At 61.4% G+C, this 57,671-nt stretch carries 47 protein-coding genes, 1 pseudogene and 1 riboswitch (2 of these 49 only partly in view); of the genes and pseudogenes, 23 read left to right on the top strand and 25 right to left on the bottom strand.

Translation table 11 applies throughout. From position 1 onward, the window contains the following. Positions 1 to 247: the beginning of a recombinase RecA gene (gene recA, locus N2599_RS07635; RefSeq protein ID WP_027512382.1), read on the bottom strand. The gene continues 842 nt to the left of window position 1, outside the view; the window shows 247 of its 1,089 coding nt (coding positions 1-247); its start codon is at positions 245 to 247; its stop codon lies off the left edge, out of view. Between the two features lie 232 nt (positions 248 to 479). On the opposite strand from recA, the gene N2599_RS07630 reads away from it, so the two are divergent. Beyond that, positions 480 to 1,421, top strand: coding sequence for a carbohydrate kinase family protein (locus N2599_RS07630; RefSeq protein WP_027512381.1), 942 nt, complete (start codon positions 480 to 482; stop codon positions 1,419 to 1,421). A gap of 30 nt (positions 1,422 to 1,451) precedes the next feature. Next, positions 1,452 to 2,378 (top strand): pseudouridine-5'-phosphate glycosidase, encoded by a 927-nt coding sequence (locus N2599_RS07625; protein WP_027512380.1) that lies wholly within the window; start codon positions 1,452 to 1,454, stop codon positions 2,376 to 2,378. A gap of 28 nt (positions 2,379 to 2,406) precedes the next feature. Here N2599_RS07625 and cckA read toward each other — a convergent pair whose 3' ends face one another. Beyond that, a complete protein-coding gene (gene cckA / locus N2599_RS07620) occupies positions 2,407 to 5,016 on the bottom strand; it encodes a cell cycle histidine kinase CckA (protein WP_027512379.1) in 2,610 nt (869 codons plus the stop codon). Positions 5,017 to 5,284: 268 nt separating this feature from the next. Here cckA and N2599_RS07615 point away from each other — a divergent pair, with 268 nt between their 5' ends. Beyond that, the gene (locus tag N2599_RS07615; RefSeq protein WP_027512378.1) at positions 5,285 to 6,301 is read left to right on the top strand and encodes a flagellar biosynthetic protein FliO; all 1,017 of its coding nucleotides are present in this window, start codon (positions 5,285 to 5,287) and stop codon (positions 6,299 to 6,301) included. 355 nt (positions 6,302 to 6,656) lie between these two features. Here N2599_RS07615 and ltrA read toward each other — a convergent pair whose 3' ends face one another. Further along, entirely contained in the window at positions 6,657 to 7,916 is a 1,260-nt protein-coding gene (ltrA, locus tag N2599_RS07610) for a group II intron reverse transcriptase/maturase (protein WP_260308145.1), read from the bottom strand. 663 nt (positions 7,917 to 8,579) lie between these two features. Beyond that, positions 8,580 to 8,999 (bottom strand): RNA polymerase-binding protein DksA, encoded by a 420-nt coding sequence (gene dksA / locus N2599_RS07605; RefSeq protein ID WP_027511805.1) that lies wholly within the window; start codon positions 8,997 to 8,999, stop codon positions 8,580 to 8,582. A gap of 275 nt (positions 9,000 to 9,274) precedes the next feature. Here dksA and N2599_RS07600 point away from each other — a divergent pair, with 275 nt between their 5' ends. From N2599_RS07600 to N2599_RS07585, 4 genes are all read left to right on the top strand, one after another. Next, positions 9,275 to 9,769, top strand: coding sequence for a SixA phosphatase family protein (locus N2599_RS07600; protein ID WP_027511806.1), 495 nt, complete (start codon positions 9,275 to 9,277; stop codon positions 9,767 to 9,769). 75 nt (positions 9,770 to 9,844) lie between these two features. Continuing rightward, complete coding sequence (locus N2599_RS07595; RefSeq protein ID WP_027511807.1) at positions 9,845 to 11,320, top strand: YcjX family GTP-binding protein; 1,476 nt, start codon at positions 9,845 to 9,847, stop codon at positions 11,318 to 11,320. After that, positions 11,317 to 12,399, top strand: coding sequence for a YcjF family protein (locus N2599_RS07590; RefSeq protein ID WP_027511808.1), 1,083 nt, complete (start codon positions 11,317 to 11,319; stop codon positions 12,397 to 12,399). The genes N2599_RS07595 and N2599_RS07590 overlap by 4 nt, the downstream gene beginning before the upstream one ends. 215 nt (positions 12,400 to 12,614) lie before the next feature. Beyond that, positions 12,615 to 13,166: a hypothetical protein gene (locus tag N2599_RS07585; RefSeq protein WP_027511809.1), complete on the top strand. Its 552-nt coding sequence runs from the start codon at positions 12,615 to 12,617 to the stop codon at positions 13,164 to 13,166. Positions 13,167 to 13,222: 56 nt separating this feature from the next. Here N2599_RS07585 and folK read toward each other — a convergent pair whose 3' ends face one another. The 3 genes from folK to folP are packed head-to-tail and all read right to left on the bottom strand — an operon-like array spanning position 13,223 to position 14,965. After that, entirely contained in the window at positions 13,223 to 13,714 is a 492-nt protein-coding gene (gene folK, locus N2599_RS07580; protein ID WP_037142876.1) for a 2-amino-4-hydroxy-6-hydroxymethyldihydropteridine diphosphokinase, read from the bottom strand. Between the two features lie 16 nt (positions 13,715 to 13,730). Beyond that, entirely contained in the window at positions 13,731 to 14,102 is a 372-nt protein-coding gene (folB, locus tag N2599_RS07575) for a dihydroneopterin aldolase (RefSeq protein WP_027511811.1), read from the bottom strand. Between the two features lie 5 nt (positions 14,103 to 14,107). Further along, the gene (gene folP, locus N2599_RS07570) at positions 14,108 to 14,965 is read right to left on the bottom strand and encodes a dihydropteroate synthase (protein WP_027511812.1); all 858 of its coding nucleotides are present in this window, start codon (positions 14,963 to 14,965) and stop codon (positions 14,108 to 14,110) included. A 104-nt stretch (positions 14,966 to 15,069) separates the two neighbouring features. Here folP and N2599_RS07565 point away from each other — a divergent pair, with 104 nt between their 5' ends. After that, on the top strand, positions 15,070 to 15,696 hold the full coding sequence (locus tag N2599_RS07565; RefSeq protein WP_027511813.1) for a DUF922 domain-containing Zn-dependent protease: 627 nt from the start codon (positions 15,070 to 15,072) through the stop codon (positions 15,694 to 15,696). A 283-nt stretch (positions 15,697 to 15,979) separates the two neighbouring features. On the opposite strand, the gene N2599_RS07560 is transcribed toward N2599_RS07565, so the two are convergent. Both N2599_RS07560 and N2599_RS07555 read right to left on the bottom strand, forming a co-directional pair. After that, positions 15,980 to 16,300: a 2Fe-2S iron-sulfur cluster-binding protein gene (locus tag N2599_RS07560; RefSeq protein WP_027511814.1), complete on the bottom strand. Its 321-nt coding sequence runs from the start codon at positions 16,298 to 16,300 to the stop codon at positions 15,980 to 15,982. Positions 16,301 to 16,500: 200 nt separating this feature from the next. Then, positions 16,501 to 16,869, bottom strand: coding sequence for an Hpt domain-containing protein (locus tag N2599_RS07555; RefSeq protein ID WP_027511815.1), 369 nt, complete (start codon positions 16,867 to 16,869; stop codon positions 16,501 to 16,503). A gap of 465 nt (positions 16,870 to 17,334) precedes the next feature. On the opposite strand from N2599_RS07555, the gene N2599_RS07550 reads away from it, so the two are divergent. The 3 genes from N2599_RS07550 (at position 17,335) to N2599_RS07540 (ending at position 26,056) form a co-directional block, all read left to right on the top strand. Next, positions 17,335 to 23,640, top strand: coding sequence for an apolipoprotein A-IV repeat region-like domain-containing protein (locus N2599_RS07550; RefSeq protein WP_027511816.1), 6,306 nt, complete (start codon positions 17,335 to 17,337; stop codon positions 23,638 to 23,640). A 362-nt stretch (positions 23,641 to 24,002) separates the two neighbouring features. Continuing rightward, on the top strand, positions 24,003 to 25,397 hold the full coding sequence (locus tag N2599_RS07545) for a selenium-binding family protein (protein WP_027511817.1): 1,395 nt from the start codon (positions 24,003 to 24,005) through the stop codon (positions 25,395 to 25,397). Between the two features lie 29 nt (positions 25,398 to 25,426). After that, positions 25,427 to 26,056 (top strand): hypothetical protein, encoded by a 630-nt coding sequence (locus tag N2599_RS07540; protein WP_027511818.1) that lies wholly within the window; start codon positions 25,427 to 25,429, stop codon positions 26,054 to 26,056. Positions 26,057 to 26,117: 61 nt separating this feature from the next. On the opposite strand, the gene N2599_RS07535 is transcribed toward N2599_RS07540, so the two are convergent. The 4 genes from N2599_RS07535 to N2599_RS07520 are packed head-to-tail and all read right to left on the bottom strand — an operon-like array spanning position 26,118 to position 30,168. Further along, the gene (locus N2599_RS07535; RefSeq protein ID WP_027511819.1) at positions 26,118 to 26,732 is read right to left on the bottom strand and encodes an ABC-type transport auxiliary lipoprotein family protein; all 615 of its coding nucleotides are present in this window, start codon (positions 26,730 to 26,732) and stop codon (positions 26,118 to 26,120) included. 31 nt (positions 26,733 to 26,763) lie between these two features. Further along, positions 26,764 to 28,134: an MlaD family protein gene (locus N2599_RS07530; protein WP_027511820.1), complete on the bottom strand. Its 1,371-nt coding sequence runs from the start codon at positions 28,132 to 28,134 to the stop codon at positions 26,764 to 26,766. A 9-nt stretch (positions 28,135 to 28,143) separates the two neighbouring features. Further along, a complete protein-coding gene (locus tag N2599_RS07525; RefSeq protein ID WP_027511821.1) occupies positions 28,144 to 28,992 on the bottom strand; it encodes an ABC transporter ATP-binding protein in 849 nt (282 codons plus the stop codon). Positions 28,993 to 29,001: 9 nt separating this feature from the next. Further along, a complete protein-coding gene (locus tag N2599_RS07520) occupies positions 29,002 to 30,168 on the bottom strand; it encodes an ABC transporter permease (protein ID WP_027511822.1) in 1,167 nt (388 codons plus the stop codon). Between the two features lie 100 nt (positions 30,169 to 30,268). Here N2599_RS07520 and dgcA point away from each other — a divergent pair, with 100 nt between their 5' ends. Continuing rightward, positions 30,269 to 31,252, top strand: coding sequence for an N-acetyl-D-Glu racemase DgcA (gene dgcA / locus N2599_RS07515; protein WP_027511823.1), 984 nt, complete (start codon positions 30,269 to 30,271; stop codon positions 31,250 to 31,252). On the opposite strand, the gene N2599_RS07510 is transcribed toward dgcA, so the two are convergent. Further along, positions 31,204 to 32,424, bottom strand: a complete 1,221-nt coding sequence (locus N2599_RS07510; RefSeq protein WP_027511824.1) for an MFS transporter — start codon at positions 32,422 to 32,424, stop codon at positions 31,204 to 31,206. The genes dgcA and N2599_RS07510 overlap by 49 nt on opposite strands. A 236-nt stretch (positions 32,425 to 32,660) precedes the next feature. Between N2599_RS07510 and N2599_RS07505 the strand changes: the two genes are divergently transcribed. Further along, a complete protein-coding gene (locus N2599_RS07505) occupies positions 32,661 to 33,167 on the top strand; it encodes a GNAT family N-acetyltransferase (RefSeq protein ID WP_027511825.1) in 507 nt (168 codons plus the stop codon). 64 nt (positions 33,168 to 33,231) lie between these two features. Here N2599_RS07505 and N2599_RS07500 read toward each other — a convergent pair whose 3' ends face one another. Then, entirely contained in the window at positions 33,232 to 34,038 is an 807-nt protein-coding gene (locus N2599_RS07500; protein ID WP_027511826.1) for a UDP-2,3-diacylglucosamine diphosphatase, read from the bottom strand. A gap of 211 nt (positions 34,039 to 34,249) precedes the next feature. Between N2599_RS07500 and N2599_RS07495 the strand changes: the two genes are divergently transcribed. After that, positions 34,250 to 36,562 (top strand): NADP-dependent malic enzyme, encoded by a 2,313-nt coding sequence (locus N2599_RS07495; RefSeq protein ID WP_027511827.1) that lies wholly within the window; start codon positions 34,250 to 34,252, stop codon positions 36,560 to 36,562. 124 nt (positions 36,563 to 36,686) lie between these two features. Continuing rightward, positions 36,687 to 37,772: a DUF2865 domain-containing protein gene (locus N2599_RS07490; RefSeq protein WP_027511828.1), complete on the top strand. Its 1,086-nt coding sequence runs from the start codon at positions 36,687 to 36,689 to the stop codon at positions 37,770 to 37,772. Between the two features lie 7 nt (positions 37,773 to 37,779). Here the strand turns inward: N2599_RS07490 and bluB are convergent, their stop codons facing one another. The 3 genes from bluB to N2599_RS07475 all read right to left on the bottom strand — a co-directional run bounded on the left by bluB (position 37,780) and on the right by N2599_RS07475 (position 41,277). Then, complete coding sequence (bluB, locus tag N2599_RS07485) at positions 37,780 to 38,466, bottom strand: 5,6-dimethylbenzimidazole synthase (RefSeq protein ID WP_027511829.1); 687 nt, start codon at positions 38,464 to 38,466, stop codon at positions 37,780 to 37,782. 77 nt (positions 38,467 to 38,543) lie between these two features. Further along, a riboswitch (cobalamin riboswitch) is annotated at positions 38,544 to 38,727 on the bottom strand. Positions 38,728 to 38,745: 18 nt separating this feature from the next. Next, a complete protein-coding gene (locus N2599_RS07480; RefSeq protein ID WP_027511830.1) occupies positions 38,746 to 39,576 on the bottom strand; it encodes a TolB family protein in 831 nt (276 codons plus the stop codon). A 21-nt stretch (positions 39,577 to 39,597) separates the two neighbouring features. Continuing rightward, positions 39,598 to 41,277 carry an NAD+ synthase gene (locus tag N2599_RS07475; RefSeq protein ID WP_027511831.1) on the bottom strand — a complete coding sequence of 560 codons (1,680 nt, stop codon included), beginning with the start codon at positions 41,275 to 41,277 and terminating at the stop codon, positions 39,598 to 39,600. Between the two features lie 180 nt (positions 41,278 to 41,457). Here N2599_RS07475 and N2599_RS07470 point away from each other — a divergent pair, with 180 nt between their 5' ends. Both N2599_RS07470 and N2599_RS07465 read left to right on the top strand, forming a co-directional pair. Further along, on the top strand, positions 41,458 to 43,383 hold the full coding sequence (locus tag N2599_RS07470; RefSeq protein ID WP_037142900.1) for an LTA synthase family protein: 1,926 nt from the start codon (positions 41,458 to 41,460) through the stop codon (positions 43,381 to 43,383). A 73-nt stretch (positions 43,384 to 43,456) separates the two neighbouring features. Continuing rightward, entirely contained in the window at positions 43,457 to 43,990 is a 534-nt protein-coding gene (locus N2599_RS07465) for a DUF1003 domain-containing protein (RefSeq protein ID WP_027511833.1), read from the top strand. Here N2599_RS07465 and N2599_RS07460 read toward each other — a convergent pair. Continuing rightward, entirely contained in the window at positions 43,987 to 44,382 is a 396-nt protein-coding gene (locus N2599_RS07460) for a GFA family protein (RefSeq protein ID WP_027511834.1), read from the bottom strand. The two genes, N2599_RS07465 and N2599_RS07460, sit on opposite strands and share 4 nt — an antisense overlap. Positions 44,383 to 44,489: 107 nt before the next feature. On the opposite strand from N2599_RS07460, the pseudogene N2599_RS07455 reads away from it, so the two are divergent. Further along, positions 44,490 to 44,738: pseudogene (locus N2599_RS07455) on the top strand (hypothetical protein); the annotation flags it as partial. Between the two features lie 47 nt (positions 44,739 to 44,785). Here N2599_RS07455 and N2599_RS07450 read toward each other — a convergent pair. Continuing rightward, positions 44,786 to 46,159: a class II 3-deoxy-7-phosphoheptulonate synthase gene (locus N2599_RS07450; protein ID WP_027511836.1), complete on the bottom strand. Its 1,374-nt coding sequence runs from the start codon at positions 46,157 to 46,159 to the stop codon at positions 44,786 to 44,788. A gap of 306 nt (positions 46,160 to 46,465) precedes the next feature. Between N2599_RS07450 and N2599_RS07445 the strand changes: the two genes are divergently transcribed. Continuing rightward, positions 46,466 to 47,806, top strand: a complete 1,341-nt coding sequence (locus N2599_RS07445) for a TadE/TadG family type IV pilus assembly protein (RefSeq protein ID WP_027511837.1) — start codon at positions 46,466 to 46,468, stop codon at positions 47,804 to 47,806. A 9-nt stretch (positions 47,807 to 47,815) separates the two neighbouring features. Here N2599_RS07445 and gor read toward each other — a convergent pair whose 3' ends face one another. The 3 genes from gor to rpiA form a co-directional block, all read right to left on the bottom strand. Continuing rightward, a complete protein-coding gene (gor, locus tag N2599_RS07440; protein ID WP_027511838.1) occupies positions 47,816 to 49,201 on the bottom strand; it encodes a glutathione-disulfide reductase in 1,386 nt (461 codons plus the stop codon). A gap of 111 nt (positions 49,202 to 49,312) precedes the next feature. Then, the gene (locus N2599_RS07435; RefSeq protein WP_027511839.1) at positions 49,313 to 49,891 is read right to left on the bottom strand and encodes a DUF2059 domain-containing protein; all 579 of its coding nucleotides are present in this window, start codon (positions 49,889 to 49,891) and stop codon (positions 49,313 to 49,315) included. A 17-nt stretch (positions 49,892 to 49,908) separates the two neighbouring features. Continuing rightward, entirely contained in the window at positions 49,909 to 50,607 is a 699-nt protein-coding gene (rpiA, locus tag N2599_RS07430) for a ribose-5-phosphate isomerase RpiA (RefSeq protein ID WP_027511840.1), read from the bottom strand. Positions 50,608 to 50,750: 143 nt separating this feature from the next. On the opposite strand from rpiA, the gene N2599_RS07425 reads away from it, so the two are divergent. After that, positions 50,751 to 51,509 carry an HAD family hydrolase gene (locus N2599_RS07425; RefSeq protein ID WP_051336708.1) on the top strand — a complete coding sequence of 253 codons (759 nt, stop codon included), beginning with the start codon at positions 50,751 to 50,753 and terminating at the stop codon, positions 51,507 to 51,509. A gap of 162 nt (positions 51,510 to 51,671) precedes the next feature. Here the strand turns inward: N2599_RS07425 and N2599_RS07420 are convergent, their stop codons facing one another. Continuing rightward, on the bottom strand, positions 51,672 to 52,160 hold the full coding sequence (locus tag N2599_RS07420) for a RidA family protein (protein WP_027511842.1): 489 nt from the start codon (positions 52,158 to 52,160) through the stop codon (positions 51,672 to 51,674). A 190-nt stretch (positions 52,161 to 52,350) separates the two neighbouring features. Here N2599_RS07420 and N2599_RS07415 point away from each other — a divergent pair, with 190 nt between their 5' ends. After that, positions 52,351 to 53,049, top strand: coding sequence for a TetR/AcrR family transcriptional regulator (locus N2599_RS07415; protein WP_027511843.1), 699 nt, complete (start codon positions 52,351 to 52,353; stop codon positions 53,047 to 53,049). A gap of 243 nt (positions 53,050 to 53,292) precedes the next feature. Here N2599_RS07415 and N2599_RS07410 read toward each other — a convergent pair whose 3' ends face one another. Beyond that, the gene (locus N2599_RS07410; protein WP_027511844.1) at positions 53,293 to 55,155 is read right to left on the bottom strand and encodes a L,D-transpeptidase family protein; all 1,863 of its coding nucleotides are present in this window, start codon (positions 55,153 to 55,155) and stop codon (positions 53,293 to 53,295) included. Positions 55,156 to 55,567: 412 nt separating this feature from the next. On the opposite strand from N2599_RS07410, the gene fumC reads away from it, so the two are divergent. Both fumC and N2599_RS07400 read left to right on the top strand, forming a co-directional pair. Then, positions 55,568 to 56,959 carry a class II fumarate hydratase gene (fumC, locus tag N2599_RS07405; RefSeq protein WP_027511845.1) on the top strand — a complete coding sequence of 464 codons (1,392 nt, stop codon included), beginning with the start codon at positions 55,568 to 55,570 and terminating at the stop codon, positions 56,957 to 56,959. Between the two features lie 555 nt (positions 56,960 to 57,514). Continuing rightward, on the top strand, positions 57,515 to 57,671 hold the 5' portion of the coding sequence (locus N2599_RS07400) for a porin (protein WP_027511846.1). It continues 896 nt past the right edge of the window; the window shows 157 of its 1,053 coding nt (coding positions 1-157); its start codon is at positions 57,515 to 57,517; its stop codon lies off the right edge, out of view.

The following is a 57,671-nucleotide window of genomic DNA, read 5'->3' as shown; positions in this document are numbered from 1 at the left end:
TGCCGGAGCTTTCCGGCCCATAGATTTCAATGATACGACCCTTCGGAAGGCCGCCGATGCCGAGCGCGATATCGAGGCTGAGGGAGCCGGTCGAAATCGTTTCGACCTCGATGACACTCTCGTTCGCGCCGAGTTTCATGATCGAGCCCTTGCCGAACGACCGCTCAATCTGTGAGAGTGCCGCTTCAAGCGCCTTGCTTTTGTCCACCGATTTGTCCTCTACGAGCCGCAATGAATTTTGAGACATCCGATCCACCTTTAGGTTATTGAAGCCGCTTGAGCAATATCGAGTTTGTACCCCATTTGTTCCAGCTGTGCAATGGGCGCCCAAACAATTGAAAGAAAAAGGTAAAACGTCCCGTGTTCTATATTTGTTTTATCGATGCAAAGCAACGAGTTAGGCAACGTCGGGCTGAGACTGCGGCATCCGGCGCCTCTGTACGATTCGCTTCTTCCACCGGCTGGGAGCATTCAGGACGATGAAAAGAATCCTCGTTTTCGGCGGCGCGCATATCGATCGGCGCGGGCGCATTTCCGGCGAGACGGCGCCGGGCGCCAGCAACCCCGGCACCTGGTTCGAGGAACCGGGCGGCGGCGGCTTCAACGCCGCAAGGAATCTAGCGCGCCTTGGCTTCGACGTCACCATGATTTCGCCGCGCGGCGGCGATCCGGCAGGGGAACTGGTGACGGAGGCGGCTTATGCGGCCGGTATCAGCGACCGACCCTTCGTCTTTCTCGATCGCAAGACGCCGAGCTACACGGCCATTCTGGAGCGGGACGGCAACCTGGTGATCGCCCTCGCCGACATGGAGCTTTACCGCTACTTCGTGCCGCGCCGGCTGGCGATCCGCTGGGTCCGGGAAGCCTTCGCGGCAAACGACCTCATCCTTTTCGATGCGAACCTGCCGGAAGAGACGATCGCGGCGATCGTCAGCCGAGCCAATGCGCTCGGCATACCCGTGGCCGCGATTGCCATATCGCCGGCAAAAGTGGTCAAGCTCAAGGCGTGTATCGGCGGCATCGACTATCTCTTCCTCAATGAGGCCGAGGCCGCAGCCCTGGTCGGCCAGCTCCCTGACAAGCCGGAGGATTGGGTGTCACTGCTCGGTGACACCGGCCTGAAGAGCGGCGTCATCACACGCGGGCAGCGCGAACTGATCGCCTTCGGCAGGGACGGCGCTTTCTGCCTTTCGCCTCCGTCGGTCGAAACCGTCGCCGACGTGACGGGCGCCGGAGATTCGCTTGCGGCCGGCATCCTCTCCGCCCTGATGCAGGGCCTGCCGCTCCAGGAAGCCCTGCGGCACGGCGCGGCGGCCGCTGCACTCACGGTCCAGTCGCCCTATGCCGTCAACGAAAAACTCTCGGCGAAACTGCTTGCGGAAACGCTTGCCCTTGTTCAGCGTGCCAGAATTCTGCATTGAAGCGGCAATATCGATGAAACGGAAGAGACAATGACGAAACCGATCTCCCCCCTCCTGCCGGTCTCCTATTCCAAGGAGGTTGCCGCCGCAAAGCAGCGCGGTGCGCCGCTGGTGGCGCTTGAATCGACGATCATCACCCACGGCATGCCCTACCCCGGCAATATCGAAATGGCCCGTAGCGTCGAAGCGATCATCCGTGAGCAAGGTGCCATTCCGGCAACGATCGCCGTCATTCACGGCGTTCTGCATATCGGCCTGGAGCCGGAGGAGCTTGAGAAGCTCGCGAAGGAGAAGGACGTGATGAAAGTCTCGCGCGCCGATCTCGCATTCGCCATCGCCGAGCGCCGCACCGGTGCCACGACGGTTGCCGCAACGATGATCGCCGCCGCCCGCGCCGGCATCAAGGTCTTTGCTACCGGCGGTATCGGCGGCGTGCATCGCGGCGCCGAAGAGAGCTTCGATATCTCGGCCGACCTGCAGGAGCTCGCCCGTACCGGCGTCATTGTCGTTTGCGCCGGTGCAAAGGCGATCCTTGATATTCCGAAGACCCTGGAAGTCCTGGAAACCAGCGGCGTTCCCGTCGTCACCTACGAGAGCGCAGAGTTCCCGGCCTTCTGGTCCCGTTCCTCAGGCCTGCGCAGCCCGCTGACGCTGAACAGCCCGGCCGCCATCGCCAATTTCCAGATCACCCGTGAGCAGTTGGGCATCGACGGCGGCATGCTGATCGCCAATCCGGTTCCGGAACAAGATGAAATTCCGCGCGAGGAGATGGAAATCTACATCGAACGGGCGCTGGACAGCGCCGAACGCGACGAAATCAGCGGCAAGGACGTGACCCCTTATCTTCTCGGCACGATCTTCGATCTGACGGACGGACGGAGCCTCCAGACGAATATCGCGCTCGTCGAGAACAATGCCCGCCTGGCGGCTGAAATTGCCGTGGCGCTCGACGATTGAAATCGGACGGGCGGCGGTTACCGCCTCCCTATTCGCCTTCCAGCGTTTCCTTGACGACGACGGCGAGCTGCTTCAGCGAGAAGGGCTTCGGCAGGAAGCCGAACTTGGCGTCCGGCGGCAGGTTGCGGGCGAAAGCGTCTTCAGCATAGCCGGAAACGAAGATGAACTTCATGTCCGGATATTTCTTGCGCAGCTCGCGCAGCAGCGACGGCCCGTCCATCTCCGGCATGACGACGTCCGAAACGACGATGTCCACCTTGCCGTCCAGTTCCTCCAGAATGTCGAGCGCCTCGACGCCCGAGCCGGCCTCGTGGACGGTGTAGCCGCGTGTTTCCAGCATGCGCTTGCCGCCGCGGCGCACCGCCTCCTCGTCTTCGACGAGCAGAATGACGGCGTTGCCCGTCAGGTCTTCCGGCTGTTCCGGCTGGCCTGCGGCCGACTTCTGTGCAGCCGCCCCGGCTTCGGCTGCCGCAATGGCGTCCGCCTCGGCGGCGACGGCCGGATCGACGACATGGCGCGGCAGGAAGACCCGGAAAGTCGTTCCCTTGCCGACTTCGGATTCCGGCTGAATATAGCCGCCGGATTGCTTGACGATGCCGTAGACCATCGCCAGCCCGAGGCCCGTCCCCTTGCCCACTTCCTTGGTTGTGAAGAAGGGTTCGAAGATCTTGTCCATGATGTCGGGCGCAATCCCGGTGCCGGTATCGGCCACCTCGATCAGCACCATGTCCTCATGCGGCATGTAGGAATAATTGAAACCAGCCACTTCCGCCGCCGTCACGTTGCGGGTGCGCAGCGTCAGCTTGCCACCCTCCGGCATCGCGTCGCGCGCATTGACGCAAAGATTGATCAGCACCTGCTCGAACTGCGACAGGTCCGTCTTCACCGGCCAGAGATCGCGGCCGTATTCGACATCGAGCTTGACGTTGGTGCCGGACAGCAGCCGGTCGACAAGCATGCGCAGGTCGCCGACAACGTCGGTGAGGTTCAACACCGTCGGCCGCATCGTCTGCTTGCGCGAAAAGGCCAACAGCTGGCGCACGAGAACCGCGGCGCGGTTCGCATTGCGCTTGATTTCCATAAGGTCGGCAAAGCTTGCATCCGACGGCCGCGCCTGCAGCAGCAGATGGTCGGACGACAGGAGGATCGCCGTTAGCACGTTGTTGAAGTCGTGCGCGATGCCGCCCGCAAGCGTGCCGACCGCATTCATTTTCTGCGTCTGCGCCATCTGTGCTTCCAGCGCCTTTTGCTCCGTCATCTCGACGGCATAGACGATCGCGGCCTCTTCCGGCGCCTCGTCGCTCTGGTCGATGACGGCGTTGACGTAGAAGCGGAAATGGCGCGCCTCGTCGCTCGGCATGCGCGAATCGATCGGCGGGATATCGCCCTGGCGGTCCTTCGCCGCCGCCAGGGCGTCCTTCAGCCTCTGCCGGTCGGTTTCCTGAAGGATGACTTCGAGCGCTGCGCCATTTTCGACGTCATCGCGCGAAACGATGCCGGAGAAGAGCTTCAGGAACGGGGCATTCGTGCGCAGGATTCGCCCGTCGCCGTCAACCGAGGCAATTGCCATCGGCGTGTTGTTGAAGAAGCGCGTAAAGCGCATCGCGGCGGCGGAAGCGGACTGCTCGTTCTCGGTGCCTGGCTGTCTTCTCAGCACGATCGTCCGGCTCTCGCCCGGCGCGCCGTCGCGCATGGAGGTCACGCTGTGGATGAGCTGCACCGGCAGGCTCTGCCCGTTCGCCTTCTTGAGGTCGAGGTCGAGCGTATCGGTTTTCTTGAGGCCGGGCTCGGCCTGAACCGACTGGATGAGCGCCAGCCCGCCGCCCGCCACGAGATCCCCGATCGTCATCGAGCCCGGCACGAACTTCGTGAGATCGAGCCCGAGCCACTCGGCGAGCGTTGCGTTCAGGTAGAAGATTTCGCCCTTGCGGCCTGCAGAGAAGAAACCTGCCGGCGCATGGTCGAGGTAGTCGATCGCGTTCTGCAACTCCTTGAAGAAGCGCTCCTGGTCGTCGCGCTCGGCGCTGATGTCGCTGATCTGCCAGATATGCAGCGGCTTGCCGGCACCTTCCTCGGTTCGCAGCGTCCGCGCCTTGAGACGGTACCAGTGAGCGCCGGAATTGTTCGTTGCCGGGCCAAGAGCACGCAGCAGGCGGAATTCCTCCTGCCCTTCCCTGCCCTCGCGCAGCCCGTTCGACAGACGGTAAAGCGCTTCGTTCGATTCCCGGTGGCGCGAAAGCAGCGCTTCGAGAGTCTGCACCTCGGTCGGTTTGCGGGCGCCCGTCAGCTTTCCGTAGGCGGCGTTGGCATAGATGATCCGCCCTTTCTCGTCGGTGATCAGCGAACCGTCCGGGTGGCTGTTGAGAAACGACCGCGCAAGGCTATCCGATTGCCGCTGCGGCATGACCTCGATGAAGCCGATAACCGACGAAACGAGGAAGAAGATGCCGACCATGGCCAGCACGCCGAGGACGCCAAGAACCATCTCGTTTTCAAGCGAATCCTTGAAGTAGACGAAGGCGGCTGCGGCTGCGACAAGCACAAGCGCCAGAAGAATGATGCGAACAGCCGTTCCCGAACGTCCTCCGCGATCCACGATCGGGGCATTGTAGTCGTCAGCCTGACGTGGTGTCGTCATCTATTCCTCGCATGAGCCTGTTCAGCATTCGCTTATATTCTCAAGAGAAAGCAGGAATCAGGCGTTCGTTCCTTCTTAGCAAGTTGCTGCGTCCGCCAAAACAGTATGAAGAGCCAAGAATGCTTGAATTCACAACGAACGGCGCCACTTTCGACAACCAGAAACAGGTCCTTGTGTTCGGCCGTGACTGGACAAGCAGGCAGCCTATTGCCTAAGGAGCTGAAAAGCCGTCATGTTATGGCGAATGCCGCAACCGGAGTAGAAGACCATGTTCGACGAAGTAATGGGCGCCTATGGCAGCCGTTTCCTCCTCGCAGCGGGCGGCGTCGGCATCGCGCTGCTGCTCCTGATCGGCATCATGTGGATCCTCCGCAGCCGGGCGCCTTCGCCCTTCGTGCGCGGCGGCAAGAACCGGCAGCCACGTCTGCAGGTGCTGGATGCTGCAGCCGTCGATACGCGCCGCCGGCTGGTGCTCGTGCGCCGTGACGACGTCGAGCATCTGATCATGATCGGCGGCCCGACTGACATCGTTATCGAAAGCCGCATCCTGCAGGATACCGACGACGGCTCGGAGCGCGCATTCATAGCCCCGCCGGCGCCCCAGCCTCAGCCTGAACCGGTCGTCGCGATGCCCCAAGAGCCGCGTGCCGAGCCTGCAAGGCCCGTCGCAGCCTTCGAGCGCGAACCCGAAGCTGCTGAACCCTACGCTCCGGCACCCGCGCCTGCCGTCGAGCCGCGTCTGCATCCCGCAGTGGCCGCTCCTTCCGCGGCGCCTGCTGAACCAGAGCCGGCAGTAACATCGACCGTGGCGGCAAACATCGCACGGGAGCCTGCCAGCCCCACTGCTCCGCCACCGATCATTCCGAGGCCACCTGAGCGCCCCGTCTCCCCGGTGATCGAGGCAGCCAGCGCCGCCGACATCCTCGACGCGGCCCGCCAGCGCGTTCTGCCGCAGCAGCGGGTGGAGCCGCAGGTCTCGACGCCGCCGGCGCAGAGCCTTCCGACCGTTGCCGAAGGCGTGCCGGTTGTTACCGGCGACGCAGCCGCAGCTCCGAAGGAATCGCCCAGCGATTTCGAACGCATTCTTCAGGAAGAGATGAACAATACACTCGCTGCGCAGCGCATCGTTCCCACACCGAACGCGCCCACCCGCCCGGTTCCGCCGCAATCCGGCAGCCTGCCGCGCCGCGATCCGGAAATGGCGCCGATCACCGGCGCCGATGCCGACCTTCAAAAGGAAGTGGCCCGCATCTTCGGCGAAATGAGCGTCAATCGCGAAAAGTGAGCGATCGGGATAGGGGGGAACCTTGCGGTTCCGCCCCTCCCACACCACCCTGCGTACGGGTCCGTACAGGGCGGTTCGGCTGGTTATGCAGCCTTGGCGGGCACGACGGAAGCGAGGCCTATGCTTGCGAGGAAAGCGTTCGGCAGGGCGCTGTGGTGTCAGTCACGATCTGGCGGCACAAACCGCCGGCAGTGCACACGGCCCATGGCGCATCAGCAACAGCCCCGCGCTCGCCATTGCTGGGAAAAGGACTTACACCGCCAAGCTGTCGATCATGCTGGGCGATCGGGTAGGAGGGAGCCTTACGGCATCCCTCCTCCCACACCACCGTGCGTACGGTTCCGTACACGGCGGTTCATCGAGCGTGATTTAGGCGTTGGAGCTCCTGCTGAAGTGAGATCAGCCCGAGTTGGTCAAAGAAGGCCTTGCGGAAGGCATCGTTCATGTGGCTGGCCCCGGCGTTCCACCAGGGACCGCGGCCATTGCCGGCCGATTCACATGCACGCTCTTCCGTCAGGCCTCGTTGCCTCAGCCGCATGGCGCGCGTAGCTGATCGCTTCCATTGCCGCCATAGGATGCAGCGCAACCGGCGCCGCAGCCAGCCATCAAGCTCCTCCAAGACCCCTTTGCCTTCGGTCAGCCGGAAGTAGGCCATCCAACCCCGCAGGATCGGGGCGAGGTCCTTGATGGTGGCGCCAAAGGCGCGACCGCGCCCTGCGCGAAACGCCCCCTTCAACCTGTCCCGCAGCCGCTTCACACTCGGTGCCGCAATCAATAAGCGTGGCGCTTTATGGGCGGTCATGGTGTAGGCAAGAAAGGTGCGCTTCCATGGTCGGTCCACGGCGCTTTTGGCGCCATTGACCGTGAGCTTCAGCCGCTCGGCGAGGAAGCGGGTCAGCGAGGCCATGACCCGCTCGCCGGCACGTCGCGACCGCACATAGACATTGCAGTCGTCGGCGTAGCGGCAGAAGGCATGACCGCGCCGTTCCAGCTCCTTGTCGAGATCATCCAGCAGGACGTTCGATAGCAGCGGCGAGAGTGGACCGCCTTGCGGGGTGCCCTCGCTGCGTGCCGTTTCGATCCCGCCCGTCATCAGCCCGGCCTGCAGGTAGCGGCGGATCAGCCGCAGCACCCGCTTGTCCGTGACCTTGCGTGCCACGCGTGCCATCAGGACATCGTGGTTCACTCGGTCGAAGAACTTCTCCAGATCAAGGTCGACCACGAAACGGCGGCCATCGGCGACATGTGACCGGGCGGCAAGAACCGCATCGTGGGCGCTCCGCCCCGGCCGGAAGCCGTAGGAGGAGGCAGAGAAGTCCGGGTCGAAGATCGGCATCAGCACCTGATGCATCGCCTGCTGGATAAGCCGGTCCAGAGCGGTCGGGATGCCCAATTGCCGCATCCCTTTGCCGCCGGGCTTGGGGATTTCCACCCCGCGCACCGGCGCCGGCCTGTAGCGGTCCGCCAGCAAGTCTTCCCTGATGTGTGGCCAGTGCGTCGCGAGGTAAGGCTTCAGTTGGTCCACCGTCATCTTATCGACGCCCGGCGCACCCTTGTTCGCTACCACCCGGCGGTAAGCCGCCATCATGTTCTCGCGGCTGAGGATCGTCTCCATCAGTCGCTCATTCGCCTCCGGTCGAGAGGATGACGGTCCTGCCGTGGTGTCTGATGCACCCAATGCCTGCCCTCGCGGCTTCCGGCCGCTACTCTCGGCATGGGCACGGAGCATCTCAACTCCGTCTTCTGCGTCTGTTCTCACCATCGAAAGACCGGTCTCCGTCCGGCACTCCATGTTCAGCCCTTCACCGCTTGGTCCGGCTACTACGGCGTCTGCTGACTTCTGCCGCCCCGTCCCGACGCCTTTCGACGCCGGTAGCCCACCTGAAACCAGGGGCAGGTCGGCAGACCTCCCAGGGTAAGACGCGTGACCTTCGTGCCAAATACCTGTCGCATCTACGCCCGCACCCTCCGGGTGATATCGGGCTTCGGGTGTTGTGGCCCCCTCGCCCGGATGCGGACGCCTCATATGCGCTTCCTGTTCGTCAGGCCGGCACTTTGCCTGCAGCTTCCTTCAGACCCCGCCTCGCGGCGACGCCCTTGCTGTTCAGCTAACGGTTCCCATCACCAGGGCCCGCAGAGGACTCTCACCTCCAAGTCAGCGGCCGGATACCACCCCGGCCAAACGGTGCTCACGCACCACGCGCCATGCCTGGCGCACCACAGAAAAAAGGCACCGCAAACCGCGGTGCCTTCGATATTCTGCAACGGGGCCGAAAGCCTATTCGTCGCGATAGACCTTCTCGCGGCGCTCATGACGCTCCTGCGCTTCGATCGACAGCGTTGCGATCGGACGTGCGTCGAGGCGCTTGATGCCGATCGGCTCGCCGGTTTCCTCGCAGTAGCCGTAGGTACCGTCTTCGATACGCTGCAATGCTGCATCGATCTTGGAAATCAGCTTTCTCTGGCGGTCACGGGCGCGAAGTTCGATCGCCCGGTCTGTTTCGGAAGAGGCCCGGTCCGCGAGGTCCGGGTGGTTGGCGCTTTCTTCTGCGAGATGATCGAGCGTCTCGCGCGCTTCTCTAAGGATATCGTTCCTCCAGGCTACGAGCTTGGCTCTGAAGTAAGCCCGCTGGCTTGCGTTCATGAATTCCTCGTCTTCCGAGGGAACGTAACTGCTAAGATCGATCTTCTCACTCAACGCGATTCTCCTGAAGAACATCTCATATGGCGGGGTGTATATCCCAAGCGCTATCGCGGATTCAAGCCAAATACGACAGGTAAACAGATTTTTAAATCTGTCATATTTTGAAGCTAACAATTTATTTTTGCATCACTATTAGGATTGTTTGTTTTTGCTTCCCGTTCAAGAAGGTGTGTTGGGCTTGCTGTTTTGCGCCGTCGCTGTGCCGATGCGGTTGACGCCGGTGATCCGCGGACGCTACTGAAAAGGCTCCTTCGCTCGTGGATTCTTCTATGGCCGCAACCTTGCCTCCACCCTCACGAATCTATCTGTTGCGGCACGCAGAAGCCGCCTGGGCGCAGCCCGGCGAACGGGATTTCGACCGGCCCCTGAACGATAGGGGCTATGACGACGCCGAACTCGTGGCAGACCGCGCAGCTGATAAGGGCTACCGGCCGGATCTTTTGATCAGTTCCACGGCAAGGCGCTGCCGCGAGACCGCGGACGCCGTGCACCGCGCCATGGGACTGTCGCTCGACATCCTCTACGTCGATGAACTCTACAATGCCACCCCCGATGTCTATCTCGAGATCATCAATACCCAAAACGTCGGCTCCGTCATGCTGGTCGGCCACAACCCGACGACCGAGCAGGCGCTCGAAGCGCTCATCGGTTACGATGCCCTGCTGCGTGCGTTGCCGAATGGCTTTCCCACGGCCGGCCTTGCGGTCGTCGATTTCGACGGCGCAGCCGCAGAGTGGAAGCTCACGGACTTTCTGCACGACTGACGTCTTTCGCGTCGCTTCTTTTTCGGGCAGCATCCGCATCCTATATGCTTGAGCACTGACAACCGGAAACCCGCCTTGCCGCCAAGCTTGACATCACTGACCGACGACGCGCGCATTGCGCTCGATAACCTCGCAGACCGCGCCTCGAGTCTTGTCAATCCGGCTATCCGCCTTGGCGTCACGGGGCTTTCCCGGTCCGGCAAGACCGTCTTCATCTCGTCACTTGTGCACAATCTGCTGCATGGCGGACGCCTGCCGCTTTTCGAGCCGGTTCAGTCCGGCCGGGTATCGGCCGTGCGGCTGGAACAGCAGCCGGACGACGCCGTGCCGCGCTTCCAGTACGAGGACCATATCCGGGCGCTGGTGAAAGACCGTGTCTGGCCGGATTCGACCCGCGCCATATCCGAACTGCGCATCACGCTGGATTATCAGAGCGCAAGTGGCTGGAACCGGCTGTTCTCGCCCGGCCGCCTGTCGATCGATATCGTCGATTATCCCGGGGAGTGGCTCCTTGATTTGCCGCTGCTGGCCAAGGACTACCGGACCTACAGCGAAGAGACGCTGGCGCTTGCCCGCAGCGGCATCCGCGCTGAACTCTCCCGCGGCTGGCTCGCACCGACCATAGCCACCGATGTCAAAGCCGCCGCCGATGAGATGCAGGCGCGCGATCTCGCGACGGCCTTCACCGATTACCTGAAGGCCTGCAAGGCCGACGAGCGCTCGCTTTCGACATTGCCGCCCGGCCGTTTCCTGCTTCCCGGCGACCTTGAAGGCTCGCCCGCGCTTACTTTTGCGCCGCTCGCCTTGCCTTCCGAAGGCAAACCGCCCAGGGGCTCGCTCTGGGCGATGATGGAGCGCCGCTACGAGGCCTACAAATCGGTCGTCGTCAAACCCTTCTTTCGCGAACATTTTGCCCGGCTCGACCGCCAGATCGTTCTCGTCGACGCGCTTCAGGCGATGAACCGCGGCCCTGAGGCGATCCAAGACCTGGAGCGCGCGCTGACGGATGTGCTAGCCTGCTTCCGTCCCGGCACGAACTCGCTGCTCTCGTCGCTCCTCGGCCGACGGATCGACCGCGTTCTCGTGGCAGCCACCAAAGCGGACCATCTGCACCATGAGAGCCACGATCGCCTCGATGCGCTGACGCGCCGCCTCGTCGAGCGCGCCATCCAGCGGATCGGTATGGCGGGTGCCGGCATCGACGTCATGGCGCTTGCCTCGGTGCGCGCCACGCGGGAGGCGACCGTCAGGCGCGACGGCCACGACCTACCGGTGATCGTCGGCACGCCGATCGATGGCGAGACGATCGCCGGCGAACGCTTCGACGGCATCAGGAAGACGGCGATCTTCCCCGGCGACCTTCCGGAAGACCCCGAGAGCCTGTTCGACGGCATTGAATCTGCAAGCCGCAATGTCCAATTGCCGGATGTGAATATCGTACGCTTCCGGCCGCCGCAGCTTGAGGAAACCGGCAGCGGCATCAAGCTTTCGGTGCCGCATATCCGGCTCGACCGGGCCATGCAGTTTCTGTTTGGAGACCGCCTCGCATGAGCAAACCCGCTTCTGGAGATTCGGATCGACCGGGCCGCACACCGGCGGCCTTTGCATACGACGACGATCCGCGCCCGATCGAGACGGACAGGAAACAGGAACACCGCAGGCCCGCAAGCTTCGGTGGCGAAGTCGTCCTCACATCGGACGAAGACGACCCCTTCATTAACCCGGACAAGGATATCGCCCCTTTGCCGGTCGCCGTGCCGCGCAAACGGCGCACGTCCTTTGGCAAGATCGCGCTCACTGCCTTCGGCGTGCTGTTGTCGCTCGCGTTCGGCCTCTGGACCGACAGCCTGATCCGCGACCTCTTTTCGCGCGCCGACTGGCTGGGCTACACGGCGCTCGCGGCATTCGCGATCGGCATCCTTGCCGTTATCGCCATCGTCATCCGCGAAACAGCAGGCATTATGCGTCTGGCAGCGGTTCAGACGATCAAGGCCGAGGCGGAAGTGGCCATCCTGGAAACAAAGCCCGCCAAAGCACGCGCCCTGGTGAAGAATCTTTCAAACCTGCTTGCCGGAAAGCCCGAAACCGCCAAGGGCCGCGCCACCTTGAAAGCCGCCGAAGGCGACATCATCGACGCGCCGCATCTCGTGGCCCTTGCCGAACGCGAATTGCTGGGCCCGCTGGACCGCCAGGCGAGAGCGCTGATCGTCAATTCGTCGAAGCGTGTTTCGATCGTCACTGCCGTCAGCCCGCGCGCGATCGTCGATCTGCTCTACGTGCTTTTCGAAGCCTCGCGCCTGATCCGCGCCATGGCCGAGCTTTATGGCGGCAGGCCGGGCACGCTCGGCATGATCCGCCTGATGCGGGACGTTCTGGCGCATCTTGCCGTCACCGGCTCGATCGCCGTTGGCGACAGCCTTGTTCAGCAGGTCCTGGGCCACGGCCTTGCTTCCAAGCTCTCGGCCAGGCTCGGCGAAGGCGTCATCAACGGCTTGATGACGGCTCGCATCGGGATAGCCGCGATGGATCTTTGCCGTCCGCTTGCCTTTCGCGCCTTGAAACGGCCGGGAATCGGCGACTTCATCGGCGATCTAGCGCCCTCCGTGGTGCCGCGGGCCGGTAGCAAATAAGCGGCAGATAACATTTTCGCGCTTCCTCGACTTGCGTTACGGAAAGGGTCGAAAAAAGCAGAAAGTTCATGATTCTAGCGGTCTGAATTGACGGTGTTGATCGCTCCTAAAGCCCGTCATTTTCACTGTGCTTCGCCCGCCGGAAACCAACCGTTAACCATTATTCGGCAAAACTCTGGGTCAGTAACGGGTGGTGTTTGGGTCAGGAAAAATCCATGTCTTCGCGCAAGTTTCTCTTCGTCTGCGGCCTCGCCGCTGCGGCATTGTCTCCGGTGGCGGATGTTGCCCCTGTTGCGACTGCTGCAACACGCGACAAGGCCTTCTTCGAATCTGTCGCGGGCTCATGGAGAGGTCCGGGCGAGATCGTCGCCGGCAAATACAAAGGCACGAAATTCAGCTGCAATCTCATCGGTTCTGCCACGAGCGACGGCGGTGCCGGCATCAAGCTCGACGGCTCCTGCCGCGTCGGCGTCTTCAAGCAGCCGATGTCCGCCCTCATCACCCAGTCGAGCAGCGGCTATAAAGGCAAATTCCTCGATGGCGCCGCCGGCAAAGGTCTCGACGTCGTTTCGGGCACCGTCACACGGGACACCGTGGTCGTCGGCTTGAACCGCGCCAAGCTGAACGGCGCGATGATCGCCCGCGTCCGCGACGACAAGACGATGAACGTCACCGTCTCGGTCAAGGTGGAAGACCGCATGATACCGGTGATCGGCCTGACGCTGACCCGCCAGATCGATGAAATGACGGTCGGCTCGGTCGAATAGCGACGGCAGGTAGAGATAGACACATCAAGCGGCGGGCTCTCCGCCGTTTTTTCATTTCACGCGCTGCGCCACCAATCGCGATTGGCATCCGCGATTTCGATGCCCTGGGTATCCGCCTCGCAAAGCCAGTCTGCAACGGTCCGGCCCTTGACGATGAGGTTCGAGGCAAAATCTGCAAGTGGCATCAGAACGAAGCCCCGGTCGGTCATGCGCGGATGCGGCAGTTCTAGCCTCGGCGCTTCCTGTTCGACATCGTCGTATGTCAGCAGATCGATGTCGAGCGTTCGTGGTCCCCAGCGCTCGATGCGCTCGCGCTTCATATTTCGCTCGATGCCGAGACAGACGTCGAGAAGCGCTTCCGGATCGAGCAATGTGTCGAGTGCCGCGCATGCGTTGAAGAAGAAGGACTGGTCGGTCTTGCCCCAAGGCGGCGTTCGATAAAGCCGCGACACCGCAGTCACCCGGCAATCATCACGCCTGTCGAGTAGCCGCAGCGCCGCAGCCATCGACTTGACGGGATCGCCGAGATTGCCGCCGAGACCGAGCATCGCGGGCCTGAATCTGTCAGGCGGCAAAGTGTTCAATGCTCACCTGTACGAAATCGAGAACGCCGGGCACCGGCGCATTCGGCTTGCGCACGGTGATCTTGGCGCGCGTGATCTGATGAAATTTCTCGCAGAGGCCCTTGGCGATATCGAGCGCCAGCGCTTCGATCAAATAGCGGCGCTTGCCCGTGACGATCTCCTCGATCACCGTAAAGGCGATCCCGTAGTTCACAGTATCGTCGATCGAGTCGCTTTCGAGCGCGCCCGCCGCCACGACGTCGAGCTCGGCATCGACGAAGAACCGCTGGCCGAGGAACTCCTCCTCGTCGTGAACCCCGTGACGCGCAAAGAAGGCGCAATTCTGCAGCGTAATTGTATATTTCGTGCCCATCAGCCCTATCTCCGCTCGAAATCCAGACGCGCGGCCAGCATAGCATCCGCCATCGCCAGCGCATCCCTGTTGATTGCGACATTGTGCACCCGAAAAACCGCAGCCCCTTGCAGTCTGAGCAGTGCACTGCTCGCCGCCGTCGCAACATCACGTTCAGCCGCATCCCGCCCCGTGACCGCCCCGACGAAGCGCTTGCGTGACGTGCCAGCCAGCAGCGGCAATCCGAAACGCTGCAATTCGGCAAACCTCGCCATTAGCTCCAGGTTCTCGTCGGCGTCCTTGGCAAAGCCGAAGCCCGGATCGAGCACGATCCGCTCGCGCATGACACCTGCTTCCGCCGCGATCTCCAGGGAGCGAACCAAGAAATGATATTGGTCCGCAATCACGTCCGGAAGCTTTTCGCGGCCCCGACCCGTATGCATGAGACAGAGCCCGGCGCCGGTATCGGCCGAAACCTTGGCGATCGCCTCCTCCTTCTGCAATCCGTAGACGTCGTTGACGATATGCGCACCGGCCCCGACGGCGAGCCGCGCCGTCTCCGCCCGGTAGGTATCGATCGAAATCAGCGCGTCGCTCCTGCCACGCAGCGCCTCGATCACCGGCAGTACGCGGGCCTGCTCTTGCGCAGGGCTGACTTCGGCCGCTCCCGGACGTGTCGATTCCCCGCCAATGTCGACGATCGATGCCCCCTCGCTGACGGATTGAAGTGCGTGCTCCACGGCGGCATCGACGCTTGCGTAGCGTCCGCCATCCGAAAAGGAATCCGGCGTCACATTGATGATCGCCATGATTACGCCGCGCGGCCCGAGTTCTATCTCGCGGCCGTGCGCCACGCGCCAGAAACTGCTTTGAAGCTGTAGCATCGGGGGTTATCCCATTGATTATAAAAAAAGCCGACGCCCCTGTATTGCGCTCGCGGTGGCTATGCCCCAAGCTTCGCCGAACTTCAACACGGGTAGCGTCAAGAATGCCTTCCGCATCGCGTTATATGCGTTTCGTCCTCGCTTTTTCCATGACTGTTGCCCTCTGCATTCCCGCCTCGGCTCAAGTCGTTGCGACCAAGAGTTACTCCTATTTCGACATCCGCGGAAAGAGCGCCGGCGAGCTCGACGAGGAGCTGAGCCGCCGCGGGCCGACGGCGAGCGGCTCGTCCGCGCGCCACCCCGGCGCGACGAAAATCCGCTTCGGCGGCGAGGCGACCTACCTGCAGAAGAAGGGCCGCTGCCGCGTCACCAGCGCGAAAGTAACCGTTCACACGCAGATCATCCTGCCGCGCTGGCGAAACCGCAACGGCGCAAGCAAGCAGCTGTCGATGATCTGGGATACGCTCTCGAGCGACATCAAGAGACATGAGGAGCGGCATGCGGAAATCGCCCGCACACAGGCGCGCGTCATGGAACGGAACATCCTCGCGCTGCCGGCTCAGCGCACCTGCGAAGCAATGCAGGAGCTTGTCACGGAAGAATCGAACCGGGGAATAGAAGAACACGACAGGTTGCAGGCGCGTTTCGACCGCGTCGAGGCCGTCAACTTCCAGAACCGGATGATGCGCTTGCTCAACAAGCGAATCAGTTCATCCGGTGGCGAAAGATAGCCCAATTTCTGAAAGGAAACATGCAAGATCGTTAGCTGGGCAACGAAACTTGTGCGAAGCTTTCCTCCTCACCAGCCTGTTAATGATGAAAATTAGCGATATGCGACTCAACCCGCACGCGCTAATATGAACACATTCGGAAGTTCAGGTGGGATTGACCTGATCTTCTGTCGCTGGGTTCTCCTGGCGCGTTCTAAGCCGCGGGCGGTCCTCCCTCGCCCGATGGTTATGCGCCCGCCTTGCCTCGCACGTCATCCGGCGCGCGAGGCTTTTTTTGCACGGATCAGGCCTGCCGCTCGGGCACATGTACGATGAGTCCGTCCAGCACCGCCTTCATTCTGATCTGACAGGAAAGCCGCGAAGTCGGGCGAACATCGAAGGCGAAGTCGAGCATGTCTTCCTCCATCGCTTCCGGCGGGCCGACACGCTCCGTCCATTCATCGTCGACATAGACGTGACAGGTCGCACATGCGCATGCGCCGCCGCACTCTGCTTCGATACCCGGCACCGAGTTGCGCACGGCATTCTCCATCACCGTCGACCCCTGGTCGACATCCAGATCGAAGCGCGTGCCGTCGAAGGCAACAATAGTCAGTTTGGGCATGATATTTTCCGGTAATCATAGAGGGAGGATCAGAATTTGTCTTCCAACAAATCTGATGAGCAGTCAACATCGACCGCCTTCACGGTTTCATTCCATATTTAAAAGCGACAGGCTTTTCCGTTTGCGTCATACCGCTGGCCACAAAAAGACCCGCTGTTCCTGAATGGAGCAGCGGGCCGAGCGGCTTAAAATGCCCAGCTCTAGCGGCTGAGCTTGAGAATGAAATTCTCGGCCTCGACGACGGCGGCCCCGACGGCGGCCATGTTCGCCGCATCGCTGCAATTGTTCTCGATCGCCTCTGCTGCTTCGAATACGCCGAAAGCCCCGACGGCGCTCGCCGCCCCCTTAAGCCTGTGGGCCGCGGCTTGGATTCTCTTTGCGTCGCCTGATGAAATTTCGTTCAGGCAGCCGCGTGCCTGGCGCGCGAAGATCTGCAGCACCTCGACTTCCAGCGCCTTGTCGCCCATTGTCTGCTTTGCCAGATGAACAAGGTCGATCGGACGAGCCTTCGAGGGGCATGGCCCCTTGGAATTATCCGGCGCCTCGAATGCGATACTGACTGCTGCCATGTGCCAATACTCCCGTCTTTACCCCGCAGTTGGATTCACACTGCGGTTGGAGAGTGGCGATCGCGTTAAATTCTGGCACATTGAGGGCGGAATTCTCGCGCTATGGTTAACAGCCGCTAAACGCCCTTAAATTGTTGGTTTTTCGACATCCGTCCGCGTTAAATTATGTTAACAACAGATTAATGGACGGTGATTAGCAAGGCTTCATTAATTGTCTCTGAAGCCCGGATGTGTCACTACGATACTAGTAGAGTTGGTTTATGGTACGCGCCTTTGCGGGCCAAGTGGATAGTGGTAATGTTTTGATACCGTCTGTTTGAAAAAGCGGCTATCTACTCTGAAATGACATGCTTATCCGTCCGCCGGCTTGGATGGGAAGCTCAGAGGCAAAGGTTGAAAACCTGGACGCGGCGTTGTCTGGGAAAATGCGGCTGAACCGGCTGGGATGTAACGAGGCGTAACCGAATGGCGAACAACAAGTACAGCGAGTCGATCGAGGACAAGGCGTTCCAAGCATTAGACGAAGCTCTCCAGATCGACTTCAGCCAGCAGAAGGCGCCGTCTCGTGGCGCTAAAACGCCCGACGCCCCGGAGGCCAAAGTGTCCGACACGCCATCTGCCCGCAGCAATCACCAGGACCAGGACGAGAGCCAACGCCGTGGCGGCCGCGGCCCCAGAGCGGCCGAGCAGCAGACGCCCCGTTCCCCGGCCCTGGCCGCGGCGAACGACGCCAATCGCATGACGGCGGCCTCCATTCTGAAATCGCTGGACGGCGGCTCGACGCGTTCGGCCGTTCGTAACGCCACGCTCTTCTCGCTGCTGTGGATCGTCGGCGGCGCCGGCCTGATGGCCCTGCTTTATTCGCCGCAGATTTGGCAGATCCGCTCCGTCGCCGATCTCGTGGCCCTCCCTGGCGTCATTGCCGGCATCATCGGCGTCATCGTGCCGGTCCTTCTGTTCTACGCGTTTGGGATCATGATCTCGCGTGCTCAGGACATGCGCAATGCCGCCCGCTCGATGGCGGAAGTGGCGCTGCGTCTCGCCGAGCCGGAAACGATCGCGTCCGAACGCATCATGACCGTCGGCCAAGCCGTTCGCCGCGAGGTCTCGGCCATGAACGAAGGCATCGAGCGAACGATCGCGCGCGCTTCCGAGCTCGAAACGCTGGTTCACTCCGAAGTCAACGCGCTTGAGCGCAGCTACGCCGATAACGAACTGCGCGTGCGCGGCCTGGTTCATGAGCTCGGTTCAGAGCGCGAAGCGATCGTCAATCATGCCGAGCGGATCCGCAGCTCGATCGTCGGCGTCCACGACCAGTTGAAGGAAGACCTCTCGCTTGCGACGGAAGAGATCGCCGTGCGCCTTGCAACGTCCGGCGAAGCCTTCGCATCGATGATCGACACCCGCGCCGCAACGCTGACGGAAAAGTCGGAAACCGCGATCCAGTCGCTCGGTTCGCTTCTTGCCGCCAAGACCGACTCGCTGCTGCAGACGCTGACCTCCTCCGGTTTTGCGCTGGCGCACGAATTCGACACGCGTCTGGAATCGCTCACCTCCAACCTCAACGATCGCGGCGAGCAACTGCTCAGCCAGTTCGAAACGCGCGCCTCCACGATGGACAGCAGCGCAGAGAAGCTGAATGCGGCGCTGAACGACCGCGCCCGCCAGCTGAACGAAATCCTGATCGCCCGCACTCGCGAAATCAACGAAAGCCTGACCGGCGGCGAACGCGAAATCACCGGCACGCTCGACGACGTGCTTTCCAAGCTCAATGCGTCGCTCGACGAGAAGAGCGCAAGCTTCCGTCAGAGCCTGCAGTCCAGCGCCGACGACGCCATCATGGACCTTGACCTGCGCTCCGGCTTCTTCGACGAGCGCCTGCAGGCAACGGTCGCCCAGATGTCCACCGCATTCGACGAACGCGTGGCGGAATTCGCGAATGCCTTCGACAAGCGCGCCGGTTCGCTCGACACCAAGCTGATGGAAAGCCTCGCGCGCATCAACGAGACGCTGGCCGGCGGCTCGGAATCAATCGACGGCATCCTCAATTCCAGCATCGAGCGCCTTGGCGCCTCGATGACCGACCAGTCTTTCGCGCTGGCGACTGCGCTCAGCACCGGTCAGGAGGTTCTCGAAAGCTCTCTCGGCAGCAAGGTCGACGAAATCTCCAGCGCCCTGTCGGTCCGCACCAACGAGATCACCTCTGCGCTGCAGTCTGCGAGCGGCGAGATTTCTGAGGCGCTCGCTTCGGGCGTCTCCGAGCTGCACGGCAGCCTGTCGGGCCGCGCGAGCGAGATCACCTCCGCCTTGCAGTCTGCAAGCGGCGAGATTTCTCAGGTGCTCGCTTCGGGCGTTTCCGAACTGCATGGCAGCCTTTCAGGCCGCACGAGCGAGCTCACCTTCGCACTGCAGAGCGCAAAGGATGAAATTTCTGAGACCCTGGCGTCTGGCACCACCGATCTGCGGGAGAACCTTTCGAGCCATACCGGTAAGCTGACCTCGGCGCTGAAAAATGCCAAGGGCGAGCTCTCCGAGGCTCTCACGTCCGGCACTTCTGAGCTGCAGGCGAATCTTTCGGGCCGTACCAGCGAATTGGCATCGGCCTTGCAGAACGCCACCGGTGAAATTTCGCTGGCGCTCGCAACCGGCACCTCCGAACTTCACAACAACCTGGCGGCGCGTTCGACGGAATTCCGCGAGACCCTGCTGTCGACCACGTCCGACCTCACCGCAGCCGTCTCCGCCGGCACCGAGCAGATCACCTCCGCCTTCGGCCGCGCCGACGAGCTAAACAACGTCATCTCCCAGCGCGCCGACGCGATCACGCAGGCCCTGGATTCCGCCCATGAACGCATCGACGACGTCATGGCGGAACGCAGCAGCGCGCTCGTCAGCGCGCTCTCCAGCAATCACGACCGCATCGCCGATGCCCTAGACGAAAAGACGATGGCGCTCGCCATCTCGCTTGACGACAGCCAGAGTCGCTTCGACAGCGCGCTCGAGGCCCGCACCAACGCGCTCCTCGACACCGTTGCGGGTGCTGAGGCCCGGGTTGCCGGCGCCTTCGCCGACAAGGCTGAGGCGATCCGCAGCGCTTATACCGACAACCAGGAACGGCTCGAACTATCGCTCGACGAACACGCCGCAGCGCTCTCCTCGACGCTCTCCAGCAGCAACAATCGCCTCGAGACACTGACGGGCGAAGCAGCCGCACGCATGGAAGCGCTCACAAGCGAAGCAACCGCGCGCATCGACGGCGGCCTCGCCTCGGCCCATGACCGCATCCGCGCAACGCTGGACGACCGTGCGAACGCGATCAGCCTTTCGCTCAGCAACGCGCATGCGCAGCTCAGCGACACGCTGTCGGAGCAGGCGACGACCATCGGCGCTTCGGTCGCCGCAAGCGCCAGCATGCTCGAAATGTCGCTGGAAGATCACGAAGCCTCCATTCGCCAGACGATCGACAACAGCGCCAAGTCGCTCGAAGAGCGTCTGCGCGAGGGCGCCGGCCAGATCGCCGGCCGCTTCCAAGATGCAGCAAGCGAAATCTCACGTTCGGCAGAAACCTTTTCCACGCACCTCGATCAGTCGATCGACGGCATGACCGGCCGGTTTGCCGAAACCGGTTCACGCGTCGAAGCAGGCCTTGCTGCTCTCGAAAACCGGATCCGCGACGGCGTCGGCGGTGTCGCAACGCAGGTGGATGCCGCAGGCAGCCGCCTTGCGGAAACACTTAACGACAGCATTTCGCAACTGCGCGAACTCGGCGACGATGCCGCCCTACGCGTTACGACCGTCCTGGAAAGCACAAGCGACACGCTTTCCAGCGCCATCGATGAGCGCACGGCAAGCCTTGCCTCCGCCATTGATGAGCGGGCGACAGCCCTCACCTCTGTGGTGGACGAGCGAGCGAGCGTGCTTGCCGCAGTCGTGGACGACCGTGCCGCAAATCTTGCAACGTCCATCGACGACCGCACAGCGAACCTTGCACAGGCGATGCACCGCGGCAGCGAACATATCGACGAACGCCTATCCACCATGGACCGGGCGCTCACGCTTGGCCTCAATGCCGTCAACCAGACGATCGAAGGCAAGGCAGCCGGTCTCGCCTCGACGCTGCGCAGCGCCGTTGCCGATGCCGCCCAGGGCATGGATGCCGAAGCTGCGCGCACGGCCGAACTGATGGCCCGCACCGGCCAGCAGTTCACCGAAGGTCTCGACCAGAAGAGCAGCGAGTTCGCACGTGCCATGGACGAGCGCTCCGAACAGATCGTCGGCCGCGTGTCCGAGGCGCAGAACCGTCTTGCGAGCCAGGCCGCCGCCGTCGCCCAGACCTTCTCCGAAGCCGGCAATGCGATCGTTAACAAGGTCGCCGAGGCCGAAACGCTCGTCAGCGGCCAGGTCAATGCCATTTCGCAGGCCCTCTCCGAGGCCCAGTCCTCGCTGGAAAGCCGCGGCGACGCGATCCGCTCGACAATCGCCAGCGCCAGCGAAGGCATTGCCGCCACAATGTCGGACGTCGACAAGGCTCTCGAAGCCCGCGGCGACGCGATCCGCTCAGGCCTGACAGACCAGGCCCGTGAAATCGATGCGACCTTGACGGATGTCGAAAAAGCGCTCGAGGCCCGGGGTAACACAATCCGCTCGACAATCGCCAGCGCCAGCGAAGGCATTGCCGCCACAATGTCGGACGTCGACAAGGCTCTCGAAGCCCGCAGCAGCGCGATCCGCTCAGGCCTGACAGATCAGGCCCGTGAAATCGATGCGACCTTGACGGATGTCGAAAAAGCGCTCGAGGCCCGGGGGCACACAATCCGCTCGACGCTCGACGAACGCACCCGCGAGCTCAATTCCATGCTCGCCGGTCGTTCTTCCGAGCTGTCGCGGCTGATCGATGAAACCGCACGCCCGATGATCGAGCGCTATGCGGAAACCGGCAAGGAGGCTGCGGCCCGCATCGCCGCCGCCGCCGAGCAGAGTGCCGACCGCCTTCGCGCCGAAAACGCGGCGCTGGCCAATGCGATCGCGGCCCGCACAGAGAGCGCCGCCACCGCGGTCAACACGATCGAAACGAGCCTGCTTGGCAACGTCAACGCGCTGATCGAGCGCCTGTCCGAAAACAGCGCCTCGATGGCGACGATGATGAGCCGTGCGGCGGAAAATCTGACGGACGTCGATGGCCGCCTCGGCGAGACCACCTCGCGCTTCACCGACTCGGCCTCCAAGGCGGCGGAAATGGTGTCGGCCTCGACCCGCCTGCTCGAAGGCAAGGTCGATCGCCTCTCCGATATCTCCGGCCAGACGCTGGCGCAGGTCGGCGGCATCATCGGCCGCTTCGACGAGCACTCGAAGGTTCTAAGCCAGGCATCGAACCTGCTTGCGGCTGCACAGTCGAACCTCGTGTCGACGCTCGAGGAACGTGAAGGCGCTCTTCAGAACCTCTCCGTCGGCCTCGTCCAGCGTTCCGAAGAGATCGAAACGACGATGCGCGCGCTTTCCAGCATGGTCGAGAACGCCTTCGAGCGCGCCGAACAGCGCTCCAACCAGGTCACCGGCAATCTGCGCCAGGGCGTACAGTCCTCCTTCGCCGATATCGGCCGCGTGCTCTCGGAAACCGAGAAGCGTACCGAGGAAGCCGCCGAGGCGATGCGCAACTCGATCGTCAAGGCCGGCGAAGAAGCGAACGCAACGATCGACGGCACCTTCGGCAATGCCGAACGCCGCGCGAACGATCTGTCGAACCGCCTTCGCGGTGGGCTGACGGCGTCGCTTTCGGATGTCGAGCGCATGCTCGGCGAGGCCGGCCGTGCTTCGGACGGCGCTGCCCAGCAGCTGCGGGAATCGCTTCGCGAAGCCGTCGAGGAAGCGGTCGCCCGGTTCTCCGGCGCTACCGACGAAATCCGCCGCTCGGCAGGCGATATTCGCAAGGAACTCGACATGACGCGCAGCGAATTGAAGCGCGGCGCATTCGACCTTCCGGAAGAAGCCAAGGAAAGTGCGGCCGCGATGCGCCGCGCCGTTGCCGAACAAATCAAGGCGCTGCAGGACATTTCGCAGATCGTCGGCCGCTCCACGCAGCAACTCGAAATCTCCGAGCCGGTTGCCCGCGCAGCCGCACATGCCCAGCCCGCACCGCGCCCGGCAGCTGCGGCCGCCCAGCAGCCTGCCCCGGCGCCCGCCCGCCCGCCCGTCGTTGAAGACGGCCTTGCGCTTCGCGGCACGATCACTCCGCCGGCAGCCGCAGCGCCGCAGCGCCCCGTCCCCGCTCCAGCCACGCCTGCCCGCCAGGAAACCGGGGGCTGGATCAGCGACCTGCTGCGCGGTGCGTCGCGCGACGAAGCCGCCGAGGAAGCTCCCGCACGCGCGGCAGCCCCGAGCGCCCAGCCTGCGCCAGCACAGCGCAGCGCCGATAGCCGCAATCCGCGCCACGTCGTCGAATCGCTGAATTCGCTCTCGGTCGATATCGCCCGCGCGATCGATCACGACGCCTCGGTCGATCTGTGGCGCCGTTACCAGCGCGGTGAGCGCGACGTCTTCACCCGCCGCCTCTACACGCTGAAGGGCCAGCAGACCTTCGACGAGATCAAGCGCAAATACGACCGCGAACCGGAATTCCGCACCGCCGTCGACCGCTACATCGCCGATTTCGAGAAGCTGCTTGCCGACGTCGCCCGCTCTGACCGCGATCAGACGATCACGCAGTCCTACCTGACATCGGACACCGGCAAGGTCTACACGATGCTGGCCCACGCCGCAGGGCGTTTGAGCTAAGGGAAGCGAAGCTGAAGATCACTACACGAAGGGCCGCCCGAAAGCGGCCCTATCACATGCATACTTGCGAAACCATCTAGGCAGCATTGGCCCTAGAAGCCTCCCGGTGCATCCACGTCCGCTGTTGATTGGCAACCGGATTGAGCTGCCGCGAAAAAGGGACTGCCCAAACCCACCTTTATCTGAGACAATTGTCTGGGGAGGATTGTCTCTGCGGCTCGCAGCCGTAGGGAACCATCTCGAATCTGTATCCCGTTGAAGCATCCACTATCCTGCCCCGTCCGCAGCGATGAGTCGGCTGTCGGCAAGCATCTAGCGAACATCTCTCATTGTTCAGCAAACGCGAGCCAGGAGCACTTCATATGGTAACGTGGAAACCCGATCCAAGCTTTTATCCGTCACCGCGAATGGCCATGAAGGCCGCGCCGGAGACGCTTGCCTACGTCGCCGCCTTCGATCCGGCGCGAGCGGTTCCCGACGAGCTCGCGGTCGTCGATGTCGATCCCAAATCAGCCTCCTATGGTCAGATCGTCACATCCCTCGCAATGCCCAATGTCGGTGACGAGCTGCATCATTTCGGCTGGAACGCCTGCTCATCCTGCCTTTGCCCGAATGCGCCGCACCCGCATGCGGAGCGCCGCTATCTGGTCGTACCCGGGTTGAAATCCTCGCGCATCCATATCATCGACACCAAGCCCGACGGCCGGAAACCATCGATCGTCAAGGTCATCGAACCGGGCGAAGTCGCCGACCGGGCCGGATACTCCAGGCCTCATACCGTTCACTGCGGACCGGAAGGGATCTATGTCGCAGCACTTGGCAATGCCGAGGGCAAGGGACCGGGCGGCGTGTTCCTTATGGATCACGAGACATTCGAGGTGCGCGGCCAATGGGAAATGGATCGCGGGCCGCAGCAGCTTTCCTACGACGTCTGGTGGCATCTTGGCCACGACACGCTCGTCACCAGCGAGTGGGGCACGCCGGATACTTTTGAAAACGGCCTGATCCCGGAAATCCTGCTCAGCGCAAAATACGGCCGCCGGCTGCACTTCTGGGACCTGCACAAGCGCAAGCACCTGCAGACGATCGATTTCGGTGACAAGTATCAGCTCGTATTCGAACTCAGGCCCGCGCATGATCCGACCAAAGCCTATGGCTTTGTGAACTGCGTTCTCAGTCTTGAGGACCTCTCGTCCTCGATATGGGTCTGGCACCGCGACGGCGCGAAGTGGGCGGTTACAAAGGTGATTGACATTCCGGCGGAGCCCGCCGATCCGGACCTGTTGCCGCCGATGCTCAAGGGTTTCAATGCCGTGCCGCCGCTTGTCACCGATATCGACCTTTCGATGGATGACAGATTTCTCTACGTGTCCTGCTGGGGAACTGGCGATCTGCATCAGTACGATGTCTCCGATCCATTCAAGCCGAAGCTGACAGGAAAGGTCCGGATCGGCGGCATCGTTTCGCGCGCTTCGCATCCGGGAGCGAAGAATGGCGCGCTGAATGGCGGCCCGCAGATGGTCGAGATCAGCCGTGACGGTCGCCGCATCTATTTCACCAACTCGCTCTATGGCGCGATCGACGAACAGTTCTATCCCGATGGCATCTCCGGCTGGATGGTGAAGCTTGACGCGGAGCCTGACGGCGGCATTGCCTTCGACGAGAAATTCTTCGTCGAATGGCCAAAGTCGCATCGCCCGCACCAGGTCCGCCTCCAGGGTGGAGATTGCTCGTCGGATTCCTATTGCTATCCGTAAAGGGCGAAGGCCAGCCCGATGAGGCGCTCATGAATGAACTCTGGCCCTGGATGCTACTGGCGGGACTGGGAGCCTTCCATGGTCTCAACCCTGCGATGGGATGGTTGTTTGCCGTGGCGCTCGGCGTTCACCGCCAAAGTTCCGCCGCCGTGGTTCAGGCGGTGCCTGCTATCGCGCTGGGGCACGCAGTGTCCATCGCACTGGTGGCGGGCACCCTGCTCGCCGCCGGTCTTTTCGTAAATCAAGATGGGTTGCGGACGGCGGCCGGAGGAGGCCTCATTGCATGGGCCATCTGGCATCATTTCTTCGGACACCGGCGCCGCGTTCGCATCGGCATGCGCACAGGGCTTGCCGGCCTGGCGTTCTGGTCGTTCCTGATGGCAACGGCCCATGGAGCCGGACTCATGATCCTACCGGCCCTGATGCCCCTCTGTCTTACGGAGTCGCCATTGCGTGAAGTCGGCGGTGATGGGTCCGCGGCGATGGCGATCGCTGCAGTCGGCGTCCATACCCTTGCAATGTTGGCGGCCACAAGTATCGTTGCCCTGGCAGTCTATCGTTGGGTCGGGCTCGGGATATTGCGCAGTGCCTGGATCAACACGGATCTCGTATGGACGCTGGTTCTGCTCGGCACCGGTGCCGTGCTGCTGATCGTCTAGCGAAGGCGGGATTGGTCCATCCCAAGTTCTTCGGCTTCGGCCGCAACCATTTCCTCCGTCATCAAATCGACCGCAGCGTCCAATCGACGATCTCTGCCGTCACCGCAGAGAACGCGCGGTCGAGCGCCTTGACGTAACCTACATTCGAGCCGCCGCCTGCAGGAACGGCCGCGCGGAAAACCTTCTGGGCGCGGACCGTGCCGTTGCGGTCGTTGAGGATATTCGCCGAGATTTCGACGACGGCCTGGCTGCCGATGCTGGTGTCGATCTCGAAGGCGCGGATGTCGGTGACGACCTGATAGTCGATCGCAAGGCCCTGTCCCGGCTTACCGACGCCGCCGAGCTTGCCGGAGTTCTCGTAGGCTTCCACTAGCTTCGATTGCACTATGCGCGGCAGGCTGTCGCTCCATTGCGAGCGCGACAGATACTGGATCTCGGAGGGCGAAACGCGGACGACGATCTGGCTGCTGTCGAGCGCCTTCAAGGCCGTCGGCGCCGGCACGAGAATCTGGCTGCGCTTGGCGGGCCGTCCGTCGACGGTGACGGTGGCGGAGAGATCAAAGGTATCGTTCTTGGCCGCCGTGCCGCAACCGGTCACTGCCAGCGCCATAAGCGGCAAAAGGAGCGTCGTTCTTGCCAGCAATGAACGGCGCGCCAACACATGCGATACGGCCATATTTCGCTACCCTTGCTTTCAAATATCCATGTCAACGGCGCGTCCGGCCGTCATATTGCTTTACCGTATCGCCGCCAAAAATCAGCCGCTGCGGATTTTGGTCGAAATTGCTGATCGCACTGTTGAGATTCTGCATCGTATGGCGGGTATCGTCGACGAGCGCCTGCACGTCGCGCAAGCCGCCGCTCGAAAACCGCTGCAGGTTGTCCGCGATCGGACCGATGCGAGCGTTGAGATTGTCCGCCATCTTCTTGAAGGAATCGAGCGTTGCGCGCGCCTCCGTAAAGAGCGACTGCGAATTGTCCGTGCCGAACAGCGCGTCGAGCTTGATCAGGATGCCGTCGACGCGCGTCGAGGCCGAGTTCAGCTTGTTCGCCATCTGCGAGACGTCCTGGATCGTCTGGTCGATATCCTTCTGGCGCGCCGAGACGGTATTGGCGACGTCCCGTATGGAGGCGACCGCGACGCGTGCATCCTTCGTCGCCTGCGCGATATCGTCGACCGACCCCTTCACCTTGGCGGGATCGATCTGCGCCACGAGCGTATCGACGCGGTCGAGCGTCGTCTGCGCCTTCTTGCCGAAATCGTTGAAGGTCGTCGCCGTCTCGTTGAATCTCTGGATGGCACCCTTCAGGTCGCCGGACGCATTGGCGATATCGCGGCTCACCTTCTCGGCATTGCTGAGGATCGTATCGATCTTCTTCGCGTCGACGGCCTTTACCAGCGCTTCGACGGCCTCGAGCGTGGAATCGACTCGGCCGGAGACTTTGCGGACGGTTTCGGAAAGCTCGCCGACGCTCTGCAGGAAGGAATCGATATTGCCGGAATTCTTCGCTAGCGCACCGGAGAAGGTCTCCGCATTTTGCAGCGTCTTGGTCAGCGGTCCGCGCGCGTCCTGGACGAAACCATGAACCTCGCCCACCGCCGCGTTCGCCCGGTCGAGAATTTTGTCGGCCGTCGCCAGAAGATTCGTCACACTTGATTGATCCGCGACGATCACCGCGCGCTTGCCGGTCTCGACGGCCTTTTGCAGGATATTCTCTTCACCCACCTTGCCGCCCGAAAGCTCGATATAGGCCGCACCCGTCAGGCCCTGGATTTCAAGGATGGCCCTGGTGGAAGGATAGATCGGCGCATCGACGCGCACCTCGGTGAAGGCCAGCGAATATTGCGGGTCGTCGGCATCGATCGACAGGGACGTCACCGACCCCACCTGAATGCCATTGAAGCGCACCGGTGAGCCAACGCTGAGGCCGTTTGCCGAGCCCGGAATACGCACGACGAGTTCCGCCATAGGGCCGCTGCGTCCGTACTCGGCCATCCAGTAGACGAAGCCGAATGCGGCTGCGATCACCAGAACAGTGAAAAAGCCGACGATCGTGTAGTTCGCTTTGGTTTCCATCGTTTCCGGTCACTTCCCGCGGCTGTCGCCAGTGCTTTCGGCACGGCCGGCGGCTGTTTCTTGTTGCGGCACGATCGAGCGCGCCCGCTTGCCCTTGAAATAGGCCTGAACCCATGGATCATCATAGGCCAGCATGTCGTTGATCGTCCCCTCAACCATTACTCGCTTGTGTCCAAGTACGGCAATACGGTCGCAGACGGAAAACAGGCTGTCGAGGTCGTGGGTTACCATGTAGACGGTCAGCCCGAGCGTGTCTCGCAGCCGGGCGATCAGTTCATCGAATTCTGCAGCACCGATCGGGTCGAGGCCCGAGGTCGGCTCGTCCAGGAATACCAGCTCCGGATCGAGCGCCAGGGCTCTCGCAAGGGCAGCGCGCTTGATCATGCCGCCGGAAAGCTCGGAGGGATATTTGTCCGCCGCATCGGCAGCAAGACCCACGAGCCGGATCTTCAGGTGCGCCAGTTCGTCCATCAGCGATTTCGGCAGATCCAGATATTCACGCATAGGCACCTGGATGTTCTCCCTCACCGTCAGCGAGGAAAACAGCGCGCCCTGCTGGAAGAGCACGCCGAGCCGCATGTCGAGCGCGTTGCGCTGGCTCTCGTCCAGCTTGTCGAAATTCTGTCCCAGGATCTCGATCATGCCGGAGCGGCGTGGCAGAAGGCGCAAAATGGTTCGCATCAGCACGGATTTGCCGGTACCCGATGCGCCGACGAAGCCCAGGATCTCGCCGCGGTAGATGTTCAGGTTGAGCTTGTCGAGCACGATCTTCGGGCCAAAGCCGACGGTCACGTCTCGTGCCGAAAGCACGATGTCCCGCTCATCCTTCCCGTTCGGCTCTGCTCGCTGCCCGTCCACGCTGAACCCTTAAAAATTGATGGCCGCATAGAACATGGCGAACAGCCCGTCCATGAGGATGACGACGAAAATCGACTTCACTACAGAAGCCGTCACGTGCTGGCCGAGCGATTCGGCGCTGCCTCCGACCTTAAGGCCTTCTACGGCCGCGACAATACCAATGACGAGCGCCATGAACGGCGCCTTGATCATGCCGGAGAGCACTGTCGACAGCGTAATCGCCTCGTGCAGGCGAGACAGGAAGGTAGCGAAAGTGATGCCGGAATAGGCCCAGGCAACCGATGCGGCGCCGAACAGCGAGGCGAAGTTCGCAAGCACCGTCAGAAGCGGCAGCGCCACCGTCAGCGCCACAAGCCGCGGGAAGATCAGCACGCCCACCGGGTTCAGGCCCATGACCTTCAGCGCATCGACTTCTTCACGCATCTTCATCGAGCCGATTTCGGCGGTGATTGCGCTGCCGGAACGGCCGGCGATCATGATCGCTGTCAGAAGCACGCCGATTTCGCGCAGCTGCAGGATGCCGACGAGATCGACGACGAAGACTTCGGCGCCGAAATACCGAAGCTGGAAGGCGCCCTGTTGCGCGATGATGGCGCCGATCAGGAACGACATCAAAAGGATGATCGGAACGGCACGCACGCCCATATGGTCGATCTGGTTGACGATCGAGGCTGGAGAAACGCCGCTGCCGCGCCCGAACTTCATCTGCGCGCCACGCACCGCCGAGCCCAGGATATACATCGCGGCCGTGAGGTCGTTCCAGAGGTCCACGGTCATCTTGCCGACCGGCGCGAAGATGCGCTCGGCGAGGCCGCTTTTCTTCGGAGCCTCGACGGCTTCCTCCTCCGGTTTCTGGGAGAATTCCTTGATCATTTCGTCGATATGCGGATTGGTGCCTTCGAAACGAACCTGCCGCCCGGCCCCCTCTTCCTGCAGCTTGAGCCGGCAAAGCAGCCAGACGCCGGCCGTGTCGATATCCGTGACGCCCGACAGGTCCAGGGTCAGATCACCTTTACCACGGGCAATCTTCTCGATGTCGTGGAGGACGAGATGGATGTTGGCGCTGCGCCAATTGCCTTCGAGATGAACGCGGCGTCCCCTACCGTCGGCTTGGTCGTCCACGTGCAGTGAGGCGGCGTTGCGGGTGTCGGGCTTCAAAATGCTTGTGTCTTTCAAGGCTTGCGGCGACATTGCCGACTCGCGAACAAATCGCTCACGCCCGGCGCGTTAATATACCGAAGACACATAGAATTTCCATGCTCGCAGGATTGCAATTATGCCACGCTCGCTCGAAATCCAGATGAATTCCTTTCCCATTGCGGGCACGTTCACGATCTCGCGCGGCGCAAAGACCTCGGCGGACGTCATCACCTGCATTCTGGCGGAAAACGGCAAGCGAGGCTGGGGCGAATGCGTTCCCTACCGACGCTACGGCGAGACGGTGGAAGGCGTCGCCGCACAGATCGAAGCCGCCCGGCCGCTGATCGAAGCGGGCATTTCCGGCGAAGACCTGCTCTCCGCCATGGCGCCGGGCGCAGCCAGGAACGCCGTCGATTGCGCGATATGGGATCTCGAAGCCAAGCGCGGCGGAAAAAGCGTTGCCGAACGCATCGTCCTTGCGTCGCCGAAGCCGCTCACGACGGCCTACACGATCTCGCTCGGTGAACCGGAGATTATGGCGGCGCAGGCGCGCGCATACTCCGCAAGGGCGCTGCTCAAGGTCAAGGTCGGCACCGGTGACGATGAGTGCCGCATGCGCGCCGTGCGCGAGGCCGCGCCAAACAGCATCATCATGCTTGATGCCAACGAGGGCTGGCCTGAGGCCACGTTGGAACATCACTTGCGCATCGCCGCCGAGATGAAGATCGCGCTCGTCGAACAGCCGCTGCCCGCCGGCCGGGACGAAATGCTGGCCGAGATCGAGCGTCCGGTCCTGGTCTGCGCCGACGAGAGCGTCCACCATACTGGCGACCTAGCAAGCCTGCGCGACCGCTACGATGCGATCAACATCAAGCTCGACAAGACCGGCGGCCTGACGGAAGCGCTCGCGATGAAGCGCGAGGCGCAGCGCCTCGGCTTCCAGATCATGCTCGGCTGCATGGTCGGTACATCGCTTGCCATGGCGCCTGCCGTGCTCTTAGCGCAGGACGCAGAATTCGTCGATCTCGACGGCCCACTGCTTCTTGCCCGCGACCGGCAACCCGGCCTTCGCTACACCGCTTCCCTTGTCTGGCCACCCGAACCCAGCCTTTGGGGCTGAAGGTAGTAGGCGACGAAGACCAGAGACATTCCCAGCGCTGCGACGAGTGCCATGACGTAGAAGCTCGCAAGGCCGAGCCAGGCATAGATGTAGCCGGAGGCGAGTGTCATCAGTCCCATGAACATGCCGTTATAGAAGAAATAGGCGCCCTGAGCCGACGATTCCTGCGTCTCCTGCACCGTTGCCACGATGCGCCGCTGAACGCCGATATGCACGAAGGCGAAGCTGCAGGAATGGAAACATTGCAGCACGAAGAAGCCGACGAAGCCCCAATGCATCGGGAACAGGATCCAGCGGCAAATGCAGACCGCGCAGCCGATGCGGATCAGCGTCCACGCACTGAAGCGGCGGTTCAGATGCTTCGAGACGAAGAACACAATCACCTCGGAGGCAACGGCAGCACTCCAGAGAATGCCGACCTCCGTTCCTGAAAAGCCAAGCTGATGCCAATAGATCGACGCGAAGACATAGAGAAGCGCGTGGCTCGACTGCTGGATCGCCACGCCCCACAGGAGCACCAGCAGATGTGGCTGCCGTAGCGAACTGCCGGTGGCCGCCGGTATGTCGACCGGCGTGCCGCGCCGGCGGGTCGGCCCAATCCGCGGACAATAGATCGCCATCAGCATCGTCATGACGAAGCCGAAAATCATGACCGGCAGCACCATCGAGCCGCCCCAATAGCCGATCATCTCGCCGCCGATCATGGTCGATGCAATGAAGGCGATAGAGCCCCAGACGCGCATGGAGCCGTAGTCGAGCCCCCAGCGGCGAACGCCGGAAATGACGATCGATTCGACGACCGGCAGATAAGGCGCGAAGGTCGCACCCTGCATGGCGAAGACGATCAGCACCGGCCAGAAGCTCGTCGTCCAGCAGAGCGCTACCGCTGTCAGCAAGGACAGCCCGCCGGACCAGAGCAGCACGTCGGCGCGCTCCTTCATGCGGTCGGCATACATGGCGACGATCGGCGCCACGAGAACGCGCACCACCATCGGCACTGCCAGGATGATGCCGATTTCACGATCGGTGAATTCGTGGACCGCTAGCCAGACGGGAAAGAAGGGAAGAACCACACCGTTGACAATCAGCGGAGCGCAATAGGACAGGGCGCTGAGCAGCCGGAAGCGCGGCGGCGCCCCCTCGCCTGTCGGGGCATTCTGGGCGGGAATCATCGGTGGACCTGCAGGAAACTGGACGTTGCCTAGCACATCAACCCAAGGGCGACTATGGCCAGAAATAGCGTTTCTGAAACGCTTTAAGAAAAAGCTTGTCCCCTTCGCTCACAACCCATCGTAATTGAAGCCATCCGCATTCCCTCTAGATTCTAGGTCGTAGATTTTGAGCCAGCGTCATAGAACCGTTACCGTTAGGTGGTTCGATCGCGCTTCAAAAAGACAAAGGACATACTGTGCGCCCCTACAAGCTTCGCCGCCTCGACAGGAATGATGCGTCGTCTTTCAGAGAAATTCGCCTTGAGGCTCTCGCGAACCATCCAGAGGCATTTGGCGCGTCATGGAAAGAAGAGCAGAGCCTATCTGAGGCGGACTTCGCCGGTAGGCTTGAGAACGGCCTTGTGATCGGTGGGTTATCCGATGACGGAATCCCTGCCGGAACTATCGGCGTGTCAAAGTCCAAAGCCATCAAGACACAACACATTGCATCGATTTGGGGAATGTATGTCCGCCAGGAGGCACGGGGCACTGGTCTTTCGCGCCTGCTGCTGAGTGCTGCGATTGACGAAGTTGGCACGACGCTGCGTTCGCTCCGGCTTAGCGTTGTGTCATCCAACGTTCCGGCTATCCGGCTTTACAAATCCATGGGCTTTGAAGAATGGGCCGTCGAAGTCGAAGCTCTAAAGGTGGGCGATACATATTATGATGAAATACTAATGCGGCTGGAAGTAGGTCCGCGATGACAGACGCCACGAGCCTAACGCCCGTCACCACGGCTAAATTGCTTCCGTTTTCACAACAGGAAAATCAGGCAGCCTGCGGCTCGAGCTGGCCGTCGCGATGCTCGATCGCCAGCGGGATGGCTTGAGCGTCGGCCATCGTGCTCCAGGTGATGAGCTCGAACGTGCCGTCCTCATGCTCGGCGATCGCCGTACAGCTCTCCACCCAGTCGCCGGTGTTGATGTAGCGCACGCCGTCCATGTCCTCGATCACGGCATGGTGGATATGGCCGCAGATGACGCCGTCGGCGCCATGCTTGCGGGCTTCGTCGGCCACGACGCGCTGGAACTCGCCGATGAAATTGACCGCGTGCTTCACCTGCAGCTTCGCCCAGGCGGAGAAGGACCAGTAGGGCATGCCCATCCGGCGGCGGATCGCGGCCAGCACGACGTTGATCTTGATCGCCGTGTCGTAAGCCCAGTCCCCGAGATAGGCGAGCAGGCGGGCGTTGCGGACGACGACGTCGAACTCGTCGCCATGCAGCACGAGATACTTCTTGCCGTCCGCGCCGTCATGCATCATCCGCTCGGCGACTTCGATGCCGCCGAAATGCATGCCCGGAAAGTCTCGCAGGAACTCGTCGTGATTGCCGGGGATGTAGACGACCCGCGTGCCCTTGCGCGCCTTGCGCAGCAGCTTCTGCACCACGTCGTTGCAGACCTGCGGCCAGTACCAGCTGCGCTTCAGCCGCCAGCCGTCGACGATATCGCCGACGAGGAAGATCGTATCGGCGTCGTGATAGCGGAGAAAGTCGAGGAGGAAGTCCGCCTTTGCCGCCTTCGAGCCGAGATGCACATCGGAAATGAAGAGAGTACGGAAGTGTCGGGTATCCATATTGTCTTTCACAAGCGTTCCGCCTGCGTCCCATCGTTTCTGATCTTCCAAAATCAGACTCGTGTTTCAGGAAGATGACAGACGCGCGAATCGGCGCATGCGCGGCGCTCACGAGTTTTCCGCTCCGATCCCGAAATTCTGACTGTCCCTGCCAGCCGATTGATGTATGGAGAAGTCTTCAAAAGATGTGAGTGCGGCAGCGGAGACGGCAATGGATCATCAGGAAAAATCCAACACGGAGAAGAACGAGACCGGCGGAAACCTCGACGAACAGGCGCTTTTCTTCCATCGTTACCCCCGCCCCGGCAAACTTGAAATTCAGGCGATCAAGCCGCTCGGCAACCAGCGCGACCTGGCACTGGCCTATTCGCCCGGCGTTGCCGCGCCCTGCCTTGCGATCCGCGACAATCCGGAAACGGCTGCCGATTACACCTCGCGCGCCAATCTTGTTGCCGTCATCTCCAACGGCACGGCCGTTCTCGGCCTCGGCAATATCGGCCCGCTCGCCTCCAAGCCCGTCATGGAAGGCAAGGCCGTCCTCTTCAAGAAATTCGCCGGCATCGACGTCTTCGACATCGAAATCGATGCCTTGAGGGTCGATCAGATGGTCTCCACCGTCGCCTCGCTCGAGCCGACCTTCGGCGGCATCAATCTCGAGGACATCAAGGCACCCGAATGCTTTGAGGTCGAGCGCCAGCTCCGCGAGAAGATGAAGATCCCGGTCTTCCACGACGACCAGCATGGCACGGCTATCATCGTCGCAGCTGCGATCCTGAACGGACTGGAACTCGCCGGCAAGAAGATCAAGGACGTGAAGATTGTCGCCTCCGGCGCGGGTGCCGCTGCGCTCGCCTGCCTCAATCTGCTGGTCGAGCTCGGCGCCAAGCGCGAAAATATCTGGGTCCACGATATCGAAGGCCTCGTCTATGAAGGCCGCACCGAACTGATGGACGAATGGAAGGCTGTCTACGCACAGAAGAGCGAGATGCGCACGCTCGCCGACAATATCGGCGGCGCCGATGTCTTCCTCGGTCTTTCGGCCGCGGGTGTCCTGAAGCCCGACCTGCTATCACAGATGGCGGACAAGCCGCTCATCATGGCGCTCGCCAATCCGACCCCTGAAATCATGCCTGACCTGGCGCGCGCCGCCCGCCCGGACGCAATGATCTGCACCGGCCGTTCGGACTTCCCGAACCAGGTGAACAACGTCCTCTGCTTCCCCTACATCTTCCGTGGCGCGCTCGATTGCGGCGCCACGGCCATCAACGAAGAAATGAAGCTTGCTGCGGTCAAGGCCATCGCGGGGCTTGCCCGCGAGGAAGTGTCGGACGTCGCCGCCCGCGCCTATTCCGGCGAGACGCCCATCTTCGGTCCGAATTACCTCATTCCCTCACCCTTCGATCCCCGTCTCATCCTGCGCATCGCCCCGGCTGTCGCCAAAGCCGCCGCCGAGACGGGCGTGGCATCCCGGCCGATTGCGGATTTCGACGCTTATCTCGATCAGTTGAACCGCTTCGTCTGGCGCTCGGGCTTCGTCATGAAGCCGATCTTCACCAGCGCCAAGCTTTCCGAGAAGAAACGCGTCATCTTCGCGGAAGGAGAAGACGAGCGCGTCCTGCGCGCGGCTCAGGTTCTGCTGGAGGAAAAGACCGGCGAGCCGATTCTGATCGGCCGCCCCTCGGTTATCGAGGCACGTCTGAAGCGCTTCGGCATCCGCATTCGCCCGAATGTCGATTTCGCCGTCGTGAACCCTGAAGACGATCCGCGTTACCGTGACTATGTCGACGACTACTTCGCTCTCGTCGGCCGCGCCGGCATCAACCCGGAGGCCGCCCGCACGATCGTGCGCACCAACAACACCGTTATCGGCGCCTTGTCGGTGAAGCGCGGCGAGGCCGATGCCCTCATCTGCGGCGTGGAGGGCCGTTTCGATCGCCACCTGAAGGACGTCGGCCAAATCATTGGCAAGCGAAAGGGCGTCTGCACCTTCGCCGGTCTCAGCCTGCTGATCACCCAGAAAGGCCCCGTTTTCTTCGCCGATACCTTCGTCAACTACAACCCGACGCATGAGGAAATCGCCGAGATCGCCGTTCTCGCGGCCGAGGAGATCCGCCGCTTCGGCATAACGCCGAAGGCCGCGTTGATCTGCCATTCGAATTTCGGCTCCCGGAACTCCGAGAGCGCCCGCAAGATGCGTGATGCCCTGCAGCTCGTGCGCAAACGCGCCCCGGAGCTGGAGGTCGATGGCGAAATGCAAGCCGGCTCGGCGCTGTCGGAATTGCTGCGCAAGCGTGCCATGCCGGATAGCTCGCTTACCGGCGAAGCCAACCTTTTGCTCTTCCCGAATCTCGATGCCGCCAACATTTCGCTCGGCCTCGTCCGCACGATGATGGACGCGCTCCATGTCGGCCCAATTCTGCTGGGAACGGCACAACCTGCGCACATCCTGTCAACTTCGGTCACCTCACGCGGTGTAGTCAACATGGCGGCGCTTGCCGTCGCCGAGGCTTCGCAGCCGGCGTAAGTTGTCGCAAAATGGGAAAATGCGCTAGAATTCCGTCGCCAGCTTGTTAACGGAAGCAGGCTAGAAAGTCATGATGCGGTAAATGTCACGCCGCTCTGGCCTCACTTTGCTCCGGGATGATGCCGTGAACCGCCGAAACCTGACCCTTGCGATCTTGCTTGCCCTGGCTGCACCCGCTGCCGCGCAGACGAATGCGATCTGCGACGACCTGCGCGGCCGCGTTGCCGATCTGCCGCATGTCATCGGCAATGGTCCCGAAGTCCGCCAGTATGCAAGCGCCATTGCCGAGCAGAATCTCGAGCTGCGCAAAGTCCGCAATGATCTGCGCGGCTACGGCTGCTCCGTGGACAGCATGGTGGTGATCGGCGGCGAGAATGCGGATTATTGCAGCGAGTTGCAGCAGTCCGAAGCACGCATGGTCGGCAACATCCGATACCTGCAGGAGCGGCGCAACGAACTGCGCAACCAGGGTGGTGCCGATTATCGCGTGCGCCACGAGCTGATGGCGGCGCTCGAAGACAACGGCTGCAATGACGAGTTCGACTATGCGCCGGCCCCAGAGGCCTATGCGCTGGCCCCAAGCCCCGAAGAACAGGCGATGCGCAGCGATACTTTCATCCCGCTTGGGGATGGCGAACAGGGCGGAATGCAATATGGCGTGCCGCGCGGCGAGCTCATGTCGCATGTCAGCACGATGTGCGTGCGCACCTGCGACGGCGGCTTTTTCCCGATCACCACGAATGCAACATCGATCGATTTCAACCGCGACGCAGCGACGTGTTCGAAAATGTGCCCGGGTATCGAGACGGAGCTCTTCTATCAAGACACCTCGAATACCGAAGCCGCAAACATGATTTCGGCTTCGACCGGCGCGCCTTACAGCGCGATGCCGAATGCCTTTGCCTACAAGAACCGCGCCCCCGGCGAAAAGTCCTCCTGCGCCTGCAATCTCTCGGCCTATTACGAGAACATGCGCAAGAACCAAGCGATCAGCGAACCGCCGCCGAGGGGCTCAATCACCGATATCAAGACGAAGCTGCCATCGAGCGCCACCTCCACGTCTGCCCCACAGCCGCAGGTGCCGGACCGCCCCTATGACCCGGCGAACAGCAAAGTCCGCCAGGTCGGTCCGCAGTTCCTCGCCGGCGATCAGGGCGCGATCGATCTCAAGAAACCCGCAACGCCCGGGCCGCAGCCGCAGCAGAACTGACGCGGCGTTACTGGCTTCCCCAGCGGTCCGAGAAGACCAGTTCTTCGAGCGGCAAGCGCTGGCGCCAGCCTTTCACCGCCAGTTCCGGCGCGGTGTAAAGCTGATCGACATAGCCGACGCAAAGCCAGGCGACGATCTCGATCCGTTCCGGAATGCCAAGCAGATCGCGAATATCCGCATCATGGAAGATACTGACCCAGCCGACCCCGATGCCTTCGGCCCGGGCGGCAAGCCACAGGTTCTGCACGGCGCAGACGGTCGAATAGACATCCGTGCGCGGATTGTGGGTGCGGCCGATGACCACTGGCCCTGCCCTGTCCGGATCGCAGGTGACGCAGATGCTGAGCGGCGCCTTGCGGATGCCTTCGAGCTTCAGGCTGCGGTAGACATCCCGCCGCTCCCCTTCAAACATCTCGGCCGCTTCCTGATCGGCGCGCGAAAAAGCCTGCCACGCGGCCTGGCGTATCTCCGGATCGCGGATCACGACGAAAGTCCAGGGCTGCATGAAACCGACCGACGGTGCGGCATGCGCCGCCCCCAGCAGCCGCGACACCAGATCATCAGGCAGAGGATCGGGCAGGAACTGGTCGCGCACGTCACGGCGCGTTTCGATGGCTCTGTAGACTGCGGCCCGGTCGTGTTCGGAAAACTCACCGGCCGGTACAAGGGCATGGGCGAAAGGATCAGGTTGCATCGTTAAATCCCCAACAATGCTTGAGCACCCGCGCCGCAGCGCAAGGAGCGTCAAAAACCTCGCCGCCGTCCGCGCGGTTCGGTCTATCTTGCCAGGCCGGTCTTCTGACTCGGCGTCACCCGCTTGCCACGGCCTTCCCGGCAGAAGCCAGTGGCCATTGTTGCGGCAAACGTCAGCCTCACAGCGTTGGGCACGTTCCGGTCTTTCACCGGATTCCCGATTCTCCTGCTTGATGCAGGCACCTGACGGCAATCTCTATGTCCTGAATTGCCGCTGCGTTCAAGCTGCCGGGAAATATCGCACATAGGCGAATTCGTCACCATCCGGTGACCAGCAAGGTACATTGATCGTGCCCTGCCCGCCAAAGAGCTCGAACAGCGTCGTCAGGTTGCCGCCGTCCATATCCATCAGCCGCAGCCGTACATCGAGATCGCGCGGATGATCGAAGACGTTCGGATCATAAGAAAGGAGCAGCACCTTGTCGTTCTTTGGCGAAGGATGCGCAAACCAGCTGCCGTAATTGTCATGCGTCACCTGCTCAAGACCCGTCCCATCCGGATGGATGCGCCAGATCTGCATGAGCCCGGTACGGCTGGAGTTGAAGTAGATCCATTTCCCGTCAGCCGAATAGTCCGGCCCGTCGTTGCGCCCCTCGCCATGCGTCAGCCGCTTCTCGGGGCCGCCATCGACGGAGATTGTATAGATGTCGAATTCATCGTTGCGGATGCCGCAATAGGCTAGGTCCTTCCCGTCCGGCGACCACCCGTGCCAATAGGAAGGCAAATTCTCGGTGATCAGCCGCAGCGTCCCGCCGGCCGCCGGCAGGATATAGATCGCCGACTTGCCGAATTCCGTCTTGTCGGAAATGACGATTTGCGCCCCGTCGGGCGAAATGCCGTGATCGTTGTTGCATGCGGTCGCAAAGTCCGTATCGACCTGCTCAAGCCCGCCGATGCCATCCGGCCGCAGCCGGTAAAGCAACCCGTCGCCGTTCAACAGCAGATATCCGCCGTCCGGCGCGAAGTTCGGCGCCTCGATCAGTTTCTCCGTCTGAAAGACAATCCGGCTTTCGCCGGTACGGATATTGTAGGTCTCGACCGAACTGCGCATTCATCCTCCCGGATTCTCTCGTTACCGGTCGCGGAACCGGTTGGTAATCGGATAGCGGCGATCGCGCCCGAAGTTCTTCTTGGTGATCTTCACGCCCGGCGCCGATTGGCGGCGCTTGTATTCGGCGAGATAGAGCAGATGCTCGACGCGATGGACGGTCGCCACGTCATGCCCCCGCGCGACGATCTCCTCGACCGCCATCTCCTTCTCGACGAGGCATTCGAGGATGTCGTCCAGCACCGGATAAGGCGGCAATGAATCCTGGTCCGTCTGGTCCGGACGAAGCTCGGCCGACGGCGCCTTGTCGATGATGTTCTGCGGGATCACAACGCCGGATGGTCCCAGCGCATCCGGTGGCACGTGGCTGTTGCGCCAGCGCGCCAGCGCATAGACCTGCATCTTGTAGAGGTCCTTGATTGGATTGAAGCCGCCGTTCATGTCGCCGTAGAGCGTCGCATAGCCGACCGACATTTCCGACTTATTGCCGGTCGTGACGACCATGGAGCCAAACTTGTTGGAAATCGCCATCAAGATCGTGCCGCGCGCCCGACTCTGCAGGTTCTCCTCGGTAATGCCGCTGTCGGTTCCTTCGAACAGCTGCGACAGCGCCGAGGTGAAGCCTTTCACCGGCTCCTCGATCGGCACGATATCGTAGCGGCATCCGAGCGCCTTGGCGCATTCGGCCGCATCCTTCAGCGAACCGGAAGACGTATATCGGTACGGCAGCATCACGGTTCGCACGCGTTCCTCGCCGAGCGCATCGACGGCGATTGCCGCGCAGATCGCCGAGTCGATGCCACCGGAGAGACCGAGGACGACATTCTTGAAGCCGCTCTTGTTCACATAGTCGCGGAAGCCAAGCACGCAGGCGCGATAGTCGGCCTCGTCGAGTTCGGGAATACGCGACATCGGGCCTTCGGCGCAGCGCCAGCCGTCTTCGCCGCGCTTCCAGGTCGTTACAGCCAGCGCCGTTTCGAACTGGCTCATCTGGAAGGCAAGCGTCCTGTCGCCATTGAAGGCGAAGCTGGCGCCATCGAAGACGAGTTCGTCCTGGCCGCCGAGCTGATTGGCGAAGATCAGCGGCAAGCCGGTTTCGATCACCTGCTTCAACGCCACCTGATGGCGCACGTCGACCTTGCCGCGATAGTAAGGCGAGCCGTTCGGAACGAGCAGGATTTCGGCACCACTTTCGGCGAGCGTCTCGCAGACGCCGAGATCGTTCCAGATCTCCTCGCAGATCGGCACCCCAAGACGCACGCCGCGGAAATTCACCGGCCCCGGCATCGATCCTTCGGAAAAGACGCGCTTCTCGTCAAACTCGCCGTAGTTCGGCAGGTCGATCTTGTCGCGCAGCACCAGGATCTTGCCGCCGTCAAGAACCGCGACGGAATTATGCCGCCCCGTCTTTCCCTGCCGCGGGAAGCCGACGATCACGCCGGGTCCGCCGTCCGCGGTATCGGCGGCGAGGTCCTCGACCGCTTTGAGGCAGGCCCTCAGGAACGCCGGTTTCAGCACGAGGTCTTCCGGCGGATAGCCGGAAATGAAGAGCTCCGTCAGAAGCAGCAGATGCGCGCCCTGGCGGGCCGCATCGGTGCGTGCCTCGCGGGCTTTTGCAAGGTTTCCGGCGACATCGCCGACGGTCGGGTTCAACTGGGCAACGGCAATCCGGAGCGTATTCAAAGGAGCGTTTTCCTGTGTCATGTCATCCATTTAGCGCGTGCGGCCCGCCGCTTCAATTGCCCGCGCCATGAAAAGCCGCGGGGTCTGCCGGCCGAAAAATTCAAACCACAGGGAAAAGCCGAGAAACCGGGAGGGTTCATCTAGCGTTCATGACAGGCGTGTGAAACTTCAGTGAAATTTTTATGACATCGGAGCATGCCGTTGATCGCGTTGATAATGAAGTCCGCACCGGCCAGAAAAGCAGCACTACTTTCCGCCGGTTCCGGGTCGAGCATACAGTCCCCGGCAGCGCGCGCGGCAATCGGCATTCTAATTTCGTTTTCTCTCGCTTTACTCAGCGTTGGCGCCGTCGAGTGGATTGCGCGCGGTACGCTTGCCGATGTCGGCGAGTTTCTCACATCGACGGTTAGGCCCGGCATGACGACGGTCACCATGCTCACGATCGTGATGCTGACCCTCGATGCCGCATTTGGACGGCGCTACCAGACGGCGTTCATCCTGATACCGCTTTTTCTGATCCCGGCCTTTGTCTCCAATCAGAAGCAGCGCTTTCTCTCCGACCCCTTCTATCCGTCCGACGTGCTCTATACCCGTCAGATCATGGAACTGCTGCCGGTCATGGTGCGCGACAGGCCGTGGACGGCCGCGGCTCTCCTTGTCGGCATCGTACTTTTCGCCATAGGCATCGTTTTCGCCTGGCGTTATGCCTGGCAGAACTTCCCGAAGCTCTCCCGCCAGGCGCGTCTGCGCCACCTCTGCCTCGGGCTTCCGGTGATTGCGGCCTTCGCCTCGCTGATGGACTATTCGCAATATTCCTACATCCGCGACCGGCTGCAGGTGGTGCCGATGATGTGGGACCAGAAGGAGAACTACCGCAGCAACGGCTTCATACTGGCCTTCCTCTTCAATATTCCGATGGCCGATGTCGCGGCACCCGCTGGTCTCAACGCCGATGCACTCGACGCGATCCCCTCGCGCAACTACGGCTATCTGACAGGCCCGGAGGAAAAGCCGGACATCATCATGCTGATGAGCGAGTCCTTTTGGGATCCGACACGGCTCAAGAACCTCTCCTTCAGCGCCGATCCCATGCCGAATGTCCGCGCCGCGCAGTCCGGCCACGTCTTCTCGCCGGAATTCGGCGGCATGACCGCCAATGTCGAATTTGAGGCGCTGACCGGCTTCTCGAACGCCTTCCTGCCTTACGGCAGCATTCCTTACCAGCAATATGTCCGCAGCAACGTGCCTTCGCTTGCCACCTTCTTCCGCGGCGAAGGCTATACCGCCCGCGCCCTGCACCCCTTCAGCGGCTGGTTCTGGAACCGCAATCAGGTCTACAAGGATTTCGGTTTCGAAGAGTTCCGGACCGAAGAAACGATGCCGCCGATGGAAAAGCGCGGCATCTTCGCCTCCGACGACTCCCTAATGAAGGAGATCATGCGCGAGGGCGACGGTCTCGATAATCCGTTTTTTTTCTTCGCCGTCACCTTGCAGGGACATGGGCCTTACGAGCCCTACCGTTATGCCAGGAATACGATCGGCATCCGCGGCAACCTCCCGGAAGCCGACCGCGCGACGCTTGCGACCTATACGCAGGGCATAAAGGAGGCCGACGACAGCCTGAAGAGGCTGATGGACTGGGCCTCGAAGCGCGAGCGCGAAACGATCATCGTCCTTTGGGGCGACCATCTGCCGCCGCTCGGCAACGTCTACATGAGCACAGGCTACATGCCAGACCAGGTCGCAACCCGCAGGGCACCGCTCGATGTGATGAAGCGCGAGCACGAAACGCCGCTTGTCATCTGGTCGAACAAGAAAGGCGTGAAGCAGAATGTCGGCACGATCAGCCCGTCGCTGATCTCCTACAATCTCCTCAAGTTCGCCGGTTTCGAGCATCCCTTCTACACCGGCTTCCTCGGCCGCGTGCAGAAGAAATACGACATCATCGACCGCTACCAGCTGGCAACGCGCGACAACAAGGCGACGGCGGACTGGGCGCGCGACCGGAAAAAGCTCGATCCTCTTGTGCGCGACTACGGCTACCTGCAGCACGATATCATGTTCGGCAAGGCACGCACTCTGGAGCGATTCTTCCCGCAGCACGACCTGCTCGGCAAAGGGTCCTAAGACATTAACCCGCATTGCAATTGGCGTTGGCGCGGAATATTGGCTCCGAAGCGGTCACCTATCGGAGCCAATCATGCATAGTATCTCGAACTTCGTTCATCTGCATTTCGACAAGCCGGCCGAGGAACTTGGCGACATTGAAAAGCGCGTCCTCAGGAGGACGCACGAACGCAAGGTCATCTCGACTGATGTTAACGCCGCCTTCTCTGCGAAGGCATCTTTCGGGGAGCGCGTCGCTGACGGCATCGCAAGGGTTGGTGGCTCCTGGTCCTTCATCATCACTTTCCTCGTTTTTCTTGTAGTTTGGGCGGCGGTTAACACGATCGTCCTCGCGACGGGCGCCTTCGACCCCTACCCCTTCGTCTTCCTGAACCTGATTCTCTCCATGCTCGCCGCCATCCAGGCGCCAATCATCATGATGTCGCAGAACCGGCAGGCAGAGCGCGACCGCTTCGAAGCAGCCAAGGATTACGAAGTGAATCTCAAGGCCGAACTCGAGGTTCTGTCGCTGCACCAGAAAATCGACATGCACGTCGTGACCGAGCTCGCTGCACTGCGCGAGGAGGTCGGTCGCCTGAACGCTTCGCTGGCAGCGAAAGGGGCTTAAACGCCCTTGGCGTATTGCGGTGCGCCGTCCTTGATCTCATAGAAATCGCCCTTGTCGGCGCAGTAGATGTGGTAGCCGAAGGAAAGCCCGCTCGGTTGATCGAAAGCGCCAGCCATGATGGACACTCCCGGCGATCCCTTTCGCTGCCAGAAGAGCGCCGAGCCGCAATTTGCACAGAAGCCGCGTTCGGCGGCCTCACTTGACTGGTACCACCGGACCGAATTCTCGCCTTCGATCGTCAGGCCGTCCAGGGAGACATCCGAAGACGCAAAATAGAGCCCTGTCTGCCGCCGGCACTGCGAACAATGACAGCCGACCACCGGACCCGGCTTGCTCGTGCTTCGAAACCTCACCGCTCCGCAAGCGCAGCCGCCCGTATATTCCTTCGTCATGCGATCTCCGTCCTTAATTTACGGAGAAATTGGAGGCTGTCCGAGGCTGCGTCAAATCCAATTCGTTGAACCAGAGCGTCAGGAATTTTGATCCGGAAGGCTCATTCGCCAGCATCGGCGTGGATGTGGTGCCGGGCGTCGCCGAAATCGCTCTCGGCGACGTCGACCCCTCTGCCATGGCGAATTTCGGCAGCAACGCCGCCGTACAGTCTGCGATCGCCGACACACGTTCCTGCGTAACCGCTCCGATCGATGAGCTGCTCTATAACACGCTGCACATGCTCGGCATCGAGATCGGCGAGGCGGACGTCCGCTTCCCCGATGCCCGCTGCCAGCAGTCCGTGCTCGCCCAATAAAAAAGCCCGGCGCTTGGCCGGGCTTCCAATTCAGCGTTCCGCGCAAGTCAGGCGTTGACGGCCATCCGCTTCTCGTCGCGGCCGCCCTTCATGCGTTCGGCGAGCAGGAAGGCAAGCTCGAGCGCTTGGTCGGCATTGAGGCGCGGATCACAATGCGTGTGATAGCGATCCTGCAGATCCTCGGCGGAAACGGCGCGGGCGCCGCCCGTGCATTCCGTCACGTCCTTGCCGGTCATCTCGATATGGATGCCGCCCGGATGCGTGCCTTCGGCGCGGTGGATCTGGAAGAAGCTTTCGACTTCCGACAGGATGCGCTCGAAGGGCCGCGTCTTGTAATTGTTGAGCGTGATGGTGTTGCCGTGCATCGGATCGCAGGACCAGACGACCTTGCGGCCTTCGCGCTCGACCGCACGGATGAGGCGCGGCAGATGGTCGGCAACCTTTTCGTGGCCGAAACGGCAGATCAGCGTCAGGCGGCCGGCTTCGTTTGCCGGGTTCAGGATGTCGATCAGGTTCATGAGATCGTCAGCCTGGAGCGACGGGCCGCATTTCAGGCCGATCGGGTTCTTGATGCCGCGGCAGTATTCGACATGCGCATGATCGGCCTGGCGCGTGCGGTCGCCAATCCAGATCATATGGCCCGACGTCGCGTACCAGTCGCCGGAGGTGGAGTCGACGCGCGTCAGCGCTTCTTCATAGCCAAGCAGCAGCGCCTCATGGCTGGTGAAGAAATCCGTCTCGCGCAGGCTCGGATGGTTCTCGGAGGTGATGCCGATCGCCTTCATGAAGTCCATGGTTTCGCTGATGCGGTCGGCAAGCTTGCGGTAGCGCTCGCCCTGCGGGCTGTCCTTGACGAAGCCGAGCATCCACTGGTGCACGTTCTCGAGATTGGCGTAACCACCCATCGCAAAGGCGCGCAGCAGGTTCAGCGTCGCAGCCGACTGACGGTAGGCCATGGCTTGGCGTTCCGGATTCGGAATTCGCGCTTCCTCGGTGAACTCGATGCCGTTGACGATGTCGCCGCGGTAGCTCGCCAGCGAGACGCCGTTCTGCGTTTCGATACCCGACGAGCGCGGCTTGGCGAACTGGCCGGCAATACGGCCGACCTTGACCACCGGCAGTTGCGCGCCGAACGTCAGCACGACGGCCATCTGCAGGAAGGCGCGGAAGAAGTCGCGGATCGTGTCTGCGCCATGCTCGGCGAAGCTCTCGGCGCAGTCCCCACCCTGTAGCAGGAAACCGTTGCCTTCGGAGACATTGGCGAGATGCTTCTTCAGACGGCGGGCCTCACCCGCAAAGACGAGTGGCGGATAGGTGGCGAGCTGGGCTTCCGTTGCCGCCAAAGCGGCGAGGTCCGGATAATCCGGGACCTGCTGGATCGGCTTTTGCCTCCAACTATTCGGGGTCCAAGTCTCTGCCATTCTACTCACCTTTGTCTCGCCGGGATCGCTGCCCGGCGCCTGTCGTCCACAATAACGGCGGCTTATAAACCTTTAGCATACGCTTGCCTAGCGCCGTTCGACACGTTCTGAACGGGTCGCGGAGCCTGCCGCGCTCATAAGGGAAGCCCTTGTCGCACCTTCAATCCCGCCCTCCGATTTACATTAAATATACCATAAAAATTGGGGGGTAATTTAGCAATTTGTGTCAAACCCGATTTTGAAACTGCCCGCCATGAAGAGCGCGCTTTGCCTTCGCCGATGATCGGCCCGATCCTGGGGAATGGTATGAAGAAGCTGGCGCGCCGCCTTGCGGCCGATCGTTCGGGAAATTTTGGAATCATGACCGCATTGCTGGCCGTGCCGCTCCTCGGCTCCGCCGGCATGGCGATCGACTTCGCCCACGCACTCAGCCTCAGGACGCAGCTTTATGCGGCAGCGGACGCAGCGGCCGTGGGTGCCATTTCAGAGAAATCGCCGGCGGTGGCCAAAGCCATGACCATGCAGGGTGATGGGACCATCACTGTTGGTTCCGAAGACGCACGAAAGCTTTTCATGGGTCAGATGGCCGGCGAAGCGAGCGAGCTAGCAGTTGACGTCGAGGTCAACGTTACGAAGACCGGCACCGTTATTGAATCTCGCGTGGCCTTCAGTGCGGCTATGTCGACCACCTTCATGCAGCTTCTGGGCCGCGAAAGTGTCACCGTTGGGGGCGCGGCGACGGCGCGATACCAGACACCGTCCTACATGGACTTCTACATGCTGCTGGACAACACGCCCTCCATGGGCGTCGCGGCCACAATAGAGGCCATCGAGAATATGAAAAATGCCACACGGTTTGGCAATGCCAAAGGCAAGGACGTCAAGTGCGCCTTTGCATGTCATATCGTTTCCGAACAAGGTGTCGAAGATAAAAACAGCTACTACAATGTCGCACTGAACAACAACATCCCGATCCGCATTGATGTGGTTGCCCAAGCGACGAAGGCACTAATGGAAACGGCCGAACAAACCCAGACCGTCAAGGGCCAGTTCCGCATGGCCGCTTACACCTTCGGCAAGACAGCCCAGGATGCGCAGCTTTTCAAGGTTGCTGAACTAGACGAAAATCTTTCTACGATCGCGTCGGCGACTGAAAAGATCAAGCTAATGAGCATTCCCTATCAGAACTACAACGACGATCAGCAGACCAGCTTCGACGATGCGCTGACCAAAATCGAAAAAGAGATCAAGGAAATTCCCGGGCAAGGCACGAGTAGCGCTGACCGGCAGAAGATCGTCTTCTTCGTCTCAGATGGTGTTGGTGACAGCTACAAGCCGCACGGCTGCACCAGCCCAAAGGGAGCCAGGAATGGCACCCGTTGCATCGAGCCGATCGATACGAAGTTCTGCGAAGACCTGAAGAAAAAGAATATCAAGATAGCCGTTCTCTATACGACCTATCTGCCCCTGGAGGACAATAACTTCTGGAAAGATTGGGTCAAACCCTTCGACGGCAGCATCGCCGCCCGAATGCAAGAATGTGCAAGCCCCGGCTTCTTTTTTAAGGTATCCCTGACACAGGGCATCGAAACAGCGATGAAGGCGCTCTTCGAGAAGATCGTCAGCACGCCACGCCTCACAAGCTGACGGCAGGCGCTAGACGCGCTTCCCATCCCGAATGCGATAGCTCGGCACATACATCGTGACGAGCTCTTCGGCCGCCGTCGGGTGCACGGCCATGGTGCGGTCGAAATCTTCCTTGGTGCATCCGGCTTTCAGCGTGATGCCGAGGATCTGCGCCATCTCGCCTGCGTCGTGTCCGAGGATATGGGCGCCGACGACTTTGCGGCTTTCGGCATCGACGATCAGCTTCATAAGCATCTTTTCAGCCCGGCCGGAAAGCGTCGCCTTGAGCGGCCGGAACTGCGCGCGATAGACTTCGAGCTCCCTGTAGCGTTTCGCCGCCTCCTCTTCCGAAAGGCCGACCGTGCCGATCTCGGGTTGGGAAAAGACAGCCGTGGCGATCATCTCGTGATCCGGCTTCGTCGGATTTTTCTTGTATTCCGTCTCGATGAAGCACATCGCCTCGTGGATAGCGACCGGTGTCAGCTGTACCCTGTCGGTGACATCGCCGAGCGCATAGATGTTTTCGGCGCTCGTCCGAGAATATTCGTCGACCATGATCGCACCGCGCTCGTTCGTCTTCACGCCGGCCGCCTCAAGCCCGAGGCCTTCGGTATTCGGATCGCGCCCGAGCGCCAGCAGCACGACCCCGGCATTTAGCGTACCGTTGTTCAACGTCTCGATGACAAGCCCGTCTGCGCCCTTCGACACCATTTCCAGCGTGTCGTGGCAGAGGATACGGATGCCCTTGGCGACCATCGCCTCATGCAGGCCGCGGCGCAGATCCTGGTCGAAGCGCGAGAGGATTTCGGCACCGCGATAGACCAGCGTCGTCTCGACGCCCAGTCCATGGAAGATATTGGCGAATTCCACGGCGATATAGCCGCCGCCCGCAATCACGATCGCCTTCGGGAGCTCTTCGAGATGGAAGGCCTCGTTGGAAGAAATGCAAAGCTCGTGCCCTGGTAGCGCCGCATGCGGGTTCGGCCGGCCGCCGGTTGCAATCACGATCGTCTTCGCCGTCACAATCTTCCCAGTCTTCACCAGCCGGATCGTGTGCGCATCGACAAGTTCGGCGCGCGTCTCGAGAATTTCCGCATTGGCGCCGGAAAGCCCTTTCTTGTAGAGCCCCTCCAGCCGCGCGATTTCGGCGTCCTTGGCGGCTATCAGCTTCTTCCAGTCGAAAGCGCTTTCCCCGACCGTCCAGCCAAACCCGGCAGCATCCTCGAAATGTTCGTGATACTGCGACGCATAGACGAACAGCTTCTTCGGCACGCAGCCGCGGATGACGCAGGTGCCGCCGTAGCGGTATTCCTCGGCGATCGCCACCTTCTTGCCGAGTGACGCGGCAACGCGCGCGCTTCTGACGCCCCCCGAGCCGCCGCCAATGACGAAGAGGTCGTAATCATAGGAAGACATGGACGGATGCTCCGGTAGGAATCGGCGGGAATGGTTCGATGGATATAGTATCTGTGCCTGCAAAAACAAAAGCCCGGACGATGCCGGGCTCTTGCAATTATGTCGGCCGTATCAGGGCTTTGCAGCCGGAGCCGGCGTATTGGCAGGCTGCTGTTCGCCCGCGGGCGCGCTTTGCGGTGCCGGCTCGACCTTGATGACTTTGCTGAGCTCGGTGCTGGCGTTCTTCTGGAGATCGCGGGCGATGCCCTGCGCCCAGATATCGGCCGCCCTGTTCGTCTCGCGCGATGCGATGGGGCCGTCCGTCAGAAGCTTCTTGCCGACAGGCGAGCTGTAGAAGTCGGCGATGGCCTTCAGCTCTTCAAGCGTGAAAGCCTTCGCATAGTTCGTTGCTGCTTCCTTCTCGAGATCGGCGCGGCGCGGTGCAAGCGCAAGCGCCTGCGCGTCGACGGTGGCGCTGATCACGTCCTCGTAGTTCGGCGAATCCTGGATGAGGCCGGCCTTCAGGCGTTCGGCGAGGCCCGGCAAGATGTTGTCGAACTGCGCCGTTGCGCCGATCGCGGCCACGGCTGCGCGCGCGGCCTTCATCTGCTCGTCGGAAATTTCCTGCGCCTGCGCAGCCGAGCCGAAAGCGATGCCGGAGAGAATAACCGTCGCGGCGGCAAAACGGCCAAGACCTGCAAATTTCTTCATGAGTTTCAATGCTCCTGTTATCTGTTCGCCTGCAGCGTGCGCGCACCCGCTGGACCGGCGATGATCGCAAGTGACGCCATATTGAGAAAAAGCCCGTGCTCAACGACGCCGGGTATCGAATTCAGCTCGCCCGAAAGCGCCTCTGCATCAGGAATGCGGCCAAAAGATGCGTCGATGATGTAGTGGCCGCCGTCCGTCGTAAACTCTCCGTCACCGGATTGGCGCAGCGTCAGGCTGCCCGTAAGGCCGAGCTTCGCGGCCTTCCTTTCGATCGCGATGCGCGTGGATACAAGGCCGAAGGGATTGACTTCGATCGGCAGCGGAAAGCGGCCGAGCGTCTCGACCAGCTTCGTTTCGTCGGCAATCACGATCACGCGGTCCGAAGCCGCCGCGACGATCTTTTCGCGCAGCAATGCCCCGCCGCCGCCCTTGACCAGGCGCAGCGCCGCATCGACCTCGTCGGCGCCGTCGACCGTCAGGTCGAGTTCGGGAAGTTCGTCGAGCGATTTCAGCGGCACGCCGAGCTCGACGCAAAGCCGCGCCGTGCGCTCCGACGTCGGAACCCCCTCGACCTTGAGGCCGCCCGCAACCTTCTCAGCAAGCAGGCGGACGAATTCCTCCGCCGTACTTCCCGTCCCGATCCCGAGGCGCATTCCGCTCTCGACATGGGCGAGTGCCGCCTCGGCAGCCTTGATCTTCATTTCGCGGGCGTCCATGCGCCGCCTTCTCCCATTGTTTCGTTGGATGTGCTGTTTACACGGCTCGTATGGCAAACGAAAGCCAAAATAATAGCAGGAAACCGAAATGCGAAAGCATCGCGCTGCGGCGTTGCGGCCATAGTCTTGGCGTTGCTTTTTCAATGCCCATCACCTACTGCGGGCAGACCGAATTTCATGAAGAGGCGATTTCCTTGACCCCTGCTCTTGTCGTATTCGATCTCGACGGCACGCTGCTCGATACCCATGCCGATCTCGTCGAAAGCCTGAATTTCACGATCGCCGCGCTCGATCTCGCGCCCGTCACCTATGCCGATCTGACCCACCTCGTCGGACACGGCGCCAAAGTGATGATCGAGCGCGCCTGCAAACTGCGCGGTCATCCGCTGTCTGAGATCGAACTGCCGCCGCTACTGGAACGCTTCATCGCCCATTATACCGACACGATGCCCGGTCAGACGCAGCCCTATCCCGGCCTGGTTGCCGCAATGGATACCCTAAAAATCAAGGGGTATAAGCTCGCCGTCTGCACCAACAAGCTGGAATCGCTTGCGCTGACGCTTCTGCGAAAACTCCACCTCACCAGTTACTTCGACGCCATCACCGGCGGCGACACCTTCGCCGTCCGCAAGCCCGATGCGCAGCACCTGACCGGCACGATCGAACGCGCCGGCGGAACGCCGGCGCGTAGCATCATGATCGGCGACAGCCTCAACGACATCGCCGTCGCGAGAAACGCCAACGTCCCCTCGATCGCCGTCCCCTTCGGTTATTCCGACGTGCCTGTCGAAACGCTGGGGCCGGACCGGATCATCCTGCATTACGACGAACTGACGCCCGACCTCGTCGAAACGGTCATCCGCGATTATGCGCGGTCGAACGCGGTGGCCGTTTCTCGCTGAAGCGACCGACCACTCCAAAGTCACCGCCACCAGCGCGCCGATCGTTAGAGGCAGCTTGGCGTCACGAGCGAACATTGTTGCATGTTTGCCCGGCGGCGTTCCCTCATGTACGCCCATCGGAACCCGTTATCGCAGTTGGCAATCGCGCCTGATCGGTCGTCGCTAGTCCAGCACGACGACTGCTTCGACCTCGAACAGCATGCCGTCGAGCGCCAGTCTGGGCACGGGGATCAATGTCTGTGCCGGCAGCGCCTCGCCGAACGTTTCCTTGACGTGCTTGGTCAGCACCCCGAGCTTGGATTGGTCATGGTCTACCACCAAGACCGTGAGCTTGATGACCTGATTCGGTTTCGCACCGACCCCCTCAAGCGCGGTGCGCAGGTTCGCATATGCCTGTTCCACTTGGACCGCGAAATCGGGCGACAGCGTCCCGGTGCTGTCTTCTCCGCCTTGGCCAGCAATGTAGGCAATCCGATTTCCGCCGGAAGCGATCACGGCGTGACTGTAGCCGTTCGGGGCCGGATTATAGAGGCCTTTCGGATTGACGATGGTCAGCTTGAGATCATTCTCATTCGCTGTCGCCGCAGTTTGAACTCCCATGGTCATTATGATTAGCCCTCCGGTAAGCAGATGCTTGATTGCGCGTGACATGATTTTCTCTTGGCTCTGCGGACTGCCCTCGCGGCCGGCAGGATTGAACTTTAACCCATCGCCTATATGATTGACTCGTACGGCGTACGAATTCAATCGCATCGTACGCCGTACGAGTCAATCGGGCAGGATCGACGTTCGCCGCATTGCCGGCTCAAATCGACGTTCTGATCAGCAGGGAAGACGACGGATGGCAGCCAAAGGTAGCGGCGCGCAGAGTAAACAGTCTCAGCGGATAGGCGTGTCAATCCCGCCCGTGCAGGAACCGGGCAGCGAACCGCCTCTGTCTCTGGAACGCATCGTGGCGACTGCGGTAGAACTGCTGGACGCCCAGGGAGTCGACGGATTGAAGATGCGCCGGCTGGCCGATCGCCTCGGCTCTGGCGTGATGAGCCTATATTGGCATGTCGCCAACAAGGAGGAGGTCTTTGATCTGGCGCTCGACTCGGTTCTCGAATATCGCGGTCCGCCGCAAATCGTTGAGTCTCCAAGCTGGCGCGGGGACGTCGTTCATATGCTCGAAGACTGGCGTGCCAGCATGCTGCGCCATCCTTGGTCGGCATCGCTGTTGCCGTGCCGGGCGCTCGGCCCGAACATCCTCAGTCGCCTGGAACTGCTGAGCAAGACCTTGTCCAGGGCCGGTGTAGCGGACGCAGATTTGAACGTCGCGATATGGTCGCTCTGGAACTATGTGATGGGTGCCACCATCACCCGGGCGAGCTTCGACCTCTCGGACGACGACAGGGCCGCCGCGCAGCAGCGCCTTACACGTCTCAGCGAACACTACCCGACAATCGAACGCTCTCGTCTGCTGTTGGATAACGATTGGGACGGCGCTTTCCGGAAAGGCCTCGACTTCCTGCTTGATGGCCTCGCTCCGAGGCAATGAATATTCGTCATTCCCTGGACGGGACGGTGCTGGTTTACCTCGACATCGCGCGCCCGTGCCGTGGGTATCGGGTTACTGCCGGCACACGGCTCCCGTCACGCCTGACCCCAATACGCTACGACAATGTCGCGTTGGGCGGCAAGCCGCCGCTCGCGGCCATAACGCCGAACTTTCGAACGTTCAAACCAAAAAGAAAAAGCGGCCTCAAAAAGCCGCCCTCTCCTCATTCCGGAACGAAGCCGCTCAGATCTGAGCGTCGCGTGCCTTCGTCGTCGCCTCGAATGCCTTCTCGACGTAGGCATCGCGGCCGTAGACATCATCGAAATACTCGACGGCGCCGTCCTTGTTCGGCCAGGCGGTGAAGTAGGACACGTAGACCGGCACCTTCTGCGGCACGGAGACGGCCTTGTTCTGGCCTGCGGCGATCTGCTTCGCCACATCAGCCACGCTCGTGTTGAGCACGGCGGCCGCCATCGCGCGCGGATCGGCAAGACGCACGCAGCCATGGCTCAGCGCCCGCATGTCGCGCTTGAAGAAACTCTTCGAAGGCGTGTCATGCATGTAGATCGCATGGCTGTTCGGGAACAAGATCTTCAGTTCGCCTAGCGCATTGTCGCCACTCGGCGGCTGGCGCACGGAGACATTGGAGGTCGAGCCGTACCAGTCGACGCTGGAAGACGGAACCGCGTGGCCGTTGATCGCGACTTCATAGCCGAGGCGGTCGAGATAGTTCGGATCGGCGCGCAGCTTCGGCAGCATCTCGTTGATGATGATCGACTGCGGAACGCCCCAGAACGGATTGAACTCGACGGTCTCGATCTCGTCCTGGAAAAAATAGGTCTGGTTGGACTTCTGGCCGACCACGACGCGCATAGACAACTGTTCCTTGTTGTCGTTGTGGTAATAGACCATGAAGGCCGGCTGGTTGATGAAGACGTAACGCGAGCCGAGATCTTCCGGCAGCCAGCGCGCCTGCTCCATGGCGACGATGAGCTTCTTAATCTTCGAAGTGTTGCTGTCGCCGCCGGTCATGATACGAACGGTCGCCTGGCCGATCACGCCGTCTGGCTTCAGGTTATGTTCCTTCTGGAAATCCTCCACCAGCGAAACCAGCTCTGGCGAATAATCGAAACCACCGCTGTAAGCCGCCAATGTCGCCGCGTGCTCTGCCTTCAGTGCTTCCGAGCCGTTCCTGCCGATCGCCTTGACGATATTGGCGACTTCCGGCGAACTGTCGCCCGGCCGCAGTAGCCGATCGAGCGAGATGGCGATCGGCTCTTCGCCCGCCGTCTCGGCCTTGAGCTTGGCGAGTTCGGCCTTGAGCGCTGCGAACTGCGGGCCGTCCGGCGTGCGGCTGGTCAGATAGGCGCCGATATCGGGGCTCATGCGCGACAGCTTCAGAACCGGATCGAGGTTGACTTGCTTGCGTCTAAAATCGTGGTAGCCCGAAATCCTATTCGGATCGATGCGTCCACGCACCGTGTCTTGAACATAAGCGAGCACCTTCGCGGAAAGCTGCAGCTCGAATTGCGCAAGCGCGCGGTCGCGGCCAGCCGGATCCGGATTGGCCGGATCGACAACCGGCAGGTCGACGGCGTAGTCGGCCGGATCGAGGCCGACCGAATCGACGCTAGCGAGGAAGGTCATCGCCGCCTTGGCGCGATCGTTGATCTCGGTGCCCGCCAACCAGACGAAGGGGTTCTTTGAGCCGCCGTAATAGGCTTCGAGCGACTTTGCGACATTTACGTCTGCGCGAACCTTCGCTTCGGCGAGGAACCGGCGTTCGACGCCCGCCGGCGCCATGACCGTTTCACCGGATGCAGACGCGATCGCCCCCGTCACCGTCGGCTCGGTAAACTTGGCGATATCGACGAAGCGCATCGCATCCGGCTTGTAGGTGTAGTAGCGCGGACCGCTGACCTTCGGCAGCGGCATGGCCGGCATCTCGCCGAACTGGCCCGGATTGACCGGATTGATGATCGGGGTCCGCCCGCGGTCGCCGCGAATCATGTCCATCAGCGTATAGGCGTGTGCCGGCGTGGCCATCGCCGCAAATCCGCAGGAAAGTGCCAGTGCGGAGACCGCACCCTTGAAAAACGATGTCATGCTTTTTCCAGTCCCAGTATCACGCTGTCCTTGGTATGGGCCAAGCCCAACCATTTCAAAATTCATATAGTCTGGCTTTCCCGGTCCATTGGCAGAAACCGGCTCCGAACGCCAGAAGCACCGGCACAACTTGTGTGACGCCGTCAAAGCGTGCCGCCGGCAAGCAGTTCACACAAAATTATGAAATTATTAGTTAATTTTTTACCGAATTTCGCGCGGTCGCCACAGTGGTCAAACGCGCCCTCGAGGCATAAAGTTTCAAGAGTGTCCCAAAAACCACGAAGAACACCCCTAAAACATGAATACTGCTTTCATATTTCGTCTCCGTCCCGGTTTTCTTGGAAGGCGTTCGGACCTATAAGACCGGCCTGAAACGAACGCGCTCCGGCGCATGCGACAGGAAGGCATGGCTATGACCTCGACCCGTACCGAAACAGACACCTTTGGCCCGATCGACGTGGCGAGCGACCGATACTGGGGCGCCCAGGCGCAGCGTTCACTTGGCAACTTCAAGATCGGTTGGGAAAAGCAGCCGCTGTCGATCGTGCGCGCCCTGGGAATCGTCAAGCAGGCGGCGGCGCGGGTGAACATGGAACTCGGCCAGCTCGATAGGGCAATCGGCAAGGCGATCGTCGACGCCGCTCAAGAAGTCATCGACGGCAAGCTCAACGACCATTTCCCGCTTGTCGTCTGGCAGACGGGTTCGGGCACCCAGTCGAACATGAATGCCAACGAAGTGATCTCCAACCGGGCGATCGAAATGCTCGGCGGCGTCATGGGCTCCAAGAAGCCGGTGCACCCGAACGATCACGTCAACATGAGCCAGTCATCGAACGATACCTACCCGACTGCAATGCACATCGCCTGCGCCGAGCAAATCGACCGTCACTTGCTGCCGGCCCTCAGGCACCTGCATGCTGCCCTCGACATGAAGGTCGTCGAGTTCAACCACATCATCAAGATCGGCCGTACGCATACCCAGGATGCGACGCCGCTGACGCTCGGCCAGGAATTCTCCGGCTATGCAGCCCAGGTCGGTTCAGCCATCAAGCGCATCGAGATGACGCTTCCCGGCCTTTGCGAGCTGGCGCAGGGCGGCACTGCCGTCGGCACCGGGCTGAATGCGCCGGCCGGCTTTGCAGAAAAGGTGGCCGGAGAGATTGCGAAGATTACCGATATGCCGTTCGTCACCGCGCCGAACAAGTTCGAGGCGCTCGCCTCGCACGACAGCATGGTTTTCAGCCACGGCGCGATCAATGCCGCGGCAGCCGCCCTCTTCAAGATCGCCAACGACATCCGCCTGCTTGGTTCCGGTCCGCGCGCAGGCCTCGGCGAATTGTCGCTGCCGGAAAACGAACCCGGCTCGTCGATCATGCCCGGAAAGGTCAACCCGACGCAATGCGAGGCGCTGACGCAGGTCTGCGCCCACGTCTTCGGCAATCACGCCGCCCTTACCTTCGCCGGCAGCCAGGGCCATTTCGAGCTCAATGTCTACAACCCGATGATGGCCTACAACTTCCTGCAGTCCGTCCAGCTTCTCGGCGATGCCGCCATCTCCTTCACCGACAACTGCGTCGTCGGCATCGAAGCCCGCGAAGACAATATCAAGGCCGGGCTGGAACGCTCGCTCATGCTCGTCACCGCGCTTGCCCCGACGATCGGCTACGACAACGCCGCCAAGATCGCCAAGACGGCCCACAAGAACGGCACGACCTTGAAGGAAGAAGCGCTTGCAAGCGGGCTCGTCACCTCCGAACAGTACGACGAGATCGTCCGCCCTGAACAGATGATCGGCCCGAAGTAACGGACGCAATCTCTTCACGCTGCGAAATCGATACGGCAGGCAAGAACGGCCGGACTATTCCCTGATACCGACAACACGAAAAAAAGGCTCGCAGAGGTCAGTCGCGAGCCTTTTGCCTTTTGATCGGCTGACATGGGCCTGGGATTGCCCGCGCGAAGGCTTAGCCGGCCGACATGACGAACATATAAATCAAAACTCAGCTCGACATTGGACTCGCAAAATATTTTTCGCGCTCTTGGTACTATTTATAGATTCAATCATCATCATATTCTTAATAATTTATCTCTAATTCGCAATCTATACTTTATCACAACTTTATCAAAAGTTGCATTTGCGACAGCAATATGACGTTTTCATCAAGAATATTGTGCTTTTTCAGCAACATTAGAACTTAAGTTCTTCATGTAATTTAGTTTTTATTTTGCCGTGTTTTTCGCCCTGTACGCACGCCTCCGAAATCGGGGGCATACGCCGGTTTCATAAACAAGGGGCCTGGGAGAGGGAATGCCGCTGGCAAATCCCAGCCCCTCTCGAAACTCGCATTGGAGGTTATCCATGAACATCAAGAGCCTTCTTCTTGGCTCCGCTGCTGCTCTCGCAGCAGTTTCCGGCGCCCAGGCTGCCGACGCCATCGTCGCTGCCGAGCCGGAGCCGGTTGAATACGTTCGCGTCTGCGACGCTTACGGCACCGGCTACTTCTACATCCCGGGCA

This window comes from Rhizobium sullae (genome assembly GCF_025200715.1).
Lineage (GTDB): Bacteria > Pseudomonadota > Alphaproteobacteria > Rhizobiales > Rhizobiaceae > Rhizobium > Rhizobium sullae.
This window is presented reverse-complemented; position numbering and strand designations above follow the sequence as displayed.

Excerpts from the sequence above, each read along its gene's own strand:
- N2599_RS07630 (WP_027512381.1), top strand. The coding sequence starts at position 480 with ATGAAAAGAATCCTCGTTTTCGGCGGCGCGCATATCGATCGGCGCGGG.
- N2599_RS07625 (WP_027512380.1), top strand. The coding sequence starts at position 1,452 with ATGACGAAACCGATCTCCCCCCTCCTGCCGGTCTCCTATTCCAAGGAG.
- cckA (WP_027512379.1), bottom strand. The coding sequence starts at position 5,016 with ATGACGACACCACGTCAGGCTGACGACTACAATGCCCCGATCGTGGAT.
- N2599_RS07615 (WP_027512378.1), top strand. The coding sequence starts at position 5,285 with ATGTTCGACGAAGTAATGGGCGCCTATGGCAGCCGTTTCCTCCTCGCA.
- ltrA (WP_260308145.1), bottom strand. The coding sequence starts at position 7,916 with ATGGAGACGATCCTCAGCCGCGAGAACATGATGGCGGCTTACCGCCGG.
- N2599_RS07600 (WP_027511806.1), top strand. The coding sequence starts at position 9,275 with ATGGCCGCAACCTTGCCTCCACCCTCACGAATCTATCTGTTGCGGCAC.
- N2599_RS07590 (WP_027511808.1), top strand. The coding sequence starts at position 11,317 with ATGAGCAAACCCGCTTCTGGAGATTCGGATCGACCGGGCCGCACACCG.
- N2599_RS07585 (WP_027511809.1), top strand. The coding sequence starts at position 12,615 with ATGTCTTCGCGCAAGTTTCTCTTCGTCTGCGGCCTCGCCGCTGCGGCA.
- folK (WP_037142876.1), bottom strand. The coding sequence starts at position 13,714 with ATGCTCGGTCTCGGCGGCAATCTCGGCGATCCCGTCAAGTCGATGGCT.
- folB (WP_027511811.1), bottom strand. The coding sequence starts at position 14,102 with ATGGGCACGAAATATACAATTACGCTGCAGAATTGCGCCTTCTTTGCG.
- folP (WP_027511812.1), bottom strand. The coding sequence starts at position 14,965 with ATGCTACAGCTTCAAAGCAGTTTCTGGCGCGTGGCGCACGGCCGCGAG.
- N2599_RS07565 (WP_027511813.1), top strand. The coding sequence starts at position 15,070 with ATGCCTTCCGCATCGCGTTATATGCGTTTCGTCCTCGCTTTTTCCATG.
- N2599_RS07560 (WP_027511814.1), bottom strand. The coding sequence starts at position 16,300 with ATGCCCAAACTGACTATTGTTGCCTTCGACGGCACGCGCTTCGATCTG.
- N2599_RS07555 (WP_027511815.1), bottom strand. The coding sequence starts at position 16,869 with ATGGCAGCAGTCAGTATCGCATTCGAGGCGCCGGATAATTCCAAGGGG.
- N2599_RS07550 (WP_027511816.1), top strand. The coding sequence starts at position 17,335 with ATGGCGAACAACAAGTACAGCGAGTCGATCGAGGACAAGGCGTTCCAA.
- N2599_RS07545 (WP_027511817.1), top strand. The coding sequence starts at position 24,003 with ATGGTAACGTGGAAACCCGATCCAAGCTTTTATCCGTCACCGCGAATG.
- N2599_RS07540 (WP_027511818.1), top strand. The coding sequence starts at position 25,427 with ATGAATGAACTCTGGCCCTGGATGCTACTGGCGGGACTGGGAGCCTTC.
- N2599_RS07535 (WP_027511819.1), bottom strand. The coding sequence starts at position 26,732 with ATGGCCGTATCGCATGTGTTGGCGCGCCGTTCATTGCTGGCAAGAACG.
- N2599_RS07530 (WP_027511820.1), bottom strand. The coding sequence starts at position 28,134 with ATGGAAACCAAAGCGAACTACACGATCGTCGGCTTTTTCACTGTTCTG.
- dgcA (WP_027511823.1), top strand. The coding sequence starts at position 30,269 with ATGCCACGCTCGCTCGAAATCCAGATGAATTCCTTTCCCATTGCGGGC.
- N2599_RS07510 (WP_027511824.1), bottom strand. The coding sequence starts at position 32,424 with ATGATTCCCGCCCAGAATGCCCCGACAGGCGAGGGGGCGCCGCCGCGC.
- N2599_RS07500 (WP_027511826.1), bottom strand. The coding sequence starts at position 34,038 with ATGGATACCCGACACTTCCGTACTCTCTTCATTTCCGATGTGCATCTC.
- N2599_RS07495 (WP_027511827.1), top strand. The coding sequence starts at position 34,250 with ATGGATCATCAGGAAAAATCCAACACGGAGAAGAACGAGACCGGCGGA.
- bluB (WP_027511829.1), bottom strand. The coding sequence starts at position 38,466 with ATGCAACCTGATCCTTTCGCCCATGCCCTTGTACCGGCCGGTGAGTTT.
- N2599_RS07480 (WP_027511830.1), bottom strand. The coding sequence starts at position 39,576 with ATGCGCAGTTCGGTCGAGACCTACAATATCCGTACCGGCGAAAGCCGG.
- N2599_RS07475 (WP_027511831.1), bottom strand. The coding sequence starts at position 41,277 with ATGACACAGGAAAACGCTCCTTTGAATACGCTCCGGATTGCCGTTGCC.
- N2599_RS07465 (WP_027511833.1), top strand. The coding sequence starts at position 43,457 with ATGCATAGTATCTCGAACTTCGTTCATCTGCATTTCGACAAGCCGGCC.
- N2599_RS07460 (WP_027511834.1), bottom strand. The coding sequence starts at position 44,382 with ATGACGAAGGAATATACGGGCGGCTGCGCTTGCGGAGCGGTGAGGTTT.
- N2599_RS07450 (WP_027511836.1), bottom strand. The coding sequence starts at position 46,159 with ATGGCAGAGACTTGGACCCCGAATAGTTGGAGGCAAAAGCCGATCCAG.
- N2599_RS07445 (WP_027511837.1), top strand. The coding sequence starts at position 46,466 with ATGAAGAAGCTGGCGCGCCGCCTTGCGGCCGATCGTTCGGGAAATTTT.
- gor (WP_027511838.1), bottom strand. The coding sequence starts at position 49,201 with ATGTCTTCCTATGATTACGACCTCTTCGTCATTGGCGGCGGCTCGGGG.
- N2599_RS07435 (WP_027511839.1), bottom strand. The coding sequence starts at position 49,891 with ATGAAGAAATTTGCAGGTCTTGGCCGTTTTGCCGCCGCGACGGTTATT.
- rpiA (WP_027511840.1), bottom strand. The coding sequence starts at position 50,607 with ATGGACGCCCGCGAAATGAAGATCAAGGCTGCCGAGGCGGCACTCGCC.
- N2599_RS07425 (WP_051336708.1), top strand. The coding sequence starts at position 50,751 with ATGCCCATCACCTACTGCGGGCAGACCGAATTTCATGAAGAGGCGATT.
- N2599_RS07420 (WP_027511842.1), bottom strand. The coding sequence starts at position 52,160 with ATGTCACGCGCAATCAAGCATCTGCTTACCGGAGGGCTAATCATAATG.
- N2599_RS07415 (WP_027511843.1), top strand. The coding sequence starts at position 52,351 with ATGGCAGCCAAAGGTAGCGGCGCGCAGAGTAAACAGTCTCAGCGGATA.
- N2599_RS07410 (WP_027511844.1), bottom strand. The coding sequence starts at position 55,155 with ATGACATCGTTTTTCAAGGGTGCGGTCTCCGCACTGGCACTTTCCTGC.
- fumC (WP_027511845.1), top strand. The coding sequence starts at position 55,568 with ATGACCTCGACCCGTACCGAAACAGACACCTTTGGCCCGATCGACGTG.